The following is a 49297-nucleotide window of genomic DNA, read 5'->3' on the forward strand; positions in this document are numbered from 1 at the left end:
ACGACGAGGTGGCCGGTCACGCCCACTTCCGCACTCGCGGCGACGATCGGATCTTCCACCACACGGTCGTCGACGAGCGATTCGGCGGCCGCGGGATCGGGACCGCGCTCGTCCGCGGCGCCGTCGAGGCCACGATCGCCGAGAACGTGCCGATCGTGGCCGTGTGCCCGATGGTCAAGGGATTCCTGGAGAAGAACGCCGAGGAGTTCGCGGACTCGTATCGACTCCCGACACCCGACGACATGGCATGGCTGCGCGAACAGGAGGACTGACGTGGCGATCCCACAGCTCGACCGGGTCCACCGGGAGGTCTACAAGCCGCTCGTCCGCTCGGCGGTCGCCTCGCGAGAGGCATCGACCGAGGCCGGGCTCGACGAGGGGCTGCTCGAGCTGGTCAACGTGCGGGTCTCGCAGATCAACGGGTGCGCGGCCTGTCTGGCCACCCACGTGCCGGCCGCACGCGATGCCGGGGTATCCCAACGGCGACTCGACCTGTTGCCCGCGTGGCGTGAGCTCGACGCGTTCGGGGAGCGGGAGCGGGCCGCGCTGCGGCTGGCCGAGACCCTCACACGGCTGGACGATGTGGATGAGCGGGCCGCCGCCATCACGGCCGCGTCGGAACATTTCGACGACGAGCAGCTCGCCGCACTGGAGTGGGCGATCGTGCTGATCAACTCGTTCAACCGCGTGTCGATCGCGAGCCACCACCAGCCACGTCTCGAGGACTGAGGACGGGCGCCGACGGGGCCCGGTGGCCGGCCACCGGGCCCCCGGATCGCCCGACGACCGGGGCCTCGCGTCAGCGGCCGGTCACCGGGATAATGCGCGCCCGGTCCGACGGGACGATCTCCTTGCCGAACGGGAAGCACGTCACGGGGATGAGCTTGAGGTTGGCCCACGCCAGCGGCAGCCCGATGATGGTGATGGCCTGGGCGATGGCGGTGCCGATGTGGCCGATCGCGAGCCACAGGCCGGCGATGAGGAACCAGACGACGTTGGCGACGGTGCTCGCACCCCCCGACCGGCCGGTGTCGACGACCTCCCGGCCGAACGGCCACAGCACGTAGAGCCCGATCCGGAAGCTCGCCACGGCGAACGGGATGGTGACGATGAAGATGACGGCCAGGATCCCGGCCGCGAGGTAGCCGAGGAACAGCCAGAACCCGGCGGTCACGAGCCAGATGATGTTGAGGACCAGAGTCAGCACTTCGCGCATGACACCCGAGTCTAGGCCGGAAGCGGCGGTGCGCCGGCGGGGCTACGGTGGGCAGCGTGAGCAACAAACCGGACATCAGGACCCTCGGCGAGTTGCGCGCCGCCGGGTACACCAGCCGCACTCTCCGAGAGGAGTTGCGGCACAACCTGCTCGGGGCACTCGCCGCTGGCCGGGATCCGTGGCCGGGCATGCACGGCTTCGCCACGACCGTCATCCCGCAACTCGAACGGGCGATCATCGCCGGCCACGACATCGTGCTGCTCGGCGAGCGCGGGCAGGGCAAGACACGCCTACTGCGCACCCTGGTCGGACTGCTGGACGAGTGGTCGCCGGTGGTGGCCGACACCGAGCTGTGGGAGGACCCGCTCGCCCCGATCACCGGCCCCACCCGGGAGCGGATCGCCCGCGAGGGTGACGCCCTGCCGATCGAGTGGCGCCACCGCAGCGAGCGGTACGTCGAGAAGCTCTCCACGCCGGACACCTCGGTGGCGGACATGATCGGCGACGTGGACCCGATGCGGGTCGCGGAGGGCCGCCGGATGGGGGATCCCGAGACCATCCACTACGGCCTGGTGCCCCGCGCCAACCGCGGGATCGTGGCGCTCAACGAGCTCCCGGATCTGGCAGAGCGGATCCAGGTGGCGCTGCTCAACGTCATGGAGGAGCGGGACATCCAGATCCGCGGGTATGTGCTGCGCCTGCCGCTGGATGTGTTGGTGCTGGCCTCGGCCAACCCGGAGGACTACACCAACCGCGGCCGGATCATCACCCCGCTCAAGGACCGGTTCGGCGCCGAGATCCGCACCCACTACCCGCTCGAGCTCGTCGACGAGATCGAGGTCGTGCGGCAGGAGTCCGACCTGACCGCAGACGTTCCGCAGCCGCTCATGGAGCTGTTGGCGCGGTTCACCCGCGAACTGCGCGCCTCCGACGCGGTCAACCAGGCGTCCGGGGTGTCGGCGCGTGTCGCGATCGCCGGCGCCGAGACCGTCGCCGCGGCCGCGCGGCGTCGGGTGGCGGTGCGAGGTCTGGATGACGACGACGGCGGCGAAGCCGTGGCCCGCCTGGTCGATGTCGACGCCGCGGTGGACGTTCTGCGCGGCAAGATCGAGTTCGAGCCCGGGGAGGAGGGGCGGGAGTCGGAGATCCTCCGATACCTGCTGCGGAGCGCCACGATCGATGTCGTCCGGGACCTGTTCCGAGGGGTCGACATGGCGCCCCTCGTCGAGGCCTTCGACGGCGATCTGACGCTGACCACCGGCGCCGACGTGACGGCGGCGGAGTTCCTGAAGGCACTGCCCGAGCTGTCCGAGCCCGGGTTGTACGACGAGATCGCCGAGCGGGCCGGCGCGCGGACCGCGGGTCAGCGGGCCGGCGCGATCGAGTTGGCGTTGGAGGGGCTGTACCTGTCGCGCCGGTTGTCCAAGGAGACCGGGGACGGCGCCGCGGTATACGGCTGACCCGGCACGGCCGCGAACGCCGGACCAGCGCTGCACGCCGGCGCGGAGGAGAGAGGTGCACGATGGCGCGAGCCGAACGCAATGCCCGCTATGGACGGTATGTCGGCGGGCCGGACCCGCTCGCCCCACCGCTGGACCTGTCGGAGGCGCTCGAGGCCGTGTCGGAGGGCGTGATGGCCGGCTACTCGCCGCAGCAGTCGATGCGGGAGTTCCTGCGCAGCGGTGGTCGGGACCTGACCGGGCTGGACGAACTCGCCGGCGACCTGAACTGTCGGCGGCGCGAACTGTTGGAGAAGCACCACCTCGGGGGCACGCTGGACGAGGTCGCTCGATTGCTCGAGCAGGCCGTGCTGGCCGAGCGGGGGCAGCTCGCCCGGGACACCCGGATGGACGCGATGGACCGCACCATGCGGGAGATGACCCTCGAGAATCTCCCGGGCTCCCCGGCCGCGGCGGTGGGGGAGCTGGCGGAATATGACTGGGCATCCACCGACGCCCGCGAGTCGTTCCGGCAGATCCAGGATCTTCTCGGCAGGGAGGCGCTGGACGCCCGGTTCTCCGGGATGAGGCAGGCGCTCGAGAACGCCACCGACGCCGACCGGGCCGCCGTCTCGGAGATGTTGTCCGACCTGACCGACCTGCTGGACAAGCACTCGCGCGGGGAGGATACGCGCGAGGACTTCGAGCGCTTCATGGACACGCACGGGGACTCGTTCCCGGAGCAGCCGCGCGATGTCGAGGAACTCATCGACACGCTGGCGGCCCGATCGGCCGCGGCGCAGCGGATGATGAACTCGATGACCCCCGAGCAACGGGAGGAGCTGATGGCCCTGTCGCAGCAGGCATTCGGTTCGCCCGAGCTCTCCGATCAGCTCGGTCGGCTCGACGGGCTGCTCCAGACCCTGCGACCCGGCGAGGACTGGGGTGGTTCCAGCGACTTCGAGGGCTCTGACGGACTCGGTATGTCCGAGGGGGCGGCGGTGATGGCCGAGCTCGGTGATCTGGATCGGCTGGCCGAGCAGCTCGCGCACTCCGACGGATCGCCATTGTCCGAGCTGGACCTCGAGGCCGTGGCCCGGCACCTCGGTCACAGTGCGGCGGTCTCCGTACAGACCCTCGCCCGGATCGAGCGGGAGATGCGGGAGTCCGGCTACCTCAGTCGCCGTCCGGACGGTGACCTCAGGCTGTCCCCGGCCGCACTGCGGAAGCTGGGCCGTTCGCTCCTGCGGGACGCGGCCCGCCGGTTGTCCGGGAGGTCGGGCGCGCGGGAGACCCGGGCCTCGGGAGCCGCCGGGGAGCAGACCGGGGCGAGTCGCCAGTGGCAGTTCGGTGACGTGGCGTCCTGGGATGTGCCGAGGACGGTCACCAACGCGATCACCAGGTCGGCGGCGGAGGGCCGCCCGACCGGGCAGCGGATCCGGCTGCTGCCCGAGGACATCGAGGTCCGTGAGAGCGAGGCCCGCACCCGGGCGGCGGTCGCGCTGCTGGTGGACACCTCGTTCTCCATGGCGATGGAGGGCCGCTGGGTCCCGATGAAACGCACGGCGCTGGCCCTGCACCACCTGATCACCACGCGGTTCCGGCAGGACCGCATGCAACTCATCTCGTTCGGCAGTCTCGCGCAGACGAGGACCATCGAGAGCCTTCTCTCCCTGGACGCCCGATACGAGCCGGGGACGAACCTGCACCATGCGCTGCTGTTGGCGGGACGCTTCTTCCGCGAGCACCCCACGATGCAGCCGGTGCTGCTCATCGTCACCGACGGCGAACCCACCTCGCACCTGCTCGCCGGTGGGGAGCCGTGGTTCGCCTATCCGCCGGATCCCGAGACGATCCGCACGACCGTCGACGAGTTGGACCGGGTGGCGCGGTTCGGGGCCCGGACGACGTTCTTCCGGCTGGGGGACGACCCCGGACTGTCGCGGTTTCTCGACGCGCTGGCCCGGCGGGTGGACGGCACGGTGGTCGCGCCGGAGGTCGACGACCTCGGCGCCGCGGTGGTCGGCCGATTCCTGCACGCCCGGCGCGGTGGGCCCGGTGCCGGCGACCCTTGGAGTGCCGGCGGCCGCTGGGCCGTCTGATCCGGCGTCCCGGAGGGTGTGGCCGGCGGCCCGGCTCAGGGCATCGGGGCGCCGACCTCGCCGGCGTCGCGGCGCAGCACGCGCAGCGAGTCCACGGCGCGGACCTCGGTGAACTGGCCGGACTCGATCGCACGGCAGTAGATCTCGTACGGGGGGCGCCCGCCGTCCTCGGGGTTCGGGAAGACGTCGTGGATGAGCAGTGCTCCGCCGATCTCGACCCACGGGGCCCACCCCTCGTAGTCGGCCTGCGCGGCCTCGGAGGAGTGCCCACCGTCGATGAACACGAACGAGGCGGGTTTGCCCCACACGCGGGCGACCTGACGGGAGCTGCCGACGGCCGCGGTCACCACGTCGTCGAGGCCGGCGTCCCACACGGTGTGCCGGAACCGGCCGAGCGTCTCGAGCCGACCGGTGTGCGGGTCGACGAGGTCGGCGTCGTGGTACTCCCAGCCCGGCTGGTGCTCTTCGGAACCCCGGTGGTGGTCGACGGTGACGATGCTGCCGCCGGTCACCCGGGCCGCTGCGCCGAGGAACACCGTCGAACGGCCGCAGTAGGTGCCGATCTCCACGCCCACACCGTCGCCCAGGTACTCGCAGGCGATCTCGTACAGGGTGGTGCCCTCTTCGAGGGGCATGAAGCCGGGGGCGGCGAGCGCGACGGCCAGCAGCGACGGTTCGATCTCGGGTGCGGTCATGGGCACCAACCTAGTAGGCACCCCTCAGCTCTCGGCGCGGCGGGCGGCCTTGCGGGCCCGGGCCACGTGCGGCCCCACGACGTTGCCGAGCTTGGTCCCGTTGGGCCAGCCCGCGTAGTAGCAGAGGAACAGCACGATCTCCTCGAGCTCGTCCGCCGTCAGTTCGCCGTTGCCCAGCGCCGCGCCCACCTGGATATCGGCGATGTCCGAGTTCCCCTGGGCGGTGAGGGCGCCGAGCAGCAACAGCCGGCGGTCGCGGTGGGTCAGTCCGGGACGGGACCAGATCCGACCGAAGAGATGGTCGGCGGTCTCGGCGAAGTAGTCACCCGGCCCGTCCGACATCTCGAATCCGTACGCCTCGGTCATCATGGCCAGTCCGTGTGCGCGTTCCGGGCTCAACCCGGCGTCCGCCTCGTTGCTCATCCGTGTACCTCGTCGTTGTCGTCGTCGTTGTCGTTGGTCTCGTCGGCACCCGCGCCGACACGCGCTCCGGCGCCGGCCCCGGTGCCCGCATCGGCGGCCAGGGCGATCTCGCCCGGCCCCACACCGAAACCGGCGCCCAGATCGCGCAGGGCGATCGCACCGAGCGGCAGGTCCACGCCCAGGCGATCGGCCAGGCCCAGGGCGAGCGACAGGTCCTTCTCTCCCAGGCCGCGGACATGGGTGAACACGCCGTGCCAGAAGTCCTCGGGGTCGATCGGCGCGGTGGTGTCGCGGAGCATCACCGCGCCGGCGCCGCCCGTGATCGCGTCGGTGTGCCGCACCACGCGGCCTAGCCCCGCGATGTCAATGCCTGCGGCCTCGGCCAGACGCGAGGCCTCGGCCGTCGCGGTGAAGGAGATGAAGTGCAGCAGGTTCCGCGCCAGCTTCATCCGCGTGCCCGCGCCCACCTCGCCGGCGTGGACAGGCATGCCCGCCCAGAGCCTGAACGCCGGCCTGCAGGCGTCGTAGACCTCGCGCGGGCCGCCGACCATCACCGCGAGTTCGCCGGCCTCCGCACCCTGCGCGCCGCCCGAGACGGGGGCGTCGATCAGATGTACGCCGGCCGCAGAACACACCTCGGCCAACTCTACGGCCGTCGAGTCGGAGATGGTCGAGTGGACGGCGATCACCGTTCCGGGGGAGGCGGTGCGCAGGATGCCGTGCGGGCCGTCGACCACGTCGCGGACCTGGGCGTCGTCGAGCACCGTCACCGAGATCAGCTTCGCCGTCCGGGCCACATCCTCCGCGCGATCCGCGACGGTCGCGCCCTCGGCGACGAACGGCTCGGTGGCCTCGGCGCGCACATCGCACACCACGAGCCCGCCGGGCCAGGCGAGCAGTCGCCTGGCGATGGGCGCGCCCATGTTGCCCAGTCCGATGAAGCCGACCGGGGCGGGGGAGTCGTCGGGAAGTCCCGGCCCGATCGGCGCGTCGGCCGGATCGGTGGGGTCCAGGTCGTCTGCGCCACTCATGGGCGGATGCTCGCTCACGATCTGATGACCTGTCCGCCGTCGACGTTGAAGATCTGGCCGGTGATCCAGCTGGCCTCGTCCGACAGCAGGAACAACAGCATCCCCACGAGGTCCTCCGGCTGGCCCATCCGCTTGATCGGCAGCTTGTCCACCATCTCGCTGACGATCGATTGCGGGGTGGTGGTGAGGTTGGCCTCGGTGGCGATCGGGCCGGGGGCGATCGCATTGATGCGGATGTTCGAGCCGCCCAGCTCGGTGGCCAGCTGCTGGGTCAGGCCGTTGACACCCACCTTGGCCAGGCCGTAGAAGCCCGAGTACAGCCACGCCGCGGTGGAGGACTGGTTGACGATCGCGCCGCCGCCGGCGGCCGCCATCTTCTCCCAGCAGGCCCGCACCATGAGCAGCTGGCCATTGAGATTCACCGACATGAACTTCTCGTAGTAGTCCCACGGCACGGTGATGAGGAAGTCCAGCTTCATGCCGCCGAAGATCGCGGCGTTGTTGACCAGCATGTCGAGCCCGCCGAATCGCTCCACCGCGGCCTCGGCGCACGCGTTCGCCGAGAACTCGTCGGAGACGTCGGTGTGCTGGAAGAAGGCGTGGCCGCCGGCCTCGATGATCTCGGTGGCCACGCGCTCGCCCTGCTCGGTGGAGACGTCGGCCACCACCACCTTGGCACCCTCGGCGGCGAGCGCCTTGGCGTACTCCTCGCCGATGCCGCCGGCCGCGCCGGTCACGATCACTGTCTTACCGTCGAAACGTCCCATGGTCTGACTGCCTTCTGTTGATGGATGCTGTGGTGAGGGGCCGGTCATCGGCGTGCGGCCGGCGCGGGTCAGGCCGGCGTCGCGACGGACTTGATCTCGAGGTATTCCTCGAAGCCCTCGCGGCCCATCTCCCGGCCGATGCCGGACTGCTTGTAGCCGCCGAACGGCACGTCGGCGCCGTACCACTGGCCGCCGTTGACGCCGAGCGTGCCGGTGCGGATCCCGGCCACGACCTTCTCGACCCGCTCCGGATCGGTACCCCACACCGCCCCGGACAGGCCGTAGGGCGAATCGTTGGCGATCCGGATGGCGTCCTCGTCGCCGTCGTGCGGGATGATCACCAGTACGGGGCCGAAGATCTCCTCCCGGGCGACGCGCGCGGAGTTGTCGAGCCCGGAGATGAGAGTGGGCTCGACCCAGAAGCCGCGGCCGAAGCCCTCGCCGGTCGGGCGGGTGCCGCCGATCTCGATCGTGCCGCCCTCGGCGCGGGCGAGCTCGATGTAGCCCTCGATGCGCTCGCGCTGGACGGCGGAGATCACCGGGCCGCAGAACGCGCCGGGATCGGTGGGGTCGGTGGGGGCGAACGAGGCCATGGCGCTCTTGGCGGCCTCGATCGCCTCGGCGTACTTCTCGCGGGGCACCACGAGCCGGGTGGTCAGTGCGCAGCCCTGCCCGGCGTGGGTGCAGGTGTTGAGGGCGGTCATGAAGCAGGCGGTGCCGAGGTCGGCGTCGTCGAGCACGACCGACGCGGACTTGCCGCCCAGCTCCAGGAACACCTTCGTCAGCGATTCGGCTGCCGCGACCATGATCTTCTTGCCGGTCGAGGTGGAGCCGGTGAAGGAGACCAGGTCGACCCGGGGGTCGGTGGTCAGCTGCGCGCCGATCCCGTGGTCGGAGGAGGAGATCACGTTGAGCACTCCCGCGGGCAGGTCCGTCTCCTCGGCGGCGATCCGGGCCACGGCCGCGGCGATGAGCGGGGTGTCGGGCGCGGGCTTGAGCACCACGGTGCAGCCGGCGGCCAGTGCGGGGCCGATCTTGGCCAGGTTGATCTGGTTGGGGAAATTCCACGGCGTGATGGCGCCGACGACGCCGATCGCCTCGCGCCGGGTGGTGCGGTGCGAGCGCACGCCCATGATCTCGGACTCGCCCAGGTCCTCGGTCCACTGGTAGGCCTCGACGAGATCGGCGAGCCAGCCCAGGTCCGCGACGGGCCCCTCGAGCTGGGGTCCGGTGGTGAACATGTGGGGCGCCCCGACCTCGGCGATGGTCAGCGCGCGCAGCTCCTCCGTGTGTGACTGCAGCGCGTCGCGGAGCTGGCGCAGGCACGACGCGCGGAATGCGTGGTCGGTGGACCAGTCGGTGGTGTCGAAAGCGGTGCGGGCTGCCGCGATCGCGGCGTCCATGTCCTCGGAGGTGGCGTCGGCGGCGGAGCCGAGGACCTCCTCTGTGGCCGGGTTGAGCACGTCGAACGTGGCGCCCGAAGTGGACTGCCGGAGTTCGCCGCCGATGAGCAGCGGTGCGGTGTCGGTGATGCTCGTCGTCACGGGGGGGCCTTCCGTCGGGCTGGGTGGGCATCGGTTGGGTGGACAGCTGTCTAGACGATAGTCCGGGGTTGGTGTACTGTCCAGACACATGTCCACTGCAGCCCGTTTCGAATCCACACGGCGGCGGCTCAACGGCCAGCAGGCCGAGACCGTCGACCGCCTGACCAGTGCTGCTGTCGAAGTGCTTCGGGAGAAGGGTGCCGGAGGCCTCGCGGTCCGGGCCGTGGCGGCCAGGGCGGGCGTCGCCCCCGCGACCGCCTACACCTACTTCTCCTCCAAGGGACACCTCATCGCCGAGGTGTTCTGGCGTCGCCTCGATGACCACGCGACCGCACCGATCGAGGGTGGCTCCACGGTCGACCGGGTGGTCGCGGTGCTGCGCGATGTCGCCCTGTTGATCGCCGACGAGCCCGAGTTGTCCTCGGCGGTCACCGGCGCGCTCCTGGGCGACGATCCGGAGGTGTCCCACCTGCGCGTGCGGATCGGCGCCGACATTCGTCGCCGCCTGGTGGCGGCCCTGGGCGATCAGAACGACGACGACGTGGTGTCCGCGCTGGAGATGGTCTATGCCGGGGCGCTCGTCAGAGCAGGCATGGGCTACGGCTCCTACGCGGACATGGCGGACGCGATCGAATCCGCCGCACGACTGATCCTGAGGTGACATCGGATATGACCACCGCAACCCCCGCTCCGCTCGTGTTCAGTCCGTATGACTACGCGGTACACGAGGATCCGTATCCCTTCTACGCCCGTCTCCGGAACGAGGCGCCCGTCTACCGCAACGCGGAGCTCGATTTCTGGGCGCTGAGCAAGTACTCCGATGTGCGCGAGGCGTTCCGCGATCCCGAGGTCTTCTCCAGCGGCAGGGGGGTCTCGCTCGACCCTGCCGCGTACGGACCGCACGCCTACAAGACCATGTCGTTCCTCGCCATGGACGATCCCCGCCACGCCCGCCTGCGCCGGCTGGTCAGCAAGGGCTTCACCTCCCGGCGGGTGGACGCGCTGCGCGAGGGGATCGAGAAGATCTCCCGCGAGTACTGGGACGAGTGCCTCGAGCGCTCCCGCGACGGCGAATCGTTCGATTTCGTCGACGACTACGCGGGCAAGCTCCCGATGGACGTCATCTCCGACCTCATGGGCGTGCCCGAGGCGGACCGCGCCGAACTGCGACGGCTGGCGGACCTGGTGATGCACCGAGAGGAGGGCGTCCAGGACGTCCCCCAGGAGTCGATGGTCGCGGCGCTGGATCTCATCACCTACTACCAGGGCATGGTCGCCGAGCGGCGAAGGTCACGCACCGAGGACCTCACGTCGGCGCTGATCGACGCGGAGATCGACGGCGAGAAGCTGGACGAGGACGAGATCCTGTCCTTCCTGTTCCTCATGGTCGTGGCCGGCAACGAGACCACCACCAAGCTCCTGGCGAACGCCCTGTTCTGGGGCCACGAGTACCCCGCGCAGTCTCGGCTCGTCCTCACCGACCCGGAGATGGTCCCGCAGTGGGTGGAGGAGACCCTGCGTTTCGACACCTCGAGCCAGATGATCCTGCGCACCACCACGACCGAGACCACGATCCGCGGGGTGACGATCCCCTCGGACCAGAAGGTCCTGATGCTCATCGGATCGGCGAACCGGGACGAGGACGTGTTCTCCGACGGGGACGTCTTCGACCTGACCCGCGACACCTCGGCCAGCCTGAGCTTCGGTCAGGGCCCCCACTTCTGCCTGGGCGCCCATCTCGCCCGGCTCGAGGGCCGCGTCGCCCTGGACATGATCGCCAGCTCCATCACCGGGTACGAACTGCTGCCCGGCGCGGAGCGCGTGCACTCCTCCAACGTGCGCGGGTTCGCACACCTGCCGATGCGGGTCGAGGTGCGGCACCGATGAGTCTGCGTTTCCCGCCCCAGCTGGACAACGCGGTCCGGCCGGCCCTGATCACCGGGGCCTCGTCGGGCATCGGCCGCGCCAGCGCCGAAGCGCTCGCGGCACTGGGCCACCCCGTCGTCGTGGGCGCCCGCCGTGCCGCCCGCCTCGACGAGCTCGTCGCCACGATCCGTGAGGCGGGCGGCGAGGCCACGGCATGCGCGGTCGACGTCACCGACGCCCGATCGGTGGCGGCCTTCGTCGCCGCCGCGACCGAGGCCTACGGCGATCCCGAGGTGCTGGTCTCCAGCGCGGGAACGCTCAAGATGGCGAGGGTCTGGGAGATGGACCCCGGGGAGTTCGCAGCCCAGCTCGACATCCACCTGCTGTCCGTGCACCGGCTGCTCCACGCGATCGTGCCCGGAATGGTCGACCGCCGCCGCGGCGACGTCGTCGTCATCGGATCCGACGTGGCCTACACTGCCCGCCCCCGCTCCGGCGCCTACGTCGCCGCCAAGGCCGGGTTGGAGAACATGGCCATCCAGGCCCGCAAGGAGCTCGAGGGCACCGGGGTCCGGCTCGGCGTGGTCCGCCCCGGCCCGGTGATGACCGAGATGGGCACCGAGTTCGACCCGGAGACCGCCGAATCCGTCATCAACGACTGGGTACGCCACGGCTTCGGGCGTCATCCACGCATGTGCAAACCCGCCGACCTCGCCCGGGGCGTCGCCGCGATGGTGTCGATGCCCCGAGGCGCACAGATCACCGAGCTGGAGATCCAGCCGGAGGCCCCCATCGAGGAGGACTACTCGTGACCAGCACCGGCAACCCCGTAGAGTTCCCGGACTTCTCCACGCTCGCCGAGCCAGGACGAGTCTCCGGCGGCGAAGGCGGGCTCGGGCACATGGACGAGCTGCGCGCCGATCCGATCAGTCTGTTCTGGCGGGTGCGCGAGGAATGCGGGGATCTCGGGATCTTCAGGATCGCCGACCGCGACATCTGCCTGGCCTCCGGCGCCGCCGCCAACGAGGCGTTCTTCCGAGCCCCGGACGAATCCCTGGACCAGGCGGCCGCCTACCCGTTCATGACGCCGGTGTTCGGCGAGGGCGTCGTCTTCGACGCGAGCCCCGAACGGCGCTCGGAGATGCTCCACAACACCGCGCTGCGCGGCGAGCACATGCGACAGCACGCCGTGACCATCCCACGCGAGGTCGAACGGATGGTGGCCGAGTGGGGCGACGAGGGCGAGATCGACCTGCTCGAGTGGTTCTCCGAGCTGACCATCTACACCTCGTCCGCGTGCCTGATCGGACCGAAGTTCCGCGAGCAGCTCGACGCCCGGTTCGCCCACCTCTACCACGACCTCGAGCAGGGCACGGACCCCCACGCGTACATCGACCCGTACGCCGACATCCCCTCGTTCCGCAGGCGCGACGCCGCCCGCGAGGGCCTGGTGGAGCTGGTCTCGGCGATCATGGACGAGCGGATCGCCGACCCGCCGGCGGACAAGGACGACCGGGATCTGCTGGACGTGTTGGTCTCGGTCAAGAACGAGGACGGGACGCTCCGGTTCTCCCCGGACGAGGTCACCGGCATCTTCATCTCGATGATGTTCGCCGGTCACCACACCACCTCCGGCACCAGTGCATGGATGCTCATCGAGCTTCTCCGGAACCCGGGCTACCTGACCGAGGTCGTGGCCGAGCTCGACGAGATCTACTCCGATGGCGCCGAGTACTCGTTCGGTGCGCTCCGCCAGATGCCCAAGGTGGAGAACGCTCTCAAGGAGACGCTCCGCCTGCACCCTCCGCTCATCATCCTCATGCGGGTCGCCCAGGAGGACGTGCGGATCGGCGACTACGCGGTGCGTGCCGGACAGACGGTGGCCGCCTCGCCGGCGGTGTCCAACCGACTGCCCGAGGACTTCCCGGACGCCGACGCCTTCGACCCGGACCGCTATGCCGAGCCGCGGCAGGAGGACATCGTCAACAGGTGGACCTGGATCCCGTTCGGCGCCGGGCGGCACCGGTGCGTCGGCGCGGCGTTCGCCCAACTGCAGATCAAAGCGATCTTCTCCGTACTACTGCGTGAGTACGAGTTCGAACTCGCCCAGCCCGCCGAGAGCTACCACAACGACCACTCCAAAATGGTCGTCCAGCTGGCCCAACCGTGCGTGGTCCGCTACCGCCGGCGGCAGCGCTGAGGGAACAGGAGGACGCGATGAGAGTCGAGGTCGATTTCGACCTGTGCCAGGGGCACGCCGAGTGCCAGGCGGAGGCCCCCGACTGGTTCACGGTCGGCAAGGGTTCCGAGGCCAAGGTCCGCGCAAAGCGTGGCGAGATCCCCGACGACCAGCTGGCGGCCGTCAAGGACGCCGTCAGGTACTGCCCGACACAGGCACTCCGCCTGGTCGAGAACTGACACCCCGAACCGAACACAGTCACCCCGGGAATCAGACGATCCCGGACGACACCCCACCAGGAGACGAGTGACGTGACCCGATACGACCGTGCAGAGATCGCCGCTTTCGTCCAGAAATGGGTGGACGCGAACGCCGAGTGCGAGCGGAACAAGGACTGGCGACCGCTGGAGTCGTTCTACGCCGAGGACGCCACCTACGGCTGGAACTACGGCACCAAGGACGACTTCATGGCCGTCGGCCGTGACGAGATCCGGGACATCGCGCTCGGCCAGGAGATGGCAGGACTCGACGGCTGGGAGTACCCGTACATCCGGACGATCATCGACCCCGAGACCGGTGACGTGCTCTGTTTGTGGAAGCAGATCGCGCGCGACACCGTCGACCCGAAGACCGGCCAGCCGTACGAGGTGCACGGCCTGGGCGGATCGTGGTTCCTCTACAACGGGAACCAGCAGTGGGCCTGGCACCGCGACTTCTTCGACTTCGGCAACGTCGTGGACCTGTTCATGCGCATGTACGAGGCCGATGCGCTCACCGATTCCATGAAGGCCCGCTTCGAGGGCGCCGGCGGGAAGCCCGCCGGCTGGTACCGCATCGAGGACAGCCCGGCCCCGCTCTGGCCGGTGTCGAGCCCGGACGAGGTCTGAGCCCCATGGCCCCGCTGTCGCGCCCGGATCCGCTCGAGACCCTGGACCACGCCTCCCTCGCCCGGTTGCTGCCCGATCTCCTGCTGATCGGGCAGCTCATCGACAGGGCGGGGATGCCCGCGCTGCTCGGCGAGTTCGGCGTGGACGGCATGCGGGACGTGGCCATCGAGGAGTGGCAGGCCGCCAGCCCGCACTACACGCGCCGGATGAAGGAGGCGCTGTCGATCACCGGTGACGGCGTCGCCGAGATCTTCAAGGGCTTCCAGCTCGACGTGGGGGCGCCGCCCGAGTTCATGGACTTCCGGTACGGGATCACCGACCACGACAACGGCGAGTTCTGGCTCGACCACTGTGGGGCGCTGATGGATGTCGAGCCGATGGGCGACAGGCTCGTGACGACGATGTGTCACGACATCGAGGACCCCACCTTCCCGGCCACCGCGCTGGCCACCAACCCCCGCGCGGTCGTCGAGCCGATCCACCGACCCCCGCGAAGCCCCGAGGGACGGACGCCGCACTGTCACTGGGTGGTACGGATCGACCCGGACGCCCCACCGGCGCCGATGCCCGGACCCGCGGTCGAGTCGGCGTCCAGCCGGCTCATCGACTTCCGGTTCGACCCGCCCGCCCCGCAGGACACCGCCGGCGAGGGCGAGCGCGACGACTACGCGGGCCCGCTGTTGACGGACCTCGTGTTCGGTGAATTCACCTCGGCGGCCCTCATCCGTGTCGTCCGCGAGGTGTATCTGCAGATGCACCTGCTCGCGGTGGGGTTCCACCAGTCGGTCCGGCGCCGCTCGGATCGCGGGACCGCCGACCGGCTGCTCGCGTACCAGGCCACGGGCATCGCGGGGGTCGCCGCGGGTCGCATCCGGGACGCCCTCGGCGCGGACCCCGACGCCCGGGGGCTCGCCGCGGTCCTCGATAGCCATCCCCTGGCCGGGCCGACCGCCTACACCGGCTACTCGTCGCGGGTGTCCGACGACGGGCGCGAGCTCACCGTCTCCTGGGACACCTCCGCGGACGCATTCGCCGACGACACCTGGCTGCCGCTGATGGCCGCCGGCGACCTGCGCCCGCTCGAAGCCGCCGCACACGCGGTCGACCCGCACTGGACCGTCGCGGCCGTGCCCGGCGACGGCTCACGACTCGAGGCGGTTCTGCGTCTCGGCGAGACTCCCGCGAAGGAATCGGAGGAGGTCGCCGTGACCCGCATCAGCACGGGCGCGGCCTTCGACTTCGGTCCCGCACGCACGTCCCTGCCCATCACTCCCGTCTGACCCCGCATCCCACCCGAACCGCCTGATCCCGGAGGCCCCGTCATGGCACACAATCTGGCTGACCTTTTCGAGCATGCCGCTGATGCGTACGGCGACGATCGGCTGGCCGTGGTCGAAAACGACCGGCGGCTGACGTACACCGGGCTGGACGAGGAGGCCAACAGGTGGTGCTCCGTCCTGGCCGACCTCGGGGTGAAGGCGGGTGATCACGTCGCCGTCCACCTCCGCAACGGCGTGGACTGCCTGGCACTGATCCTCGGCATCCTCAAGCTCCGTGCGGTGCCGATCAGCGTCAACTACCGTTACTCGGGCGCCGAGTTGCGCTACCTCTACGACTACTCCGATGCCTGCGTGCTGGTGTTCCACCGCGAGTTCGGGGCCGCGGTCGCCGGCGCGGCCGAGGGGCTGGACTCCGTCCGCCACACGATCGTCGTGGACGACGGATCCGGCGTGGAGCCCCTCCCGGCCGGGGCTCTGGACGCCCGCGCGCTCCTCGCCGCCGCCTCACGAGAGCGGCCCGACGTCGAGCGCAGCGCCGACGACCTCTTCCTGGTGTTCACCGGGGGCACCACGGGCAAGCCCAAGGGCGTGATGTGGCGGCAGGAGGACCTGTGGCGCAGCCTCGGCGGTGGCGCTGACTATCACACCGGTGAACCGGTTCCGGACGAGTTCCACCAGTCGCGGTCGGGACTCGCGGGCGATCCGATGCGCTATCTCATCCTGCTGCCGCTGATCCACACCTCGGGCCTCATGCCGAGCTTCACCGGGCTGTTCGCCGGCGGGACCATGCACTACATTCCGCACTTCCGTGCCGACGAGGCGCTCGAGGAGATCGAGTCCGAGAAGATCCAGGTAGCCGTCGTGGCCGGGGATGCGATGGTCCGCCCGATCGTCGAACGCCTCAGGGAGAGCGGGGCCGACACCTCGAGCATGTTCATGATCTCCTCGGGGGCCGCGTTGTTCTCCCCGTCGGTCAAGGCCGACCTGCTCGGATTGCGTCCGGACCTGATGATCATGGATGCGTTCGGCTCGTCCGAGAGCGGTTTCGGCGGCCTGGGGGTCGTCACCAAGGCCGATCTCGACGACGGCTCCCTGTTCACCGACCACGGCCCGCGCATCCCGCGGGGCACCACTCTGCAACTGGTCGACGATTTCGACGAGCCGCTTCCCGACGATTCGACCGAGATCGGCTGGATCGTCAAGTCCGGCTACCAACCCACCGGCTATTACAAAGATCCGGCCAAGTCGGCCGAGACGTTTCGCGAGGTCGCCGGCACCATGCGGGTGTTCACCGGGGACCGTGGCCGCTATGACGGCCCGGCCACGATCATCATGCTCGGACGGGGCAGCCAGGTCATCAACTCCGGCGGCGAGAAGATCTTCGCCGAGGAGGTCGAGGCGGCGCTGAAGGCGGTGGACGGGATCGTGGACGCTGTGGTGCTGGGCATTCCCGACGAGCGCTTCGGACATCGTGTCGGCGCGGTGATCGAGTGGGCCGTCGGGCACGACGGTCGGTTCGACGAGGTCGAGGCGTCACTGCGCGGAAGCCTGGCCGGCTTCAAGGTCCCGGCGGCTCTGTGGGTCGTCGAGAAGGTCGAGCGGCATCCGAGTAGCAAGACGGACTACGGCTGGGCGCGCACGCTCGTCGCCGATCGCGCGCCCGACCACGATCGACGTACCGGTCGGGGGCGCGGCACGGATCAGAATCGCCGAACCGATCAGGACCGCCGGACCGATGTCGAGGGCGCGTCCGCATGACCCCGTCCGCCGACGGTTCGCGGCTGCGCCTCGACGGGCAGGTCTTCGCGATCACCGGCTCGTCCCGCGGCATCGGCGCCGCAGTGGCCGAAGATCTCGCGTCCCGCGGTGCGGACGTCGTCCTCAACGGCCGCGACAACGCCGCGCTGGAGCGGCAGGTCACGGAGTTGGCGGCCCGCTCGGACGGGCGGATCACGGGTGTCGCGGGATCCGCCCATCTGCCCGAGGTGGCGCGTGAACTCCTCGAGCGGGCCCGCGAGGGCGACTCGGTGGTGGCGGGACTGATCGCCTGCGCCGGGGTGGCCGAACCGCCGGGGTCCTCGATCCTCACCGTGGGGCACAGCGAATTCGCCGATCTCATGGACGCCCACCTGGGGACGGTCTTCGCGACCTGTCGCGAGTTCGCCCCACACTTCGTCGAGGCGGGGGCAGGGACGATCGTCACCACGTCCTCGTTCGCATGGAAGGGCGACTACGGGGGGACGGGGTATCCGGCCGGCAAGGGCGCGGTGACGTCGTTGACCATGGCGATCGCCGCGGAGTTGGCGGAGCACGGCGTCCGGGCCAACGTGGTGTGCCCCGGCGCGCGGACCAGGCTGTCCGAGGGCGACGACTACGAGGGGAAGATCCGCGAGCTGGGGCGTAGGGGGATGCTCGACGAGCTCAGCGTCGCCGGTGCACTCGACCCCGCCGGGCCCCGGTACGTGGCGCCCCTCTACACCTATCTGGCCTCGGGATTGTCCGCTGGGATCACCGGAGGGGTGTTCGCCGGCTCGGGCGGCTTCCTCGGCAGGTTTCCCACGCCCGAGGCACAGATCCTGGCCTATCGGGACTTCCACGACAGCCCGCCCTGGACTCCCGAGGAGATCGACGTCCACCTCCGCCGCTGACGAGCACCCGCTCCCGTGCCCGCCTCTCGTGCCCGCCGCCCCGGCATCCGCGCGCGCGGATGACCGCGCGGGGCCCGTCCTCCGCATCCCACGACGGGCGCGGCCCCACGCAACCCAGCCAGCCGTCACCCCGGTCAGCGTTTCCCCAGGTGGATACCCGGGAGAACGTACCGGAGTGACGGGGAGGGTGTCAGCGGAGGGCGTCCTCGCGGAACTCGCCTGGGAAGTCGACGGACGGGCCGTTGTCGACCTCGCCCCTGCGCAGCTCCACGCGCCGGATCTTGCCCGAGATGGTCTTGGGCAGATCCGTGAACTGCAGGCGGCGGATCCGCTTGTAGCCCGCCAGATGGGTACGCGAGTACTCGAAGATCTCGCGGGCCGTGTTCTCGTCCGGCGCCCAGTCTCCGGCGAGGACGACGAACGCCTTGGGCACGCTCAGCCGGACCGGATCTGGAGAGGGGACCACCGCCGCCTCCGCGACCGCCGGGTGCTCGAGCAGTACCGATTCCAGCTCGAACGGGGAGATCCGGTAATCCGACGACTTGAACACGTCGTCGGTGCGGCCGACATAGGTGATGTACCCGTCCGAGTCCCGCGAGCCCACGTCACCGGTGTGGTAGAAACCGTCGGCGTACGCGGCCTCGGTGCGCTCGGGGTCGCCGTGGTAGCCGACCATCAAGCCCAGCGGGCGGGGATCCATACGCAGGCAGATCTCGCCCTCGGCACCGTCCTCGGTGACCTCCCGGCCGGTCGCGGGATCGACGAGCGCCACGTCGAAACCCGGGCAGGGGCGGCCCATCGAGCCGTCCTTGATCGGCTGGCCCGGGGTGTTGGCGATCTGCACGGTCGTCTCGGTCTGACCGAAGCCGTCGCGGATCGTCACGCCCCACGCGTCGCGGACCCGGCCGATCACCTCCGGGTTGAGGGGCTCGCCGGCTCCGACGGCCAGGCGCGGCGGGTTCTGCAGCTGCGCCAGGTCGGCCTGGATGAGCATGCGCCACACGGTGGGCGGGCAGCACAGGCTGGTCACTCCGCAGCGGTCCATCTCGCGCATCATCGCCGTGGCGTCGAAGCGGGAGTAGTTGTAGAGGAAGACGCACGAGCCCGCGATCCACGGAGCGAACACGTTGGACCAGGCGTGCTTGGCCCAGCCGGGCGAGGAGACGTTGAGGTGGACATCTCCCGGCTGCAGACCGATCCAGTACATGGTCGACAGGTGGCCGGCCGGGTACGAGGCGTGCGTGTGCTCGACAAGCTTGGGCTTACTGGTGGTGCCCGAGGTGAAGTAGAGCAGCAGCGTGTCGTCCGCGCGGGTGGTGTGACTCGGCTGGAAGTCCGGGGAGGCGTCCAGCGCGGCCGCGATGTCGGTCCAGCCTTCAGCGGCTCCGCCGACGGAGATGCACTGGTAGTCGCCGGAGATCGACGCGAATCGCTCGGCGAGTTCGGCGCGGGCGATGACGTGCTTGATGCCGCCACGCGCAATGCGGTCCCGCAGGTCGCCCTCCGCGAGGAGCGTCGTGGCCGGGATGACGACCGCGCCGAGCTTGATCACGGCGAGCATCACGTCCCACAGCTCCACCTGGTTGGCGAGCATGAGCAGGATCCGGTCGCCCGGCTCGACGCCGCGGTCGCGGAGCCAGTTGGCGGTGCGGTCGGACCGGATCCGCATCTCGTCGAACGAGTACTTGGCCTCGGTCGGTGCGCCGCCGTCGTGCTCCTCGACGATCCACAGCGCCGGGTCGTCGTTCCCTTCGGCCTGGACATCGAACCAGTTCAGCGCCCAGTTCCACTCGTCGAGCTCCGGCCAGACGAATCCCGCCCGGGCGGCGTCGTAGTTCTCGGCGTTCGCCTGGAGGAAGTCGCGGGCGGCGCGGAACTGTTCGGTGGCCTCGGTGGAGAGCGGCGGCATGGATGCTCCTGTCGATGAATCGTAAAGTGAGTCAGCTCACAGTAGGGCGGGGCGTGGGTCCGCGGTACACCCGAAAGGGGAGGGGTGCGGGCAATCCGGGCCCCGACCCTGGATTACTAGGAGGTGCAAGTATATGGTGATGGTCATCACGGGAACGGGCGCGGCCACCAGAGGTCGCCACCCACACGTCAGGAAGGACGTCCATGTCGGATCTCAGGCAGGTCGAGCACTACATCAACGGAAAGCGCGTCGCCTCGACCGGCGGTCGCAGCCAGGAGGTGCTCAACCCGAGCACCGGTGAGGCACAGGCGGTCGTGCCGCTGGCGACCACCGCCGAGGTCGACGACGTGATCGCCAAGGCCGCGGTCGCCCAGAAGGAGTGGGCGGCCATGAACCCGCAGAAGCGCGCCCGCGTGCTCATGCGTTTCGTGGCGCTGGTCAACGAGAACATGGACGAGCTCGCCGAACTGCTCGCGATCGAGCACGGCAAGACCACCCCGGACGCCCGTGGCGACGTCCAGCGCGGCCTCGAGGTCATCGAGTTCTCCATCGGCATCCCGCACCTGCTCAAGGGCGAGTACACCGAGAACGCCGGCACGGGCGTCGACGTCTACTCGATGCGCCAGCCGCTCGGCGTGGTCGCCGGCATCACCCCGTTCAACTTCCCCGCCATGATCCCGCTGTGGAAGGCCGGCCCGGCGCTGGCGTGCGGTAACGCGTTCGTGCTCAAGCCCTCCGAGCGCGACCCGTCCGTGCCGGTGCGCCTGGCCGAGCTGTTCACCGAAGCCGGTCTGCCGGACGGCGTGTTCCAGGTCGTGCACGGTGACAAGGAGGCCGTCGACGCCATTCTGAACAACGACACGATCAAGGCCGTCGGCTTCGTCGGCTCCACCCCGATCGCGCAGTACATCTACGAGAACGCGGCCCGCACCGGCAAGCGCGCGCAGTGCTTCGGTGGCGCCAAGAACCACGCGATCATCATGCCGGACGCGGACTTCGACCAGGTCGCGGACGCCCTGGTCGGTGCCGGTTTCGGCTCGGCCGGTGAGCGCTGCATGGCCATCTCGGTTGCCGTCCCGGTCGGCGAGGGCACCGCTGAGAAGCTGCTCGAGAAGCTGCTGCCCAAGGTCAAGGAGCTCAAGGTCGGCCACAGCCACGACCCGCAGTCGGACTACGGCCCGCTGGTCACGCCCGAGTCCAAGGCCCGGGTGCTCGACTACATCGACCAGGGGGAGAAGGCCGGGGCGAAGATCCTCGTCGACGGCCGCGGCGTCGGTGCGTACACCGGCGAGTTCAACGGTGAGGACATCTCGGGTGGTTACTACGTCGGCCCCACGCTGATGGACAACGTCACCACCGACATGAGCGTCTACACCGACGAGATCTTCGGGCCCGTCCTCACGATCGTCCACGCCGAGAGCTTCGAGGACGCCCTGCGTCTGCCGAACGAGCACGAGTACGGGAACGGCGTGGCCATCTTCACCCGCGACGGCGATGCCGCCCGCGAGTTCGTCTCCCGCGTCGAGGTCGGCATGGTCGGCGTCAACGTGCCGATCCCGGTCCCGATCGCCTACCACACGTTCGGCGGCTGGAAGAAGTCCGGATTCGGCGACCTCAACCAGCACGGCCCGGAGTCGATCAAGTTCTACTCCAAGGTCAAGACGGTCACGCAGCGCTGGCCCTCGGGCATCAAGGACGGTGCCGAGTTCGTCATCCCGACGATGGACTGACGTCGGTCACCGTAGGAGAGGAACACTGATGTTCACCCTTGATGACGACGACAAGGTCATCGTCGACGCGGCCCGTGACTTCTCCGAGAAGCGGATCGCGCCCCGGGCACAGGAGTGGGATGCGACCCACCATTTCCCCAAGGACGTCCTCCGCGAGGCGGCCGGGATGGGCATGGGCGCGATCTATGTCTCCGAGGACGTCGGGGGCAGCGGGATGCGTCGTCTGGACGGCGTGCGCATCTTCGAGCAGCTCGCCCGCGGCTGCCCGTCGGTGGCGGCCTACCTGTCGATCCACAACATGTGCGCGTGGATGATCGACGAGTTCGGCACCGACGAGCAGCGGCGGCAGTGGATCCCGAAGCTGGCCTCGATGGAGTTCTTCGCGAGCTACTGCCTCACGGAGCCGGGCGCGGGTTCGGATGCGGCGGCGCTGCGGACCAGGGCGGTCCGGGAGGGCGACGGCCCGGACGCCGAGTACGTGCTCACCGGCACAAAGCAGTTCATCTCCGGCGGTGGCCAGTCGGACGTGTACGTCGTGATGGCCCGCACCGGTGACCCGGGTGCCAAGGGCATCTCGACGTTCATCGTCCCGGCCGATTCCGAGGGGCTGAGCTTCGGCCCGGACGAGCAGAAGATGGGCTGGAACGCGCAGCCCACCGCTCAGGTGATCATGGAGGGCGTCCGCGTGCCGGCCGCCAACCTCATCGGCGGCGCGGACACCGGTGGCGAGGGCCTCGGCTTCACCATCGCCATGCGGGGACTCAACGGCGGCCGCATCAACATCGCGGCGTGTTCGCTGGGCGGCGCCCAGCAGGCGTACGCGCAGGCGGTCGCCCATCTGCGCGATCGCGAGGCGTTCGGTGGTGCGCTCATCGACGAGCCGACCATCCGGTTCACCCTGGCCGAGATGGCCACCGAGCTGGAGGCCAGTCGCCTCATGTTGTGGCGCGCCGCCGCGGCCCTGGACGCCAAGGAGCCGGACCACGTCGAACTGTGCGCGATGGCCAAGCTGTTCGTGACCGATCGGTGCTTCGAGATCGCCGACCGGGCGCTGCAGCTGTTCGGCGGCTACGGGTACCTGGCCGAGTACGGAATCGAGAAGATCGTGCGAGATCTCCGGGTGCACCGCATCCTGGAGGGGACGAATGAGATCATGCGTGTCGTCGTCGGCCGGGCCGTCGCCGCACGTGGACTGGGAGCGTAGGACATGAACAACGGTTCGCAGACTGTGGCGTTCCTCGGCCTCGGCAACATGGGTGGGCCCATGGCGGCCAATCTTGTCGGGGCGGGCCACGAGGTCCGCGGCTTCGACCCGGTCGAGGCCGCCCAGAACGCCGCGCGGGACACGGGTGTGACCGTGTGCGCCTCGCCGGCCGAGGCCGTCGAGGGGGCGTCGGTGGTCATCACGATGCTGCCCAACGGTGCGTTGGTCACCTCGACCTACGAGGAGGTACTGCCCAAGGCCGGGAAGGGGACGTTGTTCATCGACTCCTCGACGATCTCGGTCGACGACGCTCGTGCGGTGCATTCCACGGCCGTCGCCGCCGGCATGCTGCAGGTGGACGCCCCGGTCTCCGGCGGTGTCAAGGGTGCCACCGCGGGGACCCTGGCATTCATGGTCGGAGGCGAGGACGAGGCCTTCGCCGCGGCGCAGCCGGTTCTCGAGCCCATGGCCGGAAAGGTCATCCACTGCGGTGCCGCCGGTGCCGGTCAGGCGGCGAAGGTCTGTAACAATATGGTTCTGGCGGTCCACCAGATCGCGATCGGTGAGGCGTTCGTCCTCGCCGAGCGGCTCGGGCTGGAGCACCGGGCGCTGTTCGACGTCGTCACCGGGGCCACCGGCAACAGCTGGGCGCTGCACACCAACTGCCCGGTTCCCGGACCGGTGCCCACCTCTCCGGCCAACAACGACTTCACACCCGGGTTCGCCACGGCCCTGATGAACAAGGACCTGGGGCTCGCTCTCGCGGCCCTGGAGAGCACGGGAACGGTCGCTCCGCTCGGCGCGGCGGCGGCAGCCCTGTACGACGAGTTCGCGCAGGACAACGGCAGCAAGGACTTCAGTGCCATCATCACCAGCATCCGCGAGTCCGCGGGGAGCTGACCACCTGTAACTCTCGGGAGAGCAGACCATGTCCACCCACCGCCCCAAGGACTCGGACGCCGTGCTCGGCGCCCTTCGGAGAGTCCGGCAGGAATCCGGGTTGCCGATGGTGTTCGCTGGCGAGGCCGACGGCGAGACCGCGCAGCTGACCCGGTTCATCGGCGCCCGCACCAGTTCGATGCAGGGCCTGGCCGTGGCCAAGGGGCGTGGGCTCGGCGGTCACGTCATGGCCTCCGGTCGTCCCGCGACCGTGCGGGACTACGAGGACTGCTCCAGTATCACCCGCGACTACGCGGCCGCGGTGGAGCTCGAGGGGCTCCGGGCGATCATCTCGGTGCCGGTCATGGTCTCCGGGGTGGCGCGGACGATCCTGTACGGCTCGGCGCGAGTGGCAACCCAGCTGGGGGATCAGGTCGCGCGGACGTTCACCTCGGTGGCCGCGGAGCTGTCGTCCGAGTTCCAGATCCGTGACGAGGTGGACCGTCGGCTCCGGATGGCCGATCTGGCCGCCGCCGAGCAGGGCGCCGGATTGGAGGCGACCGACCGCGAGCAGATCAGGATGCTGCACGGCGAACTCCGGGCGATCGCCGCGGAACTGGGCGACGCCGCGCTGCGGAATCGGCTGCTCGCGGCCGGTTCCGCGCTCGCGGGGGTCGGCAGGGCCCCGGACGCGGCGGATACCCCGGTCCAGGACAAGCCGGTTCTCTCGCCGCGGGAGATCGACGTGCTCGCCCAGGTCGCATTGGGATGCTCCAATGCCGAGGTGGGCGCGCGGCTGTCGCTGTCTCCCGAGACGATCAAGGCGTACCTGCGCAACATCGGCACCAAGCTGGGCACGCGGTCACGGATGGAGTCCGTCGCCCGCGCGCGGTTGCTCGGCGTTCTGCCCTGATCTGCCCCTGCCTGCGCTGACCTGTCCCGGTCTGTGCCGCCGGGACCCGGTGGGCCGGTACGTACCCGCAACCGCGTCCGGAGGCAGCTGGCCGGATCCGTTGGTCAGGTGGTGGCGGTCGCGCGGTAGCGCAGCCGAACACCGGTGGCGGGGCGGGTCAACATCCGGGTCCACGGGAACGTCAGGTCGTCGGCGTCGTCGCTGATCTCGACGCCGGGGCGGCACAGCGCGGCGACGGTCGCGGACAGGGCGGTGACGGCGATCTTCTCGCCGGGACAGCGGTGCCCGCTGCGCACCCCGGCGCCCCCCCTGGGGGATGAACGCCGCGAGTTCCTCGGCGTCGGCCACGTCGAGGAAGCGCTCCGGATCGAATGTCCCGGCGTCGTCCCAGTGATTCGGGTCCGTGTTGGTGCCGAGAATATCCAGGAACACGCGTTGGCCGCGGTGGACGGGACAGCCGCCGATCTCGGTGTCGACCGCGGCGAGGGCGGGCAGCATCGGGACGAACGGGTACACCCGCCGGACCTCCTGGGCGAACGCGACCGCCTCCGGGATGTCGGTGAGGCGCCCGGCGGCGGTCGTCGCCTCGCGGATCCGCCGCGCCCAGTCGGGGTGGTCGACCAACGCCACGGCGGCGAAGGCCGCGAAGCGTGCGACGGCCACGGTGGGCCGGGTGAGATTCTGGAGTTCGACGGCCGCGGTGTGGTCCGACACGAGAGCACCGTTCTCATCGCGCAGGTCCGCGATCGCCGTCAGCACCGAGTCCGCCGCGACGCGTGTGTGGCCGTCGCGGGCACCGTCGCGGGCGCCGCGGATCAGGCCGGTGGCCCAACGGTCCAGCCTCGCCCGTTCGACCCACGCCAGGGGATTGGTGGCCGGGCGGCCGAACGTGTCGAGGAGCCTGCTCATCTGATGCGCCCTGCGGTCGGCTTCCGCGGTGGACACCGGCACACCCGCCCACCGGAACGCGGCGCGGCCGAAGGCGACGGTGGTCGCGTCGTACACCGATCCCGACCGCTGCCGGGAGAGCGTCGTGAGCATCTCCTCCAGTTCCTCCGAGACGCAGGTGGCGAACGCCGCGACCCGGGAGTCGTCGTACGCGAGGTCCGCGAGCGCGTTCTTCCGCGCGCGGTGCGCGTCGCCGCGCTGCAGATGATGTGGCCCAGATCACCCGACATCCACTTTCGGGTGTACCGGGTGTGGCTCGCCTCACATAGTTTCTTCTCAGTCGACGTGAACACGTCGGAGAAATCTGTCAGCGCCGCAGGTTCACAGCCCGGCGACACTGAGAAGACTGGAGTTGTCTTGACAGCCACGAATTCGCCCACGGGGGGCGCGACGCCACAGGCGGCGGCCGGCGTCCCGGGTAAGAAGACCTCGCTCGCGCGCGTCGCCGCAGCCTCCTCGATCGGTACGACGATCGAGTGGTACGACTTCTTCATCTACGGCACGGCCGCCGCGCTGGTCTTCCCCACGCTGTTCTTCCCCGAGCAGAGTGCGGCCTCGGCCACGCTGTCGTCGTTCGCCACCTTCGCCGTGGCCTTCTTCGCTCGGCCCGTCGGCGCCGCGGTATTCGGCCACTTCGGCGACCGCATCGGTCGTAAGCGCACGCTGGTGTGGACGCTGATGATCATGGGCGTGGCGACCGTGTTCATCGGTCTGCTCCCCGGCTACGAGACCGGCGCGTTCGGCGCCTTCGAGAACGGCATCGGTATCGTGGCGCCCACGCTGCTCGTGCTGTGCCGCTTCTTCCAGGGCTTCGCCGTCGGCGGCGAATGGGCGGGCGCCACCCTGCTCACGGCCGAGTATGCACCGGAGGGCAAGCGCGGACTGATGGCCATGTGGCCACAGCTCGGTGTGGCCTTCGCGTTCTTCCTGTCGTCGGGCACCTTCCTCATCTTCGCGCTCGTCGCCGGAAACAACGCGGGTCCGGACAGTGCGTTCATGCAGTACGGCTGGCGCATCCCGTTCCTGCTGTCCGCGGTCCTCGTCCTCATCGGCCTCTGGATCCGCGTCTCGGTCGAGGAGACCCCCGTCTTCAAGCAGGACCGCGAGCTCGCCTCCAAGGACACCGCACTCGCGACCCTGCCCTTCGCCGACGCGATCCGCTTCCAGTGGAAGGAGATCCTCATCGCCGGCGGCGCGCTGACCTCGCTGTTCTCGCTGTTCTACATGGGGACCTCGTTCCTCACGAACTACGCCACCGCCACGCTCGGCCACTCCCGCCCGTTCGTCCTCGGCATGGGCATGGTCGCCGCCCTGGTCTTCGGTCTCGCCATCGCCCTGTCCGCGATGTACTCCGACCGGATCGGCCGCAAGAAGGTCATCGGCACCTCCGTCGGGCTGGCCATCGTCTGGTCGCTCGTCGTGTTCCCCATCCTCGACACCGGATCGACCGGCGCCTTCGCCGTGGGCCTGCTCGTCACCCTGATCATCTTCGGTATCGCCTACGGCCCGGCCGGCGCGCTGCTGCCCGAGCTGTTCCAGGCCCGCTACCGCTACACCGGTGCCGGCCTCGGCTACAACCTCGCCGGAATCCTCGGTGGCGCACTGCCGCCGCTGGCCGCCGCCGCGATGGTCGCCGCGGGCAACACCCTCGGAGTCGGCATCATGCTCTCGCTGTTGTCGGCCATGTCGATGATGTGCGTGCTCGCCATGACCGAGTCGAGCAAGAACAAGGTGACCGGTGAGCTCGCCGAGAACGACGCGGTGCTCGCCACCGAGGTCCCCTGACCCGGTGACCTGACGGCCCCGACGGGCCGCACCCCACCAGCAGCCGCGCCCGGCCCCACCCGAGAGGGGGCCGGGCGCGGTGTCGTTCGTGCCCGGTGAGGACGGCGCGAGTCGTCAGAAGTCGCCGGCGGTGCGGCGCAGCGAGCCGATCGCCTCGATGAGCGCGATCTGATCGGCCTCGTCCATGCCGGGATCGGCGAACACCCCGGCGTTGAGGGCGGCCGTCGCCTGGGCCACGACCTCGCGGCCCGCATCGGTGATCTCGACAAGCGTCGTACGGCCGTCGGTGGGGTGCGGTCGGCGTTCGACCAGGCCGGCGTCGAGGAGCCGCTTCATCGCGCTGGTGACGCTCGTGACGTGGACCTGCAGACGTTCCGAGGCCTTGGTGATGGGCAGGGCGCCCGAGCGGGAGAACGCGAGCAGTCGCAGCAGCTCATAGCGGGGAAACGACAGGTTCCAGGGCCGCAGGGTCTCCTCGACCCGGGCCAGGAGGATCTGGTGCGCCCGCATCACCGATGTCACCACGGTCATCCCCTGCGCGGCGTCGAGCCAGCCCTCGCGCTCCCAGTTGGCGCGGGCCTGGTCGATGCGATCGGGGATCGGTGCGGTCCTGGGGGACAAGGCTCACTCCTGGGGCCACGACGGTCGGCGGATTCCGTCGATTCTATCGGTCCCGTGCCACCGGCAACGTCAGACATGACGAGCGCGCCTGACACACCGGTTCGGGGGGAGGTCGCCTGTCTCACCATGAGGAGCAGGGCACCGCCCGGCGATAGGCTCCGCGCATGACCAACACCGTCCAGCAGGGTGCCGCCACCATCACCACCCGTGTCCGACACCCGCATTTCCAGGGGCTGGTGACCGACGCCGCCACGGCGGTGGCCCGGATCCAGGACGGGGACACGGTCGCGATCAGTGGATTCGCCAGTGCGGGTACGCCCAAGGCGTTCGCGCCGGCGCTGGCCGAGCGGATCCGTCGGGTGCGCGCCGGGGGCGGGCAGCTGAGCGTCAATCTTCTCACGGGCGCATCCGTGGCCGGCGAGGCCGAGGCGACCCTCGCCGAGGTGGACGGCGTGGCCCTGCGGATGCCGTACCAGAGCGAGCCCACCGCCCGCGGCAAGATCAACGACGGTCGGATGGACTACGTGGACATCCATCTGTCGCACGTGGCCCAGCAGGTGTGGGAGGGCTACTACGGGGACGTGGATGTCGCTGTGGTGGAGGTCGCCGCCATCACCGAGGACGGCAAACTGGTCCCGTCGATGTCGGTGGGTAACAACAAGACCTGGCTCGAGGTCGCGGACAAGGTGATCCTCGAGGTGAACTCGTGGGTCCCGCTCGACGTGGAGGGCATGCACGACGTCTACTACGGCACGGCGCTTCCTCCGGCGCGCAAGCCGATCATGTTGACCCGGCCGGCCGACCGCATCGGCCAGCAGTACCTCGAGGTCGACCCGGCCAAGGTCGTCGCCGTGGTGCCCACCGATGAGCAGGACTCGGAGACCACCGTCGCCGCGCCCGACGCCATCAGCCAGGCCATCGCCGGGCACGTGGTGGAGTTCTTCCGTCACGAGGTGGAACGCGGCCGCCTGCCCGCCGCCGGCCTGCTGCCCCTGCAGGCCGGGATCGGCAACGTCGCCAACGCGGTGCTCGGCGGCCTCGCGGAGGGCCCCTTCACGGGCCTGACCTGCTACTCGGAGGTCATCCAGGACTCGATGCTGGACCTGATCCGCCAGGGCACGGTCGCGCACGCCTCGGCCACGTCGCTGGCACTGTCCCGGGCCGGCCTGGCCGAGCTGGTGGACAACATCGATCTGTACCGCGAGCACGTCACGCTGCGCCCGCAGGAGATCAGTAACCACCCGGAGATCGTGCGCCGTCTCGGGATCATCGGCATGAACGGCATGCTCGAGGCCGACATCTACGGCAACGTCAACTCCACCCATGTCGGTGGCACCCGCATCATGAACGGGATCGGCGGCTCGGGCGACTTCACCCGGAACGGTTACGTATCCATGTTCCTGTCGCCGTCGACCGCCAAGAACGGCACGGTCTCGGCGATCGTGCCGATGGTGCCGCACGTCGACCACACCGAGCACGACGTGCAGGTCATCGTCACCGAGCACGGCCTGGCGGACCTGCGCGGCCTGAGCCCCCGCAAGCGCGCGCCGCTGATCGTGGACCGCTGCGCCGATCCGGCGTTCCGTCCGATGCTGCACGATTACCTGGATCGGGCGACCGCGCGGCCGGGCGCGGGCAACACCCCGCATATCCTCGAAGAGGCCCTGTCATTCCACACCCGCCTCGCCGCGACGGGAAGCATGCTGGAGTAGGTCGAAGAACACCACCCGAGTGACCCGGAGGATCGATGACGACCAGCACGCGCCCCCTGCGGATCGGCAACGTCTCCGCCGCGCGGACCGACCGGGACACCGCGACCGCCGAGTTCCTCGCGGCCTCGAGGTTGGATGTCGTGGCGCTGGACATGCTGTCCGACGAGGCGATGCTGGATCTCGCCGCACAGCGCGCCGCGGGCGGGTCCGGGTATGAGCGCGCCGCGGTGGTGCAGCTGCGCGAATGCCTCGATCTGCTCGGCGTCGGTGGTGCGGGCGGACGTGGCGACGGGGCGGGTGACGACGACAAGGCGTCGGGCGTAAGGGTCGTCACCAACGCCGGAGCTCTCGACCCGGAGGGGCTCGCCCACGAGCTGCGGGCGCTGGCCCGGGAGGCCGGGGTGGACCTCCCGGTGGCCTCCGTTGATTCCGGCGACGTCACCGACCGGGCGCCCGAACTCGGTCTCGGTGTGGTCGACGTGGCGACCGTGCGGCACGGTGCGTTCGGGATCGCCCAGGCTCTGGCCGAGGGTGCCGTCGTCGTCGTCACCGGCCGCGTCAGTCGCGAGGCGCTCGTCACCGGCGCCGCCGCGGCGCACCACGGGTGGACCTCGTCGGCCCTGGACGCGCTGGCCGGGTCGGTCGCGGTGGGCCACGTCCTGTCCGGCGGGCCGGGCGCGACCGGCGTCGTGGACTCCTCCACGGACGTCACCCGGACCACCGACCCCGTGACCGGCGGTTACCCGATCGCGGAGATCGCCGATGACGGATCGGCGGTCATCACCCGACATCCGTCCGCGTTCGGCTCGGTCACCGTCGGCACGGTCACCGACCAGCTCCTCGACGGCGTCGCCGGCGCCCGCTACGCCGCGCCGGACGTGGTGCTGCGGCTCGACTCGGTGCGCCTGGCGCAGGAGGGCACGGATCGGGTGCGGCTCAGCGGCGCGCGCGGCGAGCCCGCGCCGCCGGTCGTCGCCCTGGTTGCCATGACCCGGGGCGGGCAGCGGCCCACGCGCGTCGCCCGCCCGCTCCCGCAGGAGGAGTCGGGGCACGTCGTGGTGTTGGCGGACGGGCGTCGCGTGCCCGTCCCGGTGCCGATGGAGACGGCGCCGATCGGGCCCGGCGAACTGCCGACTCCGTGGACTCCGAGCGCGGTGCCGGGCGGGGAGCAGGTGTCGACGGTTCTCGGGTCGGTCGCCAGCGTGCGGCGCGGGGTCGTGGGGCGTGGGGTCAACATCGCGGTGTGGACGTGGGACGACTCGGCATTCGCGTGGCTCGCCGACGAGTTCACGGTCGAGCGGCTGCGCGAGCTGGTCCCCGGCCTGGAGGGGATGGACGTGCGGCGCTACCCGCTGCCCAACCTGCGCGCGGTCAACCTGGTCGCGCGCCCGCCACGTGGCGAGGTGCTGACCCCGGGACTCGGCGCGGATCTCGCCGCCGCCCGGATCGAGGTTCCGGGCGAACTGCTCGAGTACGGTCCGTAGCCCGGGCCGGGGCCAGCGGCGGCTGCAGGTTAGAGCGGCCCGGGCAGGTCAGCTCATCGACCGCAGCTCGACCTTGCGGATCTTGCCGGTCGCGGTGCGGGGGATCGCGTCGGTCACCACGACGCCGCGGGGCCGCTGCGAGCTGGTGAGATGTTCGGCGCCGAACCGCAGGATCGAGTCGATTAGGTCGGCTTCCGGCGGCGCGTCGACGGCGGGGACCACCACCACGACCACCTGCTCGCCCCACGTGGGGTCGGGCCGGCCGATGCAGGCGACCTCGGCGACGTGCGGGTGGTCGAGGAGAACTCGTTCGACGTGCAGGGAACTCACGTTCTCGCCGCCGGACTTGACGATGTCCTTGACCCTGTCGGAGAACCACACCACGCCCTCGGCGTCGATGCGGCCGAGGTCGCCGGAGTGCATGCGTCCGCCCGCGAAGGCCTCGGCGTTGGCGTCCGGGTTGTTCCAGTAGCCCTCCATGACGGTCGGGCCGCGGTAGACGATTTCGCCGTCCTGCCCGGTCGGCATGAGCTCGGCTCCGCCGGGTTCGGAGATGCGGTTCTCGGCGAACGGGGTGGGGTAGCCCCACGAGTCGGCCTTGTCGGCGTTGAGTTCGGGCCACTGCATCACGGTCGCGGGCGTGCATTCGCTCATGCCGGATCCGAGCACGATCGTCGCGTCGGGCAGCGCCGCGGAGAGCCTCGTGCGCATCGCCTCCGACATCGGCGCCATCGCGTAGAGGAGCATCTGGATGGAGCTCAGGTCGAGCCCGCGGTCCGTCCCGTCGGCCAGAGCCTCGAGCATGAGCGGCAGCCCGACGAGGTGGGTGGCACGGACCCGGGCGACGGTGTCGGCGTAGCCGACCGGGTCGAAGCCCGGAAGGAGGTGGATCGTCGCACCCATGGTGACCGACGGGATGAGTACCCCGTTGAGACCGGCGGTGTGGAAGAGGGGGAGTGGGCACACCGTGACCGATCCCCGGGCGCCCCAGGCCATGCCGAAGATCGCGCTGTTACCGAGCGCGGCGACGGTGACGGCCAGGTGGGAGGTGAGCACGCCCTTGGGGCGGGAGGTGGTCCCGGAGGAGTAGAGGCACTGGACGATCTGGCGGTCGGCGATCACGGTGTCGGGATTGGTGTCGTCGCCGGCGAGAAGGTCGTCGAAGGACAGCACCGTGGGTCCGTCCGGTGCGGGCGTGAGGCCGTCGGGCAGGCCCCCGATGACGACGACGAAGCGGATCGCCGGGATCGCCCCGACCGCACCGAGTGCGAGCTCCGCGAGCGCGCCGTGGACGACCAGGATGCGCGTGCCGGAGTCGGTCAGGGCGTGCGCGATGTTCTCGAGGCCGGAGAGCAGGTTGACCGGCAACGCGACCATCCCCGCCTTGGCGCTGCCGAAGTAGGTGGCCACGAACTCGCGGCAGTTCGTGGACAGCAGAGCCACCGGCTCCTCGGGTTCGAGGCCCAGGCCGGCGAGCCCGTGAGCCACGCGATTGGACACCGATTCGAGTTCGGCGAAGGTCCACGATCCGGTGTCGTCCGTGACGGCGGTCCGGTCGGCGAAGGTGGCCGCGGCTCGGGTCGGGATGTCGCCGACCGAGCAGCGGCGCGCCAGGGCGTGGTCATGGGGGTCGATGCCGGTGGGGTCTAGTCGCACGGGGGGTCTCCGGTGTTCTGAGCGGGGATGGGGCGAGGGTGAAGGCGGGGCCGACGGCGGACGGCAGTCGTGTGACCGGGGTCACTGTGTCCACAGTGTCAGGATGGTCGAAAATTAGCAAGCAATCATGCTTGCTTTATTTGCGGCGGTTTGGGATCGTGATGCCCATGACCACCCCCCAGACCCCGGAGACCGAGGACCCACACGCGGCCCTCGCCGCGCTCAACGCCAGGTTGGACGAGATCGTCGAGGCCGCCGGCACCGACCACTGGAACGCCGCGACCCCGGCCGAGGGCTGGGACGTCGCCATGCAGATCGCTCACCTGGCCTGGACGGACGAGGTCTCGGTATCCGCTATCCGTGACGCCGACGCATTCCAGACGATCGTGGACAAGGCCATGGCCGACCCGGCAGGGTTCGTCGACGCCGGAGCCGAGGAGATCGCGTCGACCGGTCGCGACGAGGTCCTGGCACGGTGGCGCCTGGCCCGCGGGGAACTGGCGGACGAGCTCAAGGCCGCCGATCCCGGCGAGAAGGTCCCCTGGTTCGGGCCGCCGATGCGGCCGAAATCCATGACCACGGCCCGGATCATGGAGACATGGGCGCATGGCGTCGACGTCGCCGACGCGATCGCGGTCCCGGTCACCGACGACCCCGCTTTCCTCGCGGCGATGCCCCACGTGGCCCGGCTCGGCTTCAGGACCCGCGGCTTTTCCTATGCGATGAACGGCCTCGAGGCGCCCGCGAGCGAGATCCACGTCGCCCTCACGCAGGCGGACGGCACGGTGGTCGAGTTCGGCCCTGCCGATGCCGATCAGCGCGTGAGCGGGCCCCTGCTCGACTTCTGCCTCCTCGTCACCCAGCGCGTCCACCGCGAGGACACGGCCCTGGAGGCCGTGGGGGAGGATGCCGAGGGCTGGCTGCGGATCGCCCAGGCCTTCGCCGGCCTGCCCGGCGGGGGCCGCGAGAAGGGGGCGCGGGCATGAGCGTCGACCCCACCCCCGCGCAGCGAGTCGGCACTGAACCCACGGCGCCTCCGCTCCGCGTCGGCAACATGTCCGGCTTCTACGGCGACCGCATCTCGGCCATGCGCGAGATGCTCGAAGGCGGCCAGCTCGACGTCCTCACCGGCGACTACCTCGCCGAGTTGACCATGCTCATCCTCGGCCGCGACCGGATGAAGAGCGCCGAGCTGGGCTACGCCAAGACCTTCCTCCGCCAGCTCGAGGACTGCCTCGCGCTCGCTCTGGAGAAGAAGGTCAAGATCGTCGCCAACGCCGGCGGTCTCAACCCGGCGGGGCTGGCAGCGGCGATCCGCGAGCTCGGCGAGCGTCTCGGCCTGCAGCCGGAGGTCGCGTACGTCCACGGCGACGACCTCATCGACCGCGTCGGCGAGCTCGACCTCCCGGCCGACGCCGGCTTCCCGGTGACCGCCAACGCCTACCTTGGGGCGTTCGGCATCGCCCGGTGCCTGGATGCCGGCGCCGACGTCGTCGTCACCGGGCGCGTCACCGACGCCTCCGTCATCGTCGGCCCCGCGATCAGCCACTTCGGGTGGACCAGGCAGGATCTCGACGCGCTGGCCGGTGCCACCGCCGCCGGCCACGTGATCGAGTGCGGTACCCAGGCCACCGGCGGCAACTACGCCTTCTTCAACCGCGGTGAGATCGCCGACCCCGTCTCCCCGGGATTCCCGATCGCCGAGATCGCGGCCGACGGTAGCTCCGTCATCACCAAGCACGCCGGGACCGGCGGCGCCGTCACCGTCGGCACCGTCACCTCCCAGCTGCTGTACGAGGTCACCGGCGCCCGCTACGGCGGCCCCGACGTCGTGACCCGACTCGATACCGCCCGCCTCGAGCAGGAGGGGCCGGACCGCGTCCGGATCTCCGGGGTCCGCGGCGAGACCGCGCCGCCGGACACCAAGGTGTCGGTGACCTGCCTCGGCGGCCACCGCAACGAGATCACCTTCCTGCTCACCGGCCTGGACATCGAGGACAAGGCCGCACTGGTGGAGTGCCAGTTCCGCGCTGGACTCCAGCGCGAGCCCGCGGACCTGCAGTTCCGCCTGCACCGGACCGACCACCCGGATGCCGACACACAGGCCGCGGCCACCGCTATGCTCACCATCGTCGGCTGGGACCCCGACAAGGACGTCGTGGGCCGGGCATTCACCGACGCGGCGGTCGCCATGACCCTGGCGAGCTACCCGGGGGCCACCCCGAGCGGCCCGCCCGGTCGCGGAGCGCCCTACGGCGTGTACATCCCCGCCTACCTCGACCAGAAGGCGGTTCCCCACATCGCCGTGCTCCCGGACGGCACCAGCGTCGACATCGACCCGCCCGACGAGACGGCGGAGATGGGCGACGGCCACGCCTCGGACGGACTCGACTCCGCCGGCCGTCCGCTGGCCCCGCAGGACCCGGCCGGCCCCTCGACGACCCGCCCACTGGGCGACGTCTTCGGCGCGCGGTCGGGAGACAAGGGCGGCACCGCCAACATCGGGCTGTGGGCCGGCGACGAGCGGTCCTACCGGTGGATGCTCGCCACGCTCACCGTCGACGAGGTCCGCCGCCTGCTACCGGAGGCGGCCGACCTGCCGATCGAGCGCTACGAGCTGCCGCGCCTGCATGCGGTGAACTTCGTAATCGACGGGCTACTCGGCAAGGGCGTCGCGCACGGCTACCGCTGGGACCCGCAGGCGAAGGGGCTGGGCGAATGGCTGCGCTCCCGCGTCGTGGACATGCCCGATTACGTCACCGCCCCCGTCGACTCCCCGGCGGCCGCCATGAAGGAGAACCAGTGACCGTTCCTCGCAGAACCGCCCCCGCCGTCCCGCCCCATGTGCCCGGAGACCCCTGGTACTCGGACGAGCGACTCGCGCTCCGCGAGACCGCGACCCGCTTCGCGGAGCGGGAGATCCTGCCCCATCTCGCCGAGTGGGAGGCGGCGGGCGCGATCCCGCGGGAGCTGCACCGCGCGGCCGGCGAGCTGGGCCTGCTCGGGGTCTCCTTCCCCGAGGAGGTGGGCGGTGGTGGCGGCGACGCGATCGACTCCCTCGTGGTGTGCGAGGCGCTCCACGAGGCGGGCGTCTCCGGTGGCGTGTTCGCCTCCCTGTTCACCTGCGGCATCGCGGTGCCGCACCTGGCCCAGTCCGGGCGGCCCGACCAGATCGAACGGTGGGTGACGCCCACGCTGGCCGGCGAGCTGATCGGCTCCCTGGCCATCACCGAGCCCGGCGGCGGCTCCGACGTCGGTCACCTCACCACCACCGCACGCCGGGAGGGTGACGACTATGTCGTCAACGGCGCCAAGACCTACATCACCTCCGCCACGCGCGCCGACTTCGTCGTCACCGCCGTCCGCACCGGAGGCGGGGAACTCGCGGGCGCCGCCGGGGTGAGCCTGCTGGTGATCCCGACGGACACCCCGGGATTCCACGTCTCGGAGCCGCTCGACAAGCTCGGCTGGCACGCCTCGGACACCGCCGAGCTCACGTTCACCGACTGCCGCGTGCCGGTGGCCAATCTCGTGGGCGCGGAGAACGACGGCTTCACCCAGATAGCGATCGGCTTCGTCAGTGAGCGCGCCGCCCTGGCCTGCCAGGGATACTCGCAGGCGCAGCGGTGCCTCGATCTGACCCTGGACTGGGTCCGCGAGCGGGAGACCTTCGGTCGACCGCTGCTGTCCCGGCAGGCCGTGCAGAACACGGTCACCGAGATGGCCCGCCGCATCGACCTCGCCCGCACCTACACCCACCACTGTGTGAACCTCGCGGTCTCGGGGCACGACGCCGTGGCCGAGGTCTGCTTCGCCAAGAACACCGCCGTCGAGTGCGCCGAATGGGTCGCCAACCAGGCGGTGCAGCTCTTCGGAGGACTCGGATTCATGTCCGAGTCCGAGGTGAGCCGCCAGTACCGCGATGTCCGACTCCTCGGCATCGGCGGAGGCACCACCGAAATCCTCACCACCCTCGCCGGACGACGTTTGGGGTACACCGCATGACAATCCTGCGTTCCACGATCGACACCACCACCGCCGAGTTCGGCGCGGCGCGACAGGCCATGGAGGCCAAGCTCGACCAGCTCGCCGCCGATCTCGAACCGGCACTGGCGGGCGGCGGCGAGCGCAAGGTCGCCCGCCACCGCGAGCGCGGCAAGTTCACCGCGCGCGAACGGATCGACATGATCCTGGACCGCGAGTCGCCGTTCCTCGAACTGTGCGCGCTCGCCGCCTGGGGCTCGGACTTCCAGACCGGCGCCTCCGTGGTGGCCGGGATCGGCGTGGTCTCCGGCGTCGAGTGCCTCCTCGTCGCCAACGACCCCACGGTCAAGGGCGGCACCTCCAACCCGTGGACCCTGCGCAAGATACTCCGGCTCAACGACGTCGCCATGAAGAACCGGCTCCCGGTCATCAGCCTCGTCGAATCCGGCGGCGCCGACCTGCCCACGCAGAAGGAGGTGTTCGTCCCGGGCGGCGGCCTGTTCCGTGACCTGACCCGCCTGTCCAAGGCGGGCATCCCCACCATCGCCGTGGTCTACGGCAACTCCACCGCCGGCGGCGCGTACGTGCCGGGGATGAGCGACCACGTCGTGATGATCGAGGAGCGCTCGAAGGTGTTCCTGGCCGGCCCGCCGCTGGTCAAGGCGGCCACTGGTGAGATCGCCGACGAGGAGACGCTCGGTGGCGCCGACATGCATGCGCGGGTCTCGGGGCTCGCGGACCATCTCGCCGCCGACGAGGCCGACGCCGCACGGATCACCCGGGGCATCGTCCGGAGGCTCAATTGGACCAAGGCCGGGAGTGCCCCGCGCACCGAGGTCCTCGAGCCCCTCCACCATGCCGACGAGCTGCTCGGGATCGTGCCCGAGGATCTCAAGATCCCGTTCGACCCGCGGGAGATCATCGCCCGCATCGTGGACGGCTCGGACTTCGACGAGTTCAAGCCGCTGTACGGCGCGAGCCTCGTCACCGGGTGGGCCGAGATCCACGGCTACCCGGTGGGCATCATCGCCAACGCCCGCGGCGTGCTCTTCAGCGAGGAGGCGCAGAAGGCCACGCAGTTCATCGAGCTGGCCAACCGCTACGACACCCCGCTGCTGTTCATGCACAACACCACCGGCTACATGGTCGGCTCGGAGTACGAGCGCGGCGGCATCATCAAGCACGGCGCGATGATGATCAACGCGGTCTCCAACTCCGAGGTCCCGCACCTGTCGCTCATCACCGCGGCCTCGTACGGCGCGGGTCACTACGGCATGTGCGGCCGCGCCTTCGATCCGCGGTTCCTCTACACCTGGCCGAGCGCGAAGTCCGCCGTCATGGGCGGTCAACAGCTCGCCGACGTGGTCACCTCCGTCGCCGCCGCGGCCTCCGCGGCCCGGGGCGAGGAGATGGACCCCGCGACCATCGACGGCCTCAAGACGGCGATCGCCGACCAGATCGAGGCCGAGTCACTGCCGGCGTTCCTGTCGGGGATGCTCTACGACGACGGCGTCATCGACCCCCGCGACACCAGGACGGTGCTGGGACTCAGCCTGTCCGCGATCCACTCCGCTGAAGTCGCCGGCACGAGCCGCTTCGGCGTCTTCCGGATGTGAGGAACCAGACCATGAGCTCCACCAGCCCCGCCCGGCCCGCCCAGAAATCTCCGAACGACCCGACGACAACGACGACGACACCGCCGGTCACCTCCGTCCTGGTGGCCAATCGCGGCGAGATCGCCCGGCGCGTCCACCGCACCGCCCGGTCACTGGGCATGTCGACGGTCGCCGTGTTCTCCGACGCGGACGCGGACTCGCCGCACGCCCGCGAGGCCGACGCCTCCGTGCGACTGCCCGGTAACACCCCTGCGGAGACATACCTGCGCGGTGACCTGGTGATCGAGGCGGCCCTGGCCGCGGGCGCCGACGCCGTCCACCCCGGATACGGGTTCCTGTCGGAGAACGCGGGATTCGCCCGCGATGTGATGGCGGCGGGTCTGACCTGGGTCGGGCCGCCACCGCAGGCCATCGAGGCCATGGGCTCCAAGATCGAGGCCAAGAAGATGATGGCGGCGGCGGGCGTGCCCATGCTCACCGACCTCGAGCCCGACGACGTCACCGAGGACCTCCTGCCGGTCCTGGTCAAGGCCTCCGCAGGAGGTGGCGGGCGCGGGATGCGCATCGTGCGCACCCTCGACTCACTGCACGACGAGATCGCGGCCGCCCGGCGTGAGGCGAAGTCGGCGTTCGGCGACGACGCGGTGTTCTGCGAGCGCTACCTCGAGCGCGGCCGGCACATCGAGGTCCAGATCATGGCCGACGCCCACGGCACCGTCTGGGCGGTGGGGGAGCGCGAGTGTTCCATCCAGCGCCGCCACCAGAAGGTCATCGAGGAGGCGCCCAGCCCGCTCGTCGAGCGCACGCCGGGGATGCGGGCGAAGCTGTTCGAGGCGGCCCGGGATGCCGCGACCGCGATCGGCTACACCGGCGCCGGGACGGTCGAGTTCCTGGCGACCGACGGCGGTGAGTTCTTCTTCCTCGAGATGAACACCCGCCTTCAGGTGGAGCACCCGGTCACCGAGGCCACCACCGGTCTGGATCTGGTGGCGCTGCAGTTCGACGTGGCCGCGGGTCTGCCGCTGCCCGCCGCCGAGCCGCCGGCCACGCACGGCTGGTCGCTGGAGGCCCGGCTGTACGCCGAGGATCCGGCGGACGACTATCGCCCCGGCTCCGGCGTCCTGTGGGCGCTCGAGGTGCCCGGTGTGACCTCGCGCTTCTCCGGCCCGCACCGGCCAGGGATCCGGCTGGACAGCGGCGTGGAGCCGGGGCCGGACGGCACGCTCATCGGCGTCCACTACGACCCGATGTTGGCCAAGGTGATCTCCTATGGCCGGACCCGCACCGAGGCCTGCACCTCGCTCGCCGGGGCACTCGCCCGCGCCAGGGTCCACGGACTGACCACCAACCGGGCCCAGCTCGTGCGCGTGCTCCGCCATCCCGAGTTCCTCGCCGGCAATCTGTCGACGGCGTTCCTCGACGACCACGGCGCCGCAGAACTCGCCGCCCCGCTCGCCGACGACGAGGCCGTACGCATCTCGGCACTCGCCGCCGCGATCGTCTCCGGTACCGCGGAGCACGCCGGCGGCCCGGTCGCGCTCGCCCCGGCCGGGTTCCGCAACGTCGGCCGCTCGCTGCAGACCCGCACCTACCGGGTCGGTGAGGACGAGCTCGAGGTGACCTACCTCCGCGACCGCGCCGGTGCCCGCCCCGCCGCCGAGGACCTCGACGGCATCGTGACGATCGGAGACGCCACCGCCGATTCGCTCGTCGTGGAGGTCCGTGGGGTTCGCCGCACTCTCGCCGTGGCCCGGTACGAGACCCCGGGGGCCGACTCGCGCGTGGAGGTCGACTCCCCGCTCGGACCGGTCTCACTCGTCGAACCACCCCGCTACACCGACCCGTCGGCGGAGGTCGCCGCGGGATCGCTGCTCGCCCCGATGCCGGGCTCGGTCATCCGCGTCGCGGTCTCGGTCGGGGACGCGGTCACAGCAGGTCAGCCACTGCTCTGGATGGAGGCCATGAAGATGGAACACACCATCTCCGCGGCCATCGACGGCATCGTCACCGAGCTGCCCGTCGAGGTCGGCACGCAGGTCGAATCCGGCACCATTCTCGCCGTCGTCGTCGAACCCGGCGCCGACACCAGCACCGACACCGAACAGGAGTGACCGCGATGACCGACATCTCGACCGTCCCCAACCCCGTGATCGACACCGACGAGCAGGCCCAGCTCCGGAAGGTCGCCTTCGACCTCGGCTCGCGCTACGGCCTGGAGTACATGCGCGAGAAGTCCGACGCCGGCGAGACCACCGACGAACTGTGGACCGAGGCAGGCAAGCTCGGCCTGCTGGGCGTCAACCTGCCCGAAGAATACGGCGGGGGCGGCGCGGGCATGACCGAGCTGGCCATCGTCGAGGAGGAACTGTCCGCCGCGGGCGCCGGGCTGCTCATGATGGTGGTCTCGCCGGCCATCAACGGGACGATCATCTCGCGCTTCGGCACCGAGGAACAGAAGCAGCGGTGGCTGCCCGGGATCGCGTCGGGGGAGACCATCACCTCCTTCGCGATCACCGAGCCCGACGCCGGATCCAACTCCCACGCCATCACGACCACCGCGCGGCGTGACGGCGCCGACTTCCTGCTCAGCGGGCAGAAGACCTATATCTCGGGTGTCGACCAGGCGGATGCGATTCTCGTCGTCGCCCGTCTCGAGGGGTCCACCCCCGGCCGCCTCGAACCGGCGCTGTTCATGGTCCCCACCGACGCCCCGGGCCTGACGAGGGCCCACATCCCCACCGAGGTCCGTACGCCCGAGCGGCAGTTCCAGCTGTTCTTCGACGACGTCCGCCTCCCCGCCGACGCGCTCATCGGTGACGGCGACACCGCGCTGCTCATGCTCTTCGCCGGCCTCAACCCGGAGCGCATCATGGCCTCCGGCATGGCCTGCGGCACCGCGCGCTACGCGATGGACAAGGCCACGAAGTATGCGAACGAGCGGTCGGTGTGGAAGACGCCCATCGGCGCTCACCAGGGCGTCGCCCACCCCCTGGCCCAGTGCAAGATCGAGCTGGAACTCGCGCGGCTGATGATGCGTAAGGCGGCGGCCCTGGTCGACGCCGGCATGGACGAGGCGGCCGGCGAGGCGGCGAACATGGCGAAGTACGCCTCGGGAGAGGTCTCGGCGCGCACCGTCGACCAGGCCATCCAGACCCTCGGCGGCAACGGGCTCTCGGTGGAGTACGGGCTCGCCGGGATGCTCGCCGCGTCCCGACTGCCCCGCATCGCCCCCGTCAGCCGGGAGATGATCCTCAACTACGTGGCCCAGCACTCGCTCGGGCTGCCGAAGAGCTACTGAAGGTGGCGGCCATGAGTGACACGCACGCCGGCGGGCCGGCCCCCGCCGGGCAGACGGTGGTCCGCTACGAGGTCCGGGCCGGCGCCGCGCGCATCGACCTGGACTCACCGCACAACCGCAACGCCCTGTCGACCGCACTCGTCGAGCAACTCCACGCCGCGCTCGACGGTGCCGCGGGTGACGACGCCGCCCGCGTCGTGGTGCTCGGGCACACCGGCGGGACCTTCTGCGCCGGCGCCGACCTCTCCGAGGCCTCGGGAGGCACCGGCCGGCCCGAGGAGCAGGCGGCGGAACGGACCAGGGTCTTCCTGGGACTGTTGCGGGCGATCATCGCCCACCCCAAGCCGGTGATCGCCGCCGTCGACGGCCATGTGCGGGCCGGCGGCATGGGCCTGGTCGCGGCGTGCGACCTCGCGATCTCCGGGCCCTCGTCGACGTTCGCGCTGACCGAGGTCCGACTGGGGCTCGCCGCCGCGATGATCTCGGTGCCCCTGGCAGCGCGCGTCAACCCCCGCGACCTCGCGCGGGCGCTGCTGACGGGGGAGAAGTTCGACTCCGCGCACGCCCGGGCCATCGGCCTGCTCACCGAGGCCCCGGAGGACGTCCCGGCCGCCGTGGACCGGCTGGTGGCCTCGTTCCGCCCGTGCTCGCCGCAGGGGCTGACCGAGAACAAGGCGCTGCTCGCGGCGCCGCTGCTGGCCGAGCTCGACGCCCGGGGGGAGGAGCTGGCCGGGATCACCGCCCGGTTGTTCACCACCCCGGAGGTGGCCGAGGGGATGACCGCATTCCTCGAACGCAGATCGCCTGCCTGGGCGGCGGACGCGGAGTAGCGTGAAGTGTGGTGTTGGTCACACGACCAGCACCGCCTTCACCGTCGTCTCTCATCGAGGAGTACACGCATGCGCACCAAGGCCGCCATCATCCGCGAGCCCAAGCAGGACGGCTGGGAGATCGTCGAGGTGGACATCGACGACCCGAAGGCCGGGGAGGTCCAGATCAAGCTCGCCGCCTCCGGCCTATGCCATTCAGATGAGCACCTGCTCACCGGTGATCTGCAGTTCGAGTCGTACCCGATCATGGGCGGGCACGAGGGCGCCGGCGTGATCACCAAGGTCGGCGAGGGCGTGCGGGGACTGGAGGAGGGCGATCACGTCGTCCTGGCGTTCATCCCCGCCTGCGGCACATGCCCGCCCTGCTCGGAGGGGCTGCAGAACCTCTGCGACAACGGTGCCGGCCTGCTCAGCGGCCGTGCGATCAGTGACGGTGGCTTCCGCGTCCATACCACCGACGGCGAGGACGTGGCCACGATGTGCGTCCTCGGCACCTTCGCGCCGCACGTCACCGTGCACGAGTCCTCGGTGATCAAGATCGAGAAGGACGTCCCCCTCGACAAGGCCGCACTCCTCGGCTGCGGCGTCTGCACGGGCTGGGGATCGGCCACCGAGATCGGCGGCGCCAAGGAGGGCGACGTCGTCGTCGTCGTCGGTGTCGGAGGTATCGGCATCAACTCGGTCCAGGGCGCCGCGGCCGCGGGCGCCCGCGCGATCGTGGCCGTCGACCCGATCGACTTCAAGCGTGAGAAGGCGCTCGAGTTCGGCGCCACCCACACCTGTGCCTCCATGGACGAGGCCATGGCGTTGGTGGGGGAGATCAGCTGGGGCAGAATGGCGGATCTGGTGATCCTGACCATGGGCGTCGTCGAGGGCAAGGATCTGCTGCCCGGCCTCCTGCTCACCGGCAAGGGGCGGCGCTGCGTGGTGGTGGGGCTGGGCGACATGACCGCTGTCGACGCACAGATCTCCATCCTGGACCTGGCGATGCAGCAGAAGACCCTCCAGGGGGCCATCTTCGGCGGCACCGGCCCGCGCAAGCAGATCCCGCATCTGCTGCACCAGTACCGTGCGGGCAACCTCAAGCTCGACGAACTGATCACCACGACGTACCGGCTCGAGGACATCAACCAGGGCTATCAGGACATGCGGGACGGAAAGAACATCCGCGGCGTCATCATCTACGACGAGCAGGACTGGTAGCAGGAGGAGACATGGCGGGACCCGAGCAGCGCGCCCCCAAGCAGGACCGCAGCCGCATCACGCGGGAGCGGTTGCTCGGTGCTTCCATCGACCTCCTCGCGACGCAGGGCTGGGCGGCGACCACCGTGGGCGCGGTGGCCGCCGCCGCCGGCGTCTCACGCGGTGCCGCCCAGCACCACTTCCCGACCCGCGAGGACCTGATCACAGCGGCTCTCGAGCACATGATCGAGCAGCGTGTCGAGAGCGTGCGCGCTGTCGGGCTGGACCTCCCGGAGCCCGGGCCGGCCCGCACCGAGGCGGTGGTGCGCCTGATCGTCGAGCACTACACCTCCGACCTGTTCAAGGCCGCACTGCAGGTGTGGACCGCGGCCGCCAGCGATCGCGCTCTCGCGGACCGGGTGCTTCCCCTGGAGACCGCGATGTCGCGCGAGGTCCTCGGCATCGCCGCGGCCGCGCTGGAGCGCGACGCCTCGGACGCCCGCGTACGCCGGGCGCTGCAGACGACCCTCGATCTCGCGCGTGGCCTCGGCCTGGCCGACGTGCTCTCCGACGATTCCGGACGTCGTGACAAGATCATCCGATTCTGGGCGCAGACGATGGACGAGGTCCTCGACGACGCCGGAAAATCGCACCCGGTGGCGGGCGACCGCGGCTCATTTTGACCCGGTATCCCCACGGCGGTTAGGCTTGACCATCGTGCTCGCAGTATGCGAGCTGGAGGATCGCGCCCTGTAGGCCAGCGAGAGCGGCTGACGAGGTCGCCCGTGCGCGGCGACGGGTGTTCGAGAGTCCGGATACGAGCAACGTCCCAGTGACCGGTGGTCGCCCTTGAAAGCGGAGGCCGCCAGCTAGAGAAAGTCGGTTCATGCCAACCATCAACCAGCTGGTCCGCAAGGGCCGCCAGGACAAGAAGTCGGCGACGTCGACGGCTGCCCTCAAGGGCTCGCCCCAGCGTCGCGGCGTGTGCACGCGTGTGTACACCACGACCCCCAAGAAGCCGAACTCCGCGCTCCGTAAGGTCGCCCGTGTGCGCCTGACCACCGGCGTCGAGGTCTCGGCCTACATCCCCGGTGAGGGCCACAACCTCCAGGAGCACTCGATGGTGCTCGTGCGCGGTGGTCGTGTGAAGGACCTCCCGGGTGTCCGTTACAAGATCATCCGTGGCTCGCTCGACACGCAGGGCGTGAAGGACCGCAAGCAGGCCCGCTCCCGCTACGGCGCCAAGAAGGAGAAGTAATGCCTCGTAAGGGTCCCGCCCCGAAGCGCCAGCTCATCAGCGATCCGGTCTACGGTTCGCCGCTGGTCACGCAGCTCGTCAACAAGATCCTCCTTGACGGCAAGAAGACGACCGCCGAGCGCATCGTCTACTCCGCGATGGAGATCTGCCGCGAAAAGACCGGCACCGATCCGGTCATCACCCTCAAGAAGGCCCTGGACAACGTCAAGCCTGCACTCGAGGTCCGCTCCCGTCGCGTCGGTGGCGCCACCTACCAGGTGCCCGTCGAGGTGCGCCCCGGACGCTCCACCACCCTCGCGATGCGCTGGCTGGTCACCTTCTCCCGGCAGCGTCGTGAGAACACCATGATCGAGCGTCTCGCCAACGAGATCCTGGACGCCTCGAACGGCCTGGGTGCCGCGGTCAAGCGCCGCGAGGACACCCACAAGATGGCCGAGGCCAACCGGGCGTTCGCGCACTACCGCTGGTGATTCGGTGGGCCCCTGGCGGGGCGGTGTCGTCAAGACCCCCCGTCCAGGGTCCCGCAGCCGCCCACTTGGTGGCATCATTGACCAAGCCCCGTCTCGCCTCGCTGAGAGTGCGCAGCCGGAATCAACACAATGACCCGGTTCGGACGGTCGACACCGACCGCACGGGCCACCGACGACTCACGATCGGGGAGAATCCGTGGCACAGGACGTGCTGACCGACCTCAACAAGGTCCGCAACATCGGCATCATGGCGCACATCGACGCCGGTAAGACCACCACGACCGAGCGCATCCTGTTCTACACGGGTGTCAACCGTAAGGCCGGCGAGACGCACGACGGCGCGTCGACGACCGACTGGATGGAGCAGGAGAAGGAGCGTGGCATCACGATCACCTCCGCCGCGGTCACCTGCTTCTGGGACGACAACCAGATCAACATCATCGACACCCCGGGCCACGTCGACTTCACGGTCGAGGTCGAGCGGTCGCTGCGCGTGCTCGACGGCGCCGTCGCGGTCTTCGACGGCAAGGAGGGCGTGGAGCCCCAGTCGGAGCAGGTCTGGCGCCAGGCCGAGAAGTACGACGTCCCCCGTATCTGCTTCGTCAACAAGATGGACAAGCTGGGCGCGGACTTCTATTACACCGTCCAGACGATCGTCGATCGTCTCGGTGCCAAGCCGCTGATCCTCCAGCTCCCGATCGGTGCCGAGGACGCGTTTGACGGCGTCGTCGACCTGCTCACCATGAAGGCGCACTTCTGGCGTGGCAAGACCGAGATCGGCAGCGCGGCCTCGATCGAGGACATCCCGGCCGACCTGCAGGAGAAGGCCGAGGAGTACCGCGAGAAGCTCCTCGAGACGGTCGCCGAGACCGACGAAGAGCTCATGGAGAAGTACTTCGGCGGCGAAGAGCTGACCATCGACGAGATCAAGGCTGCGATCCGCAAGCTCGTGATCAACTCGGAGATCTACCCGGTCCTGTGTGGCTCCGCGTACAAGAACAAGGGCATCCAGCCGATGCTCAACGCGGTCATCGACTTCCTCCCGAACCCGCTGGACGTCGGCGAGGTCCACGGCCACAAGGTCGGCGACGAGGAGACCGAGATCCTGCGCAAGCCGTCCAAGGACGAGCCGTTCTCGGCGCTGGCGTTCAAGATCGCCGTGCACCCGTTCTTCGGCAAGCTCACCTTCGTGCGCGTCTACTCGGGTCGTGTCGAGCCGGGCACCCAGGTCGCCAACTCGACCAAGGGCCGCAAGGAGCGCGTCGGCAAGCTCTTCCAGATGCACGCCAACAAGGAGAACCCGGTCGACGAGGCCGTGGCCGGCAACATCTACGCCTTCATCGGGCTCAAGGACACCACCACCGGTGACACCCTGTGTGACCTGAACGACCAGGTCGTCCTCGAGTCGATGACGTTCCCGGACCCGGTCATCGACGTCTCCATCGAGCCCAAGACCAAGGCCGACCAGGAGAAGCTGGGCACCGCGATCCAGAAGCTCGCCGAGGAGGATCCGACCTTCACCGTGCGTCTGGACGACGAGACGGGTCAGACCGTCATCGGCGGCATGGGTGAGCTCCACCTCGACGTGCTGGTCGACCGCATGAAGCGGGAGTTCAAGGTCGAGGCGAACGTCGGTAAGCCGCAGGTAGCCTACCGCGAGACCATCAAGGGCTCGGTCGACAAGTTCGACTACACCCACAAGAAGCAGACCGGTGGTTCCGGTCAGTTCGCCAAGGTGCAGATCGCGCTCGGGCCCCTGGATCAGGAGTCCGTCGAAGAGGGCGAGACCTACGTGTTCGATGACAAGGTCACCGGTGGCCGCGTGCCCAAGGAGTACATCCCCTCCGTGGACGCGGGCATCAAGGACGCCATGCAGTACGGCATCCTGGCCGGCTACCCGATGGTCAACGTCAAGGCGACCCTCGTCGACGGTGCCTACCACGAGGTCGACTCGTCGGAGATGGCGTTCAAGGTCGCGGGCTCGATGGCCTTCAAGGAGGCCGCGCGCAAGTGTCAGCCCGTGATCCTCGAGCCGCTCATGGCCGTCGAGGTCACCACGCCGGAGGACTACATGGGCGACGTGATCGGCGACCTCAACTCCCGCCGCGGCCAGGTCAACGCGATGGAAGAGCGCTCCGGCGCCCGCGTCGTGAAGGCCAACGTGCCGCTGTCCGAGATGTTCGGCTACGTCGGCGACCTCCGGTCGAAGACGCAGGGCCGGGCCAACTACTCGATGGTCTTCTCCCACTACGCCGAGGTTCCGGCGAGTGTGTCGAAGGAGATCATCGCCAAGGCGACCGGCGAGTAACCGGTATGGTCCCGTTCCGCCCTCGCGGCGGGACGGGACCGATGCCGGCGGCGCACGGTCGAACCTCCGGGTGGCCGCCGGTTCGTGCCCCACGGCACGATGAGTAAGATCAATCCACACAAAACAGTGCCCACTACCCGAAGTGGGGACAGACCAGTCCAGGAGGACATCAAGTGGCGAAGGCGAAGTTCGAGCGGACGAAGCCGCACGTTAACATCGGCACCATCGGTCACGTCGACCATGGCAAGACCACCACCACCGCGGCCATCACCAAGGTACTCGCGGACGCGTACCCGGACCTCAACGACTCGTTCGCGTTCGACGAGATCGACAAGGCGCCGGAGGAGAAGGCTCGTGGTATCACGATCAACATCTCCCACGTCGAGTACCAGACGGAGAAGCGTCACTACGCGCACGTCGACGCCCCCGGTCACGCCGACTACATCAAGAACATGATCACCGGTGCCGCCCAGATGGACGGTGCGATCCTCGTCGTGGCCGCCACCGACGGCCCGATGCCCCAGACGCGTGAGCACGTGCTGCTCGCCCGTCAGGTCGGCGTTCCCTACATCCTCGTCGCGCTCAACAAGTGCGACATGGTGGATGACGAGGAGATCCTCGAGCTCGTCGAGATGGAGGTCCGCGAGCTGCTGGCTTCGCAGGACTTCGACGAGGACGCCCCCGTCATCCACATCTCCGCCCTGAAGGCTCTCGAGGGTGAGCAGAAGTGGGTCGACTCGGTCCTGGAGCTCATGCGGGCCTGTGACGACTCCATCCCGGATCCCGAGCGCGAGACGGACAAGCCGTTCCTCATGCCCGTCGAGGACGTCTTCACCATCACCGGTCGTGGCACCGTCGTCACCGGTCGTATCGAGCGTGGCCAGATCAACGTGAACGAGGATGTCGAGCTCATCGGCATCAAGGATAAGGCCACCAAGACCACCATCACGGGCATCGAGATGTTCCGTAAGCTCCTCGACTACGGCGAGGCGGGCGACAACGTCGGCCTGCTGGTCCGTGGCCTCAAGCGTGAGGACGTCGAGCGCGGACAGGTCGTCATCAAGCCGGGCGCCTACACCCCGCACACCACGTTCGAGGGCCAGGCGTACATCCTGTCCAAGGACGAGGGCGGCCGCCACACGCCGTTCTTCAACAACTACCGTCCGCAGTTCTACTTCCGTACCACGGACGTGACCGGCGTCGTGACCCTCCCCGAGGGTACCGAGATGGTCATGCCGGGCGACAACACCGAGATGAGCGTCGAGCTCATCCAGCCGGTCGCCATGGATGAGGGCCTGCGCTTCGCGATCCGTGAGGGTGGCCGCACCGTCGGCGCCGGACAGGTCACCAAGATCATCAAGTGATCGTCTGACCTCACGGACCGGGTGAAGTAACCGGACCAGAGAGTAAGGGGCGCCCCGCCTGAGCGGGGC

43 protein-coding genes (1 of these 43 cut by a window edge) are annotated in these 49297 nt (G+C 69.8%); 33 read left to right on the forward strand and 10 right to left on the reverse strand.

The annotated features are described in order from the left end of the window. Together ACWIE7_RS04200 and ACWIE7_RS04205 are read left to right on the forward strand one after the other, a co-directional pair. Positions 1-272: the 3' portion of a GNAT family N-acetyltransferase gene (locus ACWIE7_RS04200; protein WP_452098561.1), read on the forward strand. It extends 91 nt beyond the left edge of the window; only the last 272 of its 363 coding nucleotides appear in the window; the start codon falls outside the window, past its left edge; its stop codon occupies positions 270-272. A 1-nt stretch (position 273) separates the two neighbouring features. Next, positions 274-729, forward strand: a complete 456-nt coding sequence (locus tag ACWIE7_RS04205) for a carboxymuconolactone decarboxylase family protein (RefSeq protein ID WP_454068641.1) — start codon at positions 274-276, stop codon at positions 727-729. Positions 730-799: 70 nt separating this feature from the next. Here the strand turns inward: ACWIE7_RS04205 and ACWIE7_RS04210 are convergent, their stop codons facing one another. Beyond that, positions 800-1216: a YccF domain-containing protein gene (locus ACWIE7_RS04210; RefSeq protein WP_454068642.1), complete on the reverse strand. Its 417-nt coding sequence runs from the start codon at positions 1214-1216 to the stop codon at positions 800-802. Positions 1217-1272: 56 nt separating this feature from the next. On the opposite strand from ACWIE7_RS04210, the gene ACWIE7_RS04215 reads away from it, so the two are divergent. Together ACWIE7_RS04215 and ACWIE7_RS04220 are read left to right on the forward strand one after the other, a co-directional pair. Continuing rightward, positions 1273-2676: a sigma 54-interacting transcriptional regulator gene (locus tag ACWIE7_RS04215; RefSeq protein ID WP_454068643.1), complete on the forward strand. Its 1404-nt coding sequence runs from the start codon at positions 1273-1275 to the stop codon at positions 2674-2676. Positions 2677-2738: 62 nt separating this feature from the next. Next, positions 2739-4757, forward strand: coding sequence for a vWA domain-containing protein (locus tag ACWIE7_RS04220; RefSeq protein WP_454068644.1), 2019 nt, complete (start codon positions 2739-2741; stop codon positions 4755-4757). A gap of 35 nt (positions 4758-4792) precedes the next feature. Here the strand turns inward: ACWIE7_RS04220 and ACWIE7_RS04225 are convergent, their stop codons facing one another. The 5 genes from ACWIE7_RS04225 to ACWIE7_RS04245 form a co-directional block, all read right to left on the reverse strand. Further along, entirely contained in the window at positions 4793-5452 is a 660-nt protein-coding gene (locus tag ACWIE7_RS04225; RefSeq protein ID WP_452098566.1) for a class I SAM-dependent methyltransferase, read from the reverse strand. 24 nt (positions 5453-5476) lie between these two features. Then, a complete protein-coding gene (locus ACWIE7_RS04230; RefSeq protein ID WP_452098567.1) occupies positions 5477-5875 on the reverse strand; it encodes a carboxymuconolactone decarboxylase family protein in 399 nt (132 codons plus the stop codon). Then, the gene (locus ACWIE7_RS04235; protein WP_454068645.1) at positions 5872-6906 is read right to left on the reverse strand and encodes an NAD(P)-dependent oxidoreductase; all 1035 of its coding nucleotides are present in this window, start codon (positions 6904-6906) and stop codon (positions 5872-5874) included. The genes ACWIE7_RS04230 and ACWIE7_RS04235 overlap by 4 nt, the downstream gene beginning before the upstream one ends. Before the next feature lie 14 nt (positions 6907-6920). Further along, positions 6921-7673, reverse strand: coding sequence for an SDR family oxidoreductase (locus ACWIE7_RS04240; protein ID WP_452098569.1), 753 nt, complete (start codon positions 7671-7673; stop codon positions 6921-6923). Positions 7674-7741: 68 nt separating this feature from the next. Then, positions 7742-9217 (reverse strand): aldehyde dehydrogenase, encoded by a 1476-nt coding sequence (locus ACWIE7_RS04245; protein WP_454068646.1) that lies wholly within the window; start codon positions 9215-9217, stop codon positions 7742-7744. A gap of 88 nt (positions 9218-9305) precedes the next feature. Here ACWIE7_RS04245 and ACWIE7_RS04250 point away from each other — a divergent pair, with 88 nt between their 5' ends. From ACWIE7_RS04250 to ACWIE7_RS04290, 9 genes are all read left to right on the forward strand, one after another. Next, entirely contained in the window at positions 9306-9878 is a 573-nt protein-coding gene (locus tag ACWIE7_RS04250) for a TetR family transcriptional regulator (protein ID WP_452098571.1), read from the forward strand. Positions 9879-9886: 8 nt separating this feature from the next. Then, positions 9887-11104, forward strand: a complete 1218-nt coding sequence (locus ACWIE7_RS04255) for a cytochrome P450 (RefSeq protein WP_452098572.1) — start codon at positions 9887-9889, stop codon at positions 11102-11104. Beyond that, complete coding sequence (locus ACWIE7_RS04260) at positions 11101-11895, forward strand: SDR family oxidoreductase (RefSeq protein WP_452098573.1); 795 nt, start codon at positions 11101-11103, stop codon at positions 11893-11895. The genes ACWIE7_RS04255 and ACWIE7_RS04260 overlap by 4 nt, the downstream gene beginning before the upstream one ends. 89 nt (positions 11896-11984) lie before the next feature. Then, complete coding sequence (locus ACWIE7_RS04265; protein WP_452098739.1) at positions 11985-13283, forward strand: cytochrome P450; 1299 nt, start codon at positions 11985-11987, stop codon at positions 13281-13283. Positions 13284-13300: 17 nt separating this feature from the next. Continuing rightward, entirely contained in the window at positions 13301-13501 is a 201-nt protein-coding gene (locus tag ACWIE7_RS04270; protein ID WP_230928272.1) for a ferredoxin, read from the forward strand. A 72-nt stretch (positions 13502-13573) separates the two neighbouring features. Beyond that, a complete protein-coding gene (locus tag ACWIE7_RS04275; RefSeq protein WP_452098575.1) occupies positions 13574-14149 on the forward strand; it encodes a nuclear transport factor 2 family protein in 576 nt (191 codons plus the stop codon). A gap of 5 nt (positions 14150-14154) precedes the next feature. Next, entirely contained in the window at positions 14155-15429 is a 1275-nt protein-coding gene (locus ACWIE7_RS04280) for a hypothetical protein (RefSeq protein WP_454068647.1), read from the forward strand. 42 nt (positions 15430-15471) lie between these two features. Further along, positions 15472-17187, forward strand: a complete 1716-nt coding sequence (locus ACWIE7_RS04285) for an AMP-binding protein (protein ID WP_452098577.1) — start codon at positions 15472-15474, stop codon at positions 17185-17187. Then, positions 17184-18077, forward strand: coding sequence for an SDR family NAD(P)-dependent oxidoreductase (locus ACWIE7_RS04290; protein ID WP_454068648.1), 894 nt, complete (start codon positions 17184-17186; stop codon positions 18075-18077). The genes ACWIE7_RS04285 and ACWIE7_RS04290 overlap by 4 nt, the downstream gene beginning before the upstream one ends. Before the next feature lie 190 nt (positions 18078-18267). Here the strand turns inward: ACWIE7_RS04290 and ACWIE7_RS04295 are convergent, their stop codons facing one another. Beyond that, a complete protein-coding gene (locus ACWIE7_RS04295; RefSeq protein ID WP_454068649.1) occupies positions 18268-19986 on the reverse strand; it encodes an AMP-binding protein in 1719 nt (572 codons plus the stop codon). Between the two features lie 203 nt (positions 19987-20189). On the opposite strand from ACWIE7_RS04295, the gene ACWIE7_RS04300 reads away from it, so the two are divergent. From ACWIE7_RS04300 to ACWIE7_RS04315, 4 genes are read left to right on the forward strand one after another with little or no spacing between them, the layout of a single operon-like run. Beyond that, entirely contained in the window at positions 20190-21716 is a 1527-nt protein-coding gene (locus ACWIE7_RS04300; protein WP_452098580.1) for a CoA-acylating methylmalonate-semialdehyde dehydrogenase, read from the forward strand. Positions 21717-21744: 28 nt separating this feature from the next. Beyond that, positions 21745-22920, forward strand: coding sequence for an acyl-CoA dehydrogenase family protein (locus ACWIE7_RS04305; protein WP_452098581.1), 1176 nt, complete (start codon positions 21745-21747; stop codon positions 22918-22920). 3 nt (positions 22921-22923) lie between these two features. Next, positions 22924-23820: a 3-hydroxyisobutyrate dehydrogenase gene (gene mmsB, locus ACWIE7_RS04310; protein WP_454068650.1), complete on the forward strand. Its 897-nt coding sequence runs from the start codon at positions 22924-22926 to the stop codon at positions 23818-23820. A gap of 28 nt (positions 23821-23848) precedes the next feature. Then, the gene (locus ACWIE7_RS04315) at positions 23849-24712 is read left to right on the forward strand and encodes a LuxR C-terminal-related transcriptional regulator (RefSeq protein ID WP_230928263.1); all 864 of its coding nucleotides are present in this window, start codon (positions 23849-23851) and stop codon (positions 24710-24712) included. Here ACWIE7_RS04315 and ACWIE7_RS04320 read toward each other — a convergent pair. After that, positions 24662-25753, reverse strand: a complete 1092-nt coding sequence (locus tag ACWIE7_RS04320) for a cytochrome P450 (RefSeq protein ID WP_454068651.1) — start codon at positions 25751-25753, stop codon at positions 24662-24664. The genes ACWIE7_RS04315 and ACWIE7_RS04320 overlap by 51 nt on opposite strands. Positions 25754-26017: 264 nt before the next feature. Between ACWIE7_RS04320 and ACWIE7_RS04325 the strand changes: the two genes are divergently transcribed. Next, positions 26018-27445 (forward strand): MFS transporter, encoded by a 1428-nt coding sequence (locus ACWIE7_RS04325; RefSeq protein ID WP_454057613.1) that lies wholly within the window; start codon positions 26018-26020, stop codon positions 27443-27445. Between the two features lie 114 nt (positions 27446-27559). Here the strand turns inward: ACWIE7_RS04325 and ACWIE7_RS04330 are convergent, their stop codons facing one another. Then, entirely contained in the window at positions 27560-28066 is a 507-nt protein-coding gene (locus tag ACWIE7_RS04330; protein ID WP_452098586.1) for a MarR family winged helix-turn-helix transcriptional regulator, read from the reverse strand. A gap of 164 nt (positions 28067-28230) precedes the next feature. Between ACWIE7_RS04330 and ACWIE7_RS04335 the strand changes: the two genes are divergently transcribed. Both ACWIE7_RS04335 and ACWIE7_RS04340 read left to right on the forward strand, forming a co-directional pair. After that, positions 28231-29778, forward strand: a complete 1548-nt coding sequence (locus tag ACWIE7_RS04335; protein ID WP_452098587.1) for a succinate CoA transferase — start codon at positions 28231-28233, stop codon at positions 29776-29778. 35 nt (positions 29779-29813) lie between these two features. Next, complete coding sequence (locus ACWIE7_RS04340; protein ID WP_452098588.1) at positions 29814-31262, forward strand: acyclic terpene utilization AtuA family protein; 1449 nt, start codon at positions 29814-29816, stop codon at positions 31260-31262. A gap of 48 nt (positions 31263-31310) precedes the next feature. Here the strand turns inward: ACWIE7_RS04340 and ACWIE7_RS04345 are convergent, their stop codons facing one another. Further along, a complete protein-coding gene (locus ACWIE7_RS04345) occupies positions 31311-32918 on the reverse strand; it encodes a class I adenylate-forming enzyme family protein (RefSeq protein WP_452098589.1) in 1608 nt (535 codons plus the stop codon). Positions 32919-33085: 167 nt separating this feature from the next. On the opposite strand from ACWIE7_RS04345, the gene ACWIE7_RS04350 reads away from it, so the two are divergent. From ACWIE7_RS04350 to tuf, 13 genes are all read left to right on the forward strand, one after another. Then, a complete protein-coding gene (locus ACWIE7_RS04350; RefSeq protein ID WP_452098590.1) occupies positions 33086-33904 on the forward strand; it encodes a TIGR03084 family metal-binding protein in 819 nt (272 codons plus the stop codon). Beyond that, positions 33901-35724, forward strand: a complete 1824-nt coding sequence (locus tag ACWIE7_RS04355) for an acyclic terpene utilization AtuA family protein (protein WP_454068652.1) — start codon at positions 33901-33903, stop codon at positions 35722-35724. Before ACWIE7_RS04350 ends, ACWIE7_RS04355 begins: the two co-directional genes overlap by 4 nt. Beyond that, complete coding sequence (locus tag ACWIE7_RS04360) at positions 35721-36923, forward strand: acyl-CoA dehydrogenase family protein (protein ID WP_454068653.1); 1203 nt, start codon at positions 35721-35723, stop codon at positions 36921-36923. The genes ACWIE7_RS04355 and ACWIE7_RS04360 overlap by 4 nt, the downstream gene beginning before the upstream one ends. Further along, the gene (locus ACWIE7_RS04365; RefSeq protein ID WP_454057608.1) at positions 36920-38518 is read left to right on the forward strand and encodes an acyl-CoA carboxylase subunit beta; all 1599 of its coding nucleotides are present in this window, start codon (positions 36920-36922) and stop codon (positions 38516-38518) included. Before ACWIE7_RS04360 ends, ACWIE7_RS04365 begins: the two co-directional genes overlap by 4 nt. Before the next feature lie 11 nt (positions 38519-38529). Next, positions 38530-40629 (forward strand): ATP-binding protein, encoded by a 2100-nt coding sequence (locus tag ACWIE7_RS04370; RefSeq protein ID WP_454068654.1) that lies wholly within the window; start codon positions 38530-38532, stop codon positions 40627-40629. 5 nt (positions 40630-40634) lie between these two features. Next, the gene (locus ACWIE7_RS04375) at positions 40635-41816 is read left to right on the forward strand and encodes an acyl-CoA dehydrogenase family protein (RefSeq protein ID WP_452098595.1); all 1182 of its coding nucleotides are present in this window, start codon (positions 40635-40637) and stop codon (positions 41814-41816) included. Positions 41817-41827: 11 nt separating this feature from the next. Next, a complete protein-coding gene (locus ACWIE7_RS04380; RefSeq protein ID WP_452098596.1) occupies positions 41828-42646 on the forward strand; it encodes an enoyl-CoA hydratase family protein in 819 nt (272 codons plus the stop codon). 69 nt (positions 42647-42715) lie between these two features. Further along, on the forward strand, positions 42716-43849 hold the full coding sequence (locus ACWIE7_RS04385; RefSeq protein WP_454068655.1) for an NDMA-dependent alcohol dehydrogenase: 1134 nt from the start codon (positions 42716-42718) through the stop codon (positions 43847-43849). An 11-nt stretch (positions 43850-43860) separates the two neighbouring features. Beyond that, a complete protein-coding gene (locus ACWIE7_RS04390; RefSeq protein WP_454068656.1) occupies positions 43861-44511 on the forward strand; it encodes a TetR family transcriptional regulator in 651 nt (216 codons plus the stop codon). Between the two features lie 203 nt (positions 44512-44714). Continuing rightward, positions 44715-45086, forward strand: coding sequence for a 30S ribosomal protein S12 (rpsL, locus tag ACWIE7_RS04395; RefSeq protein ID WP_182631374.1), 372 nt, complete (start codon positions 44715-44717; stop codon positions 45084-45086). Next, on the forward strand, positions 45086-45556 hold the full coding sequence (gene rpsG, locus ACWIE7_RS04400) for a 30S ribosomal protein S7 (protein WP_452098599.1): 471 nt from the start codon (positions 45086-45088) through the stop codon (positions 45554-45556). The genes rpsL and rpsG overlap by 1 nt, the downstream gene beginning before the upstream one ends. 196 nt (positions 45557-45752) lie before the next feature. Next, entirely contained in the window at positions 45753-47864 is a 2112-nt protein-coding gene (gene fusA, locus ACWIE7_RS04405; RefSeq protein WP_454068657.1) for an elongation factor G, read from the forward strand. Between the two features lie 173 nt (positions 47865-48037). Next, a complete protein-coding gene (gene tuf, locus ACWIE7_RS04410; protein ID WP_454068658.1) occupies positions 48038-49228 on the forward strand; it encodes an elongation factor Tu in 1191 nt (396 codons plus the stop codon). The last annotated feature ends 69 nt before the right edge of the window (positions 49229-49297 follow it).

This window comes from Dietzia sp. NPDC055343 (assembly GCF_053645265.1).

Excerpts from the sequence above, each read along its gene's own strand:
- ACWIE7_RS04255 (WP_452098572.1), top strand. The coding sequence starts at position 9,887 with ATGACCACCGCAACCCCCGCTCCGCTCGTGTTCAGTCCGTATGACTAC.
- ACWIE7_RS04315 (WP_230928263.1), top strand. The coding sequence starts at position 23,849 with ATGTCCACCCACCGCCCCAAGGACTCGGACGCCGTGCTCGGCGCCCTT.
- mmsB (WP_454068650.1), top strand. The coding sequence starts at position 22,924 with ATGAACAACGGTTCGCAGACTGTGGCGTTCCTCGGCCTCGGCAACATG.
- ACWIE7_RS04390 (WP_454068656.1), top strand. The coding sequence starts at position 43,861 with ATGGCGGGACCCGAGCAGCGCGCCCCCAAGCAGGACCGCAGCCGCATC.
- ACWIE7_RS04365 (WP_454057608.1), top strand. The coding sequence starts at position 36,920 with ATGACAATCCTGCGTTCCACGATCGACACCACCACCGCCGAGTTCGGC.
- ACWIE7_RS04335 (WP_452098587.1), top strand. The coding sequence starts at position 28,231 with ATGACCAACACCGTCCAGCAGGGTGCCGCCACCATCACCACCCGTGTC.
- ACWIE7_RS04320 (WP_454068651.1), bottom strand. The coding sequence starts at position 25,753 with ATGCTCACGACGCTCTCCCGGCAGCGGTCGGGATCGGTGTACGACGCG.
- ACWIE7_RS04300 (WP_452098580.1), top strand. The coding sequence starts at position 20,190 with ATGTCGGATCTCAGGCAGGTCGAGCACTACATCAACGGAAAGCGCGTC.
- ACWIE7_RS04230 (WP_452098567.1), bottom strand. The coding sequence starts at position 5,875 with ATGAGCAACGAGGCGGACGCCGGGTTGAGCCCGGAACGCGCACACGGA.
- ACWIE7_RS04235 (WP_454068645.1), bottom strand. The coding sequence starts at position 6,906 with ATGAGTGGCGCAGACGACCTGGACCCCACCGATCCGGCCGACGCGCCG.
- ACWIE7_RS04260 (WP_452098573.1), top strand. The coding sequence starts at position 11,101 with ATGAGTCTGCGTTTCCCGCCCCAGCTGGACAACGCGGTCCGGCCGGCC.
- ACWIE7_RS04385 (WP_454068655.1), top strand. The coding sequence starts at position 42,716 with ATGCGCACCAAGGCCGCCATCATCCGCGAGCCCAAGCAGGACGGCTGG.
- ACWIE7_RS04305 (WP_452098581.1), top strand. The coding sequence starts at position 21,745 with ATGTTCACCCTTGATGACGACGACAAGGTCATCGTCGACGCGGCCCGT.
- ACWIE7_RS04210 (WP_454068642.1), bottom strand. The coding sequence starts at position 1,216 with ATGCGCGAAGTGCTGACTCTGGTCCTCAACATCATCTGGCTCGTGACC.
- ACWIE7_RS04380 (WP_452098596.1), top strand. The coding sequence starts at position 41,828 with ATGAGTGACACGCACGCCGGCGGGCCGGCCCCCGCCGGGCAGACGGTG.
- ACWIE7_RS04220 (WP_454068644.1), top strand. The coding sequence starts at position 2,739 with ATGGCGCGAGCCGAACGCAATGCCCGCTATGGACGGTATGTCGGCGGG.
- ACWIE7_RS04290 (WP_454068648.1), top strand. The coding sequence starts at position 17,184 with ATGACCCCGTCCGCCGACGGTTCGCGGCTGCGCCTCGACGGGCAGGTC.
- rpsL (WP_182631374.1), top strand. The coding sequence starts at position 44,715 with ATGCCAACCATCAACCAGCTGGTCCGCAAGGGCCGCCAGGACAAGAAG.
- ACWIE7_RS04370 (WP_454068654.1), top strand. The coding sequence starts at position 38,530 with ATGAGCTCCACCAGCCCCGCCCGGCCCGCCCAGAAATCTCCGAACGAC.
- ACWIE7_RS04295 (WP_454068649.1), bottom strand. The coding sequence starts at position 19,986 with ATGCCGCCGCTCTCCACCGAGGCCACCGAACAGTTCCGCGCCGCCCGC.
- ACWIE7_RS04225 (WP_452098566.1), bottom strand. The coding sequence starts at position 5,452 with ATGACCGCACCCGAGATCGAACCGTCGCTGCTGGCCGTCGCGCTCGCC.
- ACWIE7_RS04280 (WP_454068647.1), top strand. The coding sequence starts at position 14,155 with ATGGCCCCGCTGTCGCGCCCGGATCCGCTCGAGACCCTGGACCACGCC.
- ACWIE7_RS04270 (WP_230928272.1), top strand. The coding sequence starts at position 13,301 with ATGAGAGTCGAGGTCGATTTCGACCTGTGCCAGGGGCACGCCGAGTGC.
- ACWIE7_RS04240 (WP_452098569.1), bottom strand. The coding sequence starts at position 7,673 with ATGGGACGTTTCGACGGTAAGACAGTGATCGTGACCGGCGCGGCCGGC.
- ACWIE7_RS04285 (WP_452098577.1), top strand. The coding sequence starts at position 15,472 with ATGGCACACAATCTGGCTGACCTTTTCGAGCATGCCGCTGATGCGTAC.
- rpsG (WP_452098599.1), top strand. The coding sequence starts at position 45,086 with ATGCCTCGTAAGGGTCCCGCCCCGAAGCGCCAGCTCATCAGCGATCCG.
- ACWIE7_RS04250 (WP_452098571.1), top strand. The coding sequence starts at position 9,306 with ATGTCCACTGCAGCCCGTTTCGAATCCACACGGCGGCGGCTCAACGGC.
- ACWIE7_RS04340 (WP_452098588.1), top strand. The coding sequence starts at position 29,814 with ATGACGACCAGCACGCGCCCCCTGCGGATCGGCAACGTCTCCGCCGCG.
- ACWIE7_RS04375 (WP_452098595.1), top strand. The coding sequence starts at position 40,635 with ATGACCGACATCTCGACCGTCCCCAACCCCGTGATCGACACCGACGAG.
- ACWIE7_RS04265 (WP_452098739.1), top strand. The coding sequence starts at position 11,985 with ATGGACGAGCTGCGCGCCGATCCGATCAGTCTGTTCTGGCGGGTGCGC.
- ACWIE7_RS04350 (WP_452098590.1), top strand. The coding sequence starts at position 33,086 with ATGACCACCCCCCAGACCCCGGAGACCGAGGACCCACACGCGGCCCTC.
- ACWIE7_RS04355 (WP_454068652.1), top strand. The coding sequence starts at position 33,901 with ATGAGCGTCGACCCCACCCCCGCGCAGCGAGTCGGCACTGAACCCACG.